Below are 57,671 nucleotides of genomic sequence, written 5' to 3' on the forward strand. Positions count from 1 at the left end.
TAAGATGGCTATTTGCATTAAAACCACTATTCATTCTTCGGAGGAGCCATAAATTCAGGCCCCACTGGTTCCTTAATTTCTTGATTAAGAATCTCATCAATTTGTTCCATTGCTCTATCATCAAGGGTCCAGCCCAGCACATCCGAAACATTGGTTAACTGTTTTGGCTGTCTAGCTCCCCATAGAGCGATAGTGTGACCCTTATCCAATACCCAGCGGATTGCTAGAGCGAGAACAGTTTTCTGGTAATGCGCTTGAGCAAACTGATCTAAAGCGGCTACTGCCTTAAGGTATTCATCAAATCGAGGTGGTTGGAATTTAGGATCTGATTTTCTTAAATCATCACCGGTAAATTGCGTATCAGAGGTCATTTTGCCACTCAATAATCCACGACATAACGAGCCATAAGCCAAAGTTACCATGCCCGATTTTTCAGCGAAGGGTAGAATTTCTTCTTCTGTTGCTCGTTCAAAAAGATTATAAGGCGGCTGTATGGTGTGAATGGGAGCAAACTTCAGAAACTCTTCCATTTGCTTAATTGAAAAATTACTGACGCCAATTGCGCGAATTATTCCTGCCTCTAATAAAGAATTAAAAGCATTTGCCGTTTCTTCAAAAGAAATGGATTGATCAGGCCAATGAATTTGATAAAGGTCGATATAATCAGTTTGCAAGCGCTTAAGAGAATCTTTAATTTCTTGTTTAATACGGCTAGCTGATGAATTTCTGATTACTTTGCCACTGGTCCAATCTAATCCAACTTTGGTAGCCAGAATAATATTTTCCCGATTGCCCTGCTGTTTGATGGCTTTACCGACAATTTCTTCAGAGGTACCGAAACCATAAACTGGCGCAGTATCAACCATATTAATACCTAATTCAAAAGCTTTATGGATGGTTTTTAGCGCCTCAGATTCTTCTGTTCCGCCCCACATCTTGCCGCCAATGGCCCAAGTTCCCAAGCAGATACGTGAGGCTCTTTTTAAATGAGGGATTTGAATCGTTTCCATACAATATCCTTATCGATGAACAAATAAATGTATTATAAGCTTAGCCTGATAATGGCTTTATAGCCTTTCAAAAATAGTCCGCGTATTAAATCCGAATAAGCGTTCATGCATCCGATGCGCATATTCATCAGTCATATTGGCAATATAATCACAAACTACTCGGAAAGCCGCTTCCTCTTCTTGCGCTTTTAGAAATAAGATGCGATTTTTATTATCCAATAAGCTATTGGGATTAGAGCTAACCGCCTCAAAAAGTCGTAAAACAACCGTTTGGCCGCCATATTCAAAAGTTCGAGCCTCTTGCGAGTCGATAACATATTCATGAATACATTGCATTAAATAATCTAATAAAGCAGTTGCTTCGGGCAATAGGGTAATATTATGTTTTAATAAGGGATTTTCAAAGGCTTCATGAGTCGTTGTAATATGAGTCGCCGTGATAAAATAATTTACCATTTCGCCGATTGCTTGTTTTCTCTGATAGAGTTCAGGGCTAAACAAGAAAGCGAGTAATTGATTTTGATTTTTCCCCAATGGGGTCTCTTTGAGAAGTTCATCAAATTGTTGATTTTCCAGATGGGCACGGTTAATCAAACGAAGGTGAATTGCATCTTCCAAATCATGAACACCATAAGCAATATCATCGGCTATATCCATAATTGAACAATCAAAGCTATAGTAGGCTGATTTTCCATGCTGGTTAGTTTCGGGCATCTGCTCTAGTGATTGGAATAACTGTCTATCCTGTTCAGAAAAAGGCGATAAAAGCCAATCAACCTCAGGTTGTTCGCAATCAAAGTAAGCTTTAGGTGGTAACCAATCATTAATCCGAATGGTTTTATTTAAGGATTCCACGAGTTTAGGGACTTCAGGCGCAACGACTAGCGCGCGATTGACAGGGTATTTAAGAATGCCGAGGAGGGCGCGGCGAGTTAAATCAAGCCCATAAACCCCATAGCTGTTTTCGACTTTGGTTAATAAGCGCAAAGTTTGGCCATTTCCCTCAAAACCACCATGGTTACGCATCATATAATTAAGCGCAACTTCCCCACCATGGCCAAAAGGAGGGTGGCCAATATCGTGCAACAAACAAACGACAGTGATTAAATCTTCGCTTGGCAATAAGCCTGGCAAAATAGAGTGCTGATGATTAATCGCAAGATTACGGACGATACTACAGCCAATAGAACCAACTTCTAATGAGTGAGTTAAACGAGTACGGTGAAAATCGCCTTCATCCGTTCCTAGAATCTGGGTTTTGCGTTGGAGACGACGAAAAGCAGGACAATGAATCACCCGTGTTCGATCGCGTTCGTAGGGATCGCGATGATCTTGATTGCCTCGTTGATGAGATTGCCCTGAGCGCCTATGAGTCCACATTTTTTGTCATCACCACATTCGGTCGTCGCATTAAAAATCCAATACTGTATGCGATAACCGAAATTGAAACAACCTACAGCAAAAAAATTCAAGCAAATCGAGTGAAACTGGAATCATTTATGCTTTATAAGCAAATAAAGAGGTAGCAGAATTTTGCTTTATCTCATCCCCAAAAGAATAAGAATAACGGGAGTGCTATGATGAATAAAGTACAATTTTTAACAATCTGTCTTTGTACAAGCGGCCTGACAGCTTGCCTGAGTGACCAGCAAAACTATTATACAATGTACAGTACTAATCAACCCTATAAGTATCAAAGTACTCAATTTTATCCGCAAACTTACGATGGAACGGCAAATTATGGTGAGTTTACACCAGGATATCGCGAAGCTTCTGTGCCAGATTCTTATTATACTGGTTCATACCATTCTCCCGCTTCACATAAAGATCTGGACCGTAATTGGGTAAATAATCAGAATCCTAATGGCTATACTATTCAATTAGGCGAAAGTGAAAAAGCATCTCAAGTGGCAGGAAAGCTTTATAAAGCACCCAAAAAAGCTCGAATGGCAGAAGTCAAATGTAACCGCGATGGTAAAAATTATTATAAAGGCGTTTACGGTAGTTATAATAACTATCAAGAAGCGCAGCAAGCACTTGACAATTTACCTCCTGAACTTCGCAAAAGTGCGGGGATTAAGAATTGGAGTAGTATCCAAGCAAACACGAGTAGTAATTAGCTCAGTTAGGGATAAGAGCAGGCTAAGCTGACAAAACCGTTCATCCTGAGGAGGGTTTTAGCCCGTCTCGAAAGATAAACAGGGTGATGCGCCCTTCGAGAGGCCGCTTTTGCGGCTCCTCAGGACGAACTGATCGAGCTAAGGACTGGATTGCTAATCTTTCTTATACGAAACTGCCGTTAACTTATTTGGCAGTGATCACTACCATGAGTTTTACTATCCCGGGTGTGTCAGTCCGTTCAGCAGAAAATTGCTTGAAACTAATGGCATAGTCATTGCTCAACGCCCATAACCAGCTTAAAAATAGATTATAGGGTACTCGATCGTAGGATAACTGAATATCACCGGAGCCGGTTTGCTGAAGTTGATAAACAAATTTTTGTAAGGAATTAGAGCTCAATTGATTACCAATTAATGCAAGAAGCTTGGTATTATTAATCGCTTGAGCTGTTTTTTGCGATCTAGGCTGCTGACGAACTTGTTGCATCCAAATTAACGTTTCTTGTTTTTCTCTTAATTCTTTCGAGCGGGTACTTACTGCAGTTGTGAGTGGCGAATAGACTAAAAGGTAGAATAAATAAATCAACATGCAGATGGAACCAATAATTGCCATCCAGCGCTCACGCTCGTTTAAATTATGCCAATAATTCGCTATCACAGATTAAGCTCCAAGGTACTGACTACCTGTTGATTGAGGGTTGAGGCTTGAGTTTGTTTAACCTTGACCTTATCTTTTTCTAGGGCTGCCTGAAAACCTGCTAAGCTTTCAAAATTTTTCGTTGCTAAAGTGACTAAAAGTGTTTGATTTTGAAACCGTATTTGCTCGATAGTAATTGGATTTTCTTTAACTGTTTTTGTTAATTTATCAAGTAAAGTCCAAAAGCTAAAATCAGAGTTGTTTTGATTGGATTTTAACAGTTGACTAATGCGAAATTTGGGGCTGATGACTTGATGGGATTGGGGGAAAAATTCTCTATAAATCACTGCTATTTTCTCATTCACCGCAGCCATGTCTTTGTTAAGAAAATAAATTTGCGTAGCATTGACCACTAGCACCGATAATAGCCACAGCAGGCACATACCACAGGCGGCCTGATATAAGCGTTTGGTTTTGCTTTGGCTGCCGCCATGCTGCAATTCACCCTGGCAGAGATTGAATGGTTTGTTGGTTAATAAGCGCTGAGCTAGCCAACTATAGGAGGATTCTTGTTGCTCGATGAGCTGTGCTTCAGTCGGTTTGAGCAGTGATTTATCACTATCCGAAAAACAATAAATTGTTTGTTCATGGGTCCATTTATCCAGGTAAAATGAGATAAGATCCGGACTTAAAGCACCTTGAAAACTATCATTATTGATTAATAAAAACGAGTCCATCACGGCGATTTCTTGGGGTTTAAGAGCAAACCAATCGAGGGTTAAATGATCAAAATTGATGTGGTGCTCATCAAAAAAACTTATCAGCTCTTGTAGATAATTTTTATCTCCTACGACGACTAAATATTTTCCCTCTTGATAATAATTACGGTCAAAAGCAAATTGCAGCGTATCAACATTTTGCGCTAAGCGCTCTTCCAAAGCAAAAGGAATGGCCGCTCTTGCTTTGCGATCGGCGAGCCAGGGAAGTTCAATTTGATGTAAGCTAAACTGATGGCTTGGTGCAACGATATAGGTTTGGGCGTTGACTTGTAGCGCTTTAATTTCGGCAAAGTCACGTTGCGTGAGGGGCGCATCAACCTGACCTTTTGCATCCAACCTTAAACTCAAACAATTATTTTCGTTAAGGTGTTGAGTAAAAAGAAAACAAGTGGCCACATTGATGTCCTTAATAAATGAGCATTATACGTAGGCGTATTTTCTCCCAACGGTAGTCATTGCCCACTGGCTTTTCAGTTGTTGAGAGAAAAGATAAACGGCCATAGCATATTGAGGACTGGCGTTGTAGCGGGTGATGACATAAAAGTTGGGATAAGCCAACCAAAACTCTTGGCCTGTTTGCGTCGTTAATTCGATTAAACCTACTTTAGTGGGTGTATTCGCCGCTGCGGTAAGCGGTTTAATTCCGGCTTCCTCCAATTGTTGAACACGATAAACAGCTGTTTTATAGGTTGTATTAATCTTTTTATAGTTTAAGCCCTCAACTTGAGCAGGTTGCGCTATGCCTTGATTCCATTTCCAGCCGTGTTTATGGAAATAATTAGCGACGCTGGCGATGACTGCATTATCATCGTTCATTAAATCGATTTTTGTATTAGGAGAAAAAGCAGCGGCATAGTTACGATAGCTGGAAGGCATGAATTGCGGTTTGCCCATCGCTCCAGCATAAGAGCCTAGATATTGAGTGGGTGGAACCTGATGTTCACGGCAAAGCAATAAATACTCACCTAATTCTTTGGTGAAAAAGGGGGAGCGTTTAGGGTAATTAAAGGCTAGAGTCGATAAGGCATCCAAGACACGATAAGTCCCTTGATGCTTACCATAAAGCGTTTCAACGCCGATAATCGCCACAATAATGTTTGCAGGAACACCGTATTGTTTTTCGGCTTTGTCTAAAGCAGCTTGATTGGTACGCCAAAATTCCATACCTGCCTGTACTCTTTCAGGCGTTAAAAATAATTGTTTGTAGACATCCCAGCTCTTTTTCTCAAAGGGTTTATCCATTGATTCGATGATTTGGGGTTGGAGCTGAACATCGCTCATTACTGCGATGAGTTCTTTTCTGTCAAATTTGTGGTCTTTGACCATGTGATTTATAAAATTTTGTACATCTTGACGTTGGGTGAAGGCCAGGTCCGCTTGGGCTATACAACTACCGAGTAGCAATATAAGGCTGAAACAGATCGTGATTAATCGTTGCATTGGTCATCCTTATTTGAATTCAAAAAAGGCCGATTGTATTAAGAAAATCAAGTAACAGCAATTTTTTTACATCACAGCATTTTTTGTTGGAGCATAACTCAATAAGTAAATCATCTCTATTTTCTATTTGCAATGTCATTCGTGCGAAAGAGGGGGGCAGATGCAGATTGGGTCGCGTCCCAATAAATTGAAGTAGCTTGGACATCATAATTCAGCTAGAATAACGCAATTTATTAGTAGGTTTTTCAGTTGAGTGATCTAAATCGAATCCGTAATTTTTCTATTATTGCCCATATTGACCATGGTAAATCAACACTAGCCGATCGATTTATTCAGCTATGCGGCGGACTAACTGATAGGGAAATGTCAGAACAGGTACTCGATTCGATGGATATCGAACGAGAAAGAGGCATCACCATTAAAGCGCAAAGTGTTTCTTTGAATTATAAATCGCGAGATGGCAAGACCTATTTACTCAATTTCATTGATACCCCAGGCCATGTTGATTTTAGCTACGAAGTATCTCGCTCACTTGCTGCTTGTGAGGGCGCGATTTTAGTTGTGGATGCCGCCCAAGGGGTCGAAGCACAGACTGTTGCGGTGTGTTATACCGCGATAGATCAAGCTCTAGAAATATTGCCTGTACTTAATAAAATCGACCTACCTCAAGCCGAACCAGAGCGTGTGATTGCCGAAATTGAGGATATCATTGGCCTTGAAGCCCATGATGCTATTCGTGCGAGTGCAAAAAGTGGCATGGGTGTTGAGGATGTTCTCGAAGGAATTGTTGCTAAAATTCCTCCACCCCAAGGTGATATTGATGCACCACTACAAGCTCTAATAATTGATTCTTGGTTTGACAGTTACCTCGGTGTTGTTTCGCTTGTTCGTATTGCTAATGGCAGTATGCGTAAGGGGGATAAGATGCGTGTGATGTCGACTGGCCGTACCTATGAAATTGATCAGGTCGGTATTTTTACTCCCAAGCGCACTAAACTCGAAGTCTTACAGGCTGGAGAGGTCGGGTATGTTGTAGCAGGTATTAAAGATATTCAAGGTGCTCCTGTCGGTGATACTTTAACGCTTGAAAAGAATCAGGCTGAGACTCCTTTACCTGGATTTAAGCGGGTTAAGCCACAAGTTTATGCAGGTCTTTTCCCAATCAGTGCCGATGATTTTGAAGCCTTTCGTGAAGCTTTAGCCAAATTAAGCCTTAATGATGCTTCATTGTTTTATGAGCCAGAATCCTCTGAGGCGCTTGGTTTTGGTTTTCGCTGTGGCTTTTTGGGTATGCTGCATATGGAAATCATCCAAGAGAGGCTCGAGCGGGAATATAATTTGGATTTGATCTCAACTGCCCCAACAGTCGTTTATCAAGTGGTCACGACTAAAGATGAGACCTTGATGATTGATAATCCTTCGCAATTGCCTCCGCCACAGCAAATAAAGCAAATGTTTGAACCGATTGTGCGGGCTAATATTTTAGTACCACAAGATTATTTGGGACAAATTATTACCCTCTGTGTTGAACGCCGTGGAGTGCAGATCAATATGATGTATAGCGGCCGCCAAGTGTCGGTTACCTATGATCTGCCTATGAGTGAAGTCGTATCCGACTTTTTTGATAAATTAAAATCAGTAAGCCGTGGTTACGCCTCGCTTGATTATAATTTTATACGTTTTGAAGAAGCGGCAATGGTGAAGATGGATGTGCTCATTAATAACGACCGAGTTGATGCTTTGGCAGTTATTGTGCATAAAGATGCTGCTTATAATCGTGGTAAAGCCTTAGCGGAAAAAATGCGCGAGCTTATTCCACGCCAAATGTTTGATGTTGCAATTCAAGCTGCTTTGGGTAATCACATTATTGCCCGTCAAACAGTGAAAGCGCTGCGTAAAAACGTCACGGCAAAATGTTACGGTGGAGATATCACACGTAAACGGAAGCTGTTGGAAAAACAAAAAGCGGGTAAAAAGCGTATGAAGCAACTTGGCCATGTAGAAATTCCGCAAGAAGCTTTTATGGCTGTGTTCCAAACGGATAGAAAGAAATAAAATCTCTTTAAAATAGCAATAGGAAACAATAAGCATGAACTTCGCTCTGTTGTTAGTTGTACTGTCTGCGATATCTGGAATTATTTATTTATTTGATGTTCTTTTTTGGGCTAAAAAGCGTGCACCTGAACAAAAGCCCGGGAAGATTATTGAATATTCACGTTCCTTTTTTCCTGTTTTTTTCCTTGTATTGATTTTGCGTTCTTTTTTACTAGAGCCGTTTCGCATTCCTTCTGGTTCTTTGGAGCCGACCTTACTCGTGGGGGATTTTCTTGCAGTCAATAAATTTGCCTATGGATTTAGGCTGCCAGTTTGGGAAAAGAAAATAATTCCGGTTTCTAATCCTAAAACGGGAGAGATAGCGGTTTTTCGTTGGCCACCGGATCCCAGTTACGACTACATCAAACGCGTCATTGGCGTTCCTGGCGATAAAATTAGTTACCACAATAAAGTCTTAACCATTAATGGAAAGGAGATGAAGCAAACGTTCATTGAGTACACAACCGATGAAAGTTCAGGAAAAGCAGTCGCTAAATATCAAGAGGATTTAAACGGTATCATTCATGATATTTATATTCGACCTGAGGTTGCGGCTGAAGATTTTGATATAGAAGTCCCGGAAGGACAGTATTTTATGATGGGTGACAATCGTGATGACAGTTCTGATAGCCGGTTTTGGGGCTTTACTGCTGATAAATATTTGCGCGGCAAGGCATTTATCGTCTGGATGAGCTGGGATGGAAACACAGACCGCGTGAGATGGTCAAGAATAGGGCGCTTTATTAACTAGTATATCATTTAATCTATTGGTGAATGATAGCCCACCCGCAACAGTATCCTGCGCATTGTATATCATCCCGCGCCTAGCGAAGGATCTCCATGATTTGGTATGGCTACGATTTGGACTCGGGATATTCTATGAGGCTCTTATGTAGGAGCTATTATATTATTGAGTAGGATTATTTTAAGAGGTAAATGTTGGTTCGCATCGATTTAGAACGTCTCAGTAGACGATTAGGTTATGAATTTAAAAAAAGTACCCATTTAAAACAAGCATTAACCCATTGTAGCGCTGGCAGCGAAAATAATGAGCGATATGAGTTTTTGGGTGATTCTATTTTAAGTTTCGTCATTGCCAACGCGCTATTTACCCTGTTCCCAGAGAAAAGTGAGGGGCAGCTAAGTCGGTTACGCGCCTTTTTAGTCAAAGGCGAAACGCTTGCTGAAATAGCAGCGGAAATCGAATTAGGAGATTACTTATTTCTTGGTCAAGGGGAACTAAAAAGCGGGGGGTTCCGTCGTGCATCTATCCTTGCAGATGCTTTGGAAGCAGTGATAGCTGCCGTTTTTCTTGATGGCGGTTTTGCTGAAAGCCAACAATTGATTCTTAAGCTCTATCATTCGCGTTTAGAAGATGAAAATCTAAATAACAACCTAAAAGACTCCAAAACGCAGTTACAAGAATATTTACAGGCCAAGAAAAAACCTCTACCTGTATATAGCTTAGCTAAAATCGAAGGCGAGGAGCATGATCAAGTCTTCCATGTGATTTGCAAAGTGAGCGGAATTAAAACACCGGCCGTTGGCTATGGTCCTAATCGGCGAAAAGCGGAGCAACATGCGGCAGAGCAGTTGTTGCAGCAATTAGTCAAGAAAAGCCAAGACAAATAAAGAATGTAGGCTTTTCGATTATTTTTTGCGACAGAACCAAAGGTTCATCCCTAACTACATTCCATGATGAACCTGTGATTAGGCTTACAAAGAGTGTGCATTTGTAATAGAAGGCTTGATTGCATTTATTATCGAGATTGGGTATTGGAAAAAGCGAAATAGGCCCTGTTTTACTACAGAATTATCCTCTTTTTCTCTTGATACTGCTTGCCCACTGCTAGTTTCCTCTTTTTCCATCTCTGGAGGAGCTTCTTGTTTTTTATCCTTAGCTTGTAATAGTAAAGAGGTTATCTCTTCATACTGAAGGTATTGAGCAAGTTGTATTGGCGTGACTTCTAAAATTTGACCTGAAGGTCGAATTTCATAAGTAGCTACTAGATCCAGGCGAGCGCCCGATTTAAGTAGTGCTTGCACCTGCGCGGTGTTTTTACTTAATACAGCGTGATGCAACAGCGTACAATTTTCTGTGTTAACGATATATTCAGGGTGAAAATGACTAGGGCTAATCTCATTCGCTATCGTTAGTATATCTTCAGAAGATGCCCCATAAATCTTGTCAGATACAGAAAATATATCAAATAGCGTAGAGCACTTATCCAAAACAAGAGCAGCGATCCCCTTTTCCTTGTTAACATAATAAATTTTACCCTTGTTACTTTTTGTATCCGATACGAAGGCTTCATTGGTGGTGAATGGAAGTGCCAATAATGTTTCTTCTGTAGGATCTTTCAAATAACACAAACTAGCCTCTTGTAATGCTATTGCACTTGGAGAAAATGTCCTTTGTTCATCGATATCACCATACTTTAGATGCTCTTCAAACAGCTCAATCTCCCTGTTAAGCCAATAGAATAAACCTAGATCATTTTTCATATGATAAGATTTATAACTGAGTTTCTGTACACCCATTTCACTATTAAAATAAGGTACCTCAGCCACTTTGAATACAGATACGCTGCCAAATCCTGGTTCTCTTATCCAATCATCAACAATATTTATCATATCCGCATTTCGTCGCCCGGGTGAGTACATCATATAAAAATCATTTGCTTCTTGAAAACCTGATTTAGCCGTAGTTACAACGGGTTCTCCTAATAAAGAAATTGGCTTATTTTTTTCAGGAAAAACATTAGTATCAAAAAAATAACCCCCTTCACTAGCTAACAAAAATAAGGAGAAAATGTCTTTGAATGCGACTCTGGTTTCAACAGTTCCTAAATATTCAGCCATAAAGCCTTGCACAGACTTAGCACGATCCGCTAAATCACCATCACTTTCTTTTTCTAATAAACCTTCGATTGTGCAAATCTCTATATCGACCCCTTCTGATTCAAATGTCGTTCGATAAAAGTTAGCATGGGTTTCCAAACACCAAAATTTTATCGGGTTAGTTTCTTCGCCATTCTCTTCTTGTATTTTTAATGCTCGAGCCATGTTAATGGGGCCTGCAATATCATGACCTGCAATGGTAGTAGGATCGGTTTTAGTAGGTTGGCCTACCCATAAATAGTGAATAACTGGCTTCATAAATATCCCTGGTATTATTAACAGGCCAATTATATCTGAGGAAAATTAACAAAATATTAATCTAAATGCTGAATTAGCGGTCAATTACCTGGGCTGGTATATAGGTAACTATAGCCGATGAGTGCTGCGACGATTGGATGGGTTGCAAAAGGGTGGATAATCTCTGATGATTTTAAGCTCATTGACATATTCATCTTCAACATTCGATATAGCGCTATGAGCGTTGCCAGGCAGAGAATGGAAGATTGAAAAATTATTAACTAAGCTCCTCCAAAGCATTCACCGTTTCCAACCACTCTTCTTCGGCTTGCAGCAATTCCTGTTGCAAGGTTTTCTGCTGTTGCAACAAGGTTTGCAATTTCTGCTGTTGTCCTTCTTCATAGAGTGTTAAATCAGCTAAAGTATCCTCGAACTGTGAAAGGCGTTGATGGAGCTGATCGACTGCCTGTTCTAATTTTTTTATGCGGTTTTGAAGCGTTTTTTTCTCGCGGTAGGGGTTATTAGTAATTGACGCTTGCTGAGTTTCTTTGCCTGCTTCCCGATTTTGTAGCCATTGATAATAATCATCTAAATCGCCTTTAAATGCTTGGACGTGTTGTTGGTAAACCAGATAAAAATCATCCACCGTTGTGCGTAATAGATGTCGGTCATGCGAAATTAATATTAAAGCCCCTTCATAGCTTTGCAAAGCAATTTCTATGGCTGCACGCATGCCAAGATCAAGATGGTTGGTTGGCTCATCCAATAATAATAGGTTAGGTTTTAACCAGACAAGTTTCGCTAATGCCAATCTTGCTTTTTCGCCGCCGGAAAAATGATGAATGGGCTTTAATGCCATATCACCAAGAAAATTAAATCCACCTAAATAGTCGCGAATCGTTTGCTCTCTCGCTTCAGGCGATAAACGTTGAATTGTTTCAACGGGGCTTAATTGATAATCCAATTCTTCCAATTGATGCTGGGCATAATAGCCCACGAGCAAATTAGGTGAGCGATGAATCGAGCCAGAAAGCGGAGAAAGCGCACCAGTTAGTGTTTTAATGAGAGTTGATTTCCCTTCACCATTAGGGCCAAGCAGGGCAATCCTATCACCAGGATTGAGCGCTAAATTTATTTTTTTAAGTATTGCAGGTTTATCCTCATAGCCTGCTGAAACCTGGTTGCAGTGTATAAGCGGATTACCAGCGCGCTGGCAGGGATAAAAGTTAAAAGAAAAGGGGGAGTCGACTTGGGCTTGGGCAACAATGTCCATTTTAGCAATCGCAGAAAGACGACTCTGAGCTTGTTTCGCTTTGGTTGCTTTGGCACGAAAGCGGTTCACATAAGCCATAAGATGAGATATTTTTTGCTGCTGCTTTTCATACATCTTTTGTTGTAATGCAAGTTGTTCGGCTCGAGTTTGTTCAAAACGGCTGTAATTACCGCTATACAAATTCATCATCTGATGTTCAATATGGAGAATATGAGTCACAAACGCATCTAGAAATTCACGATCATGGGAAATAAGAATGATGCTGCTTGGGCTTTGCTTAAGCCATTTTTCCAGCCAAAAAATGGCCTCCATATCTAAATGGTTTGTTGGCTCATCGAGTAATAAGAGATCAGCGGGTTTCATCAGGCAGCGCGCAAGACTGAGCCGCATCCGCCAGCCCCCAGAAAAGCTGTTGACAGCGCGGTTTTGGTCATCTGCTTTGAAGCCTAATCCTGCCATGATCGCCGCCGCTTTTGCAGGTTTGCTATAGCCGGCTGTTTGAGTTAGAAGCTCATGACAAGCAATAACTTCTGCATCTTTACCGTCTTTTTCAGCTTGAAGCAAAGATTGTTGTAACTTGAGGTATTCTTCGTCTCCAGCAAGAACAAAATCCAGTGCTGAATCTTGGCTATCGGGCAATTGTTGAGAGAGATGGCTAATTCGTAAATGAGAATTGATTAAATATTCTCCAGTATCCGCAGTAAGCTGACCTAGAATGAGACTAAACAAACTCGACTTACCGCAACCATTATGGCCTATCAAACCGATTTTTTGTTTTTCATGGAGTGTAACACTAGCTTTATCGAGCAGAACTTTATTGCCGCGAGAAAGGGTGATTTGGTTTAGAGATATCATGGTACGTAAACATAAAATTTTAAGCGGATAAGTTTAGCATAGTTCACTGATGGGGTCATTGGTCTGGAGGCCAGCATTAATAAGCATTTGAGATTTTTCTTCACCCTCTCTTCAATGCCATTGAGTTAAAGCCCCCCAACTCCTCGCAGGACTTAGGGATGAGGGGGGGAGGTAGGAAACAAACTGAGCCAACAGACTCACTTCCACATCACATTACACTGCTCCTTACTCGCTGCCTTAAGCATATTAATTAAAGGTAAGGCTCTATTCGCCAAGCTCACAGGTTCATCTTGGTCATCCTCATCCTCTCTTTGTTGTTTTACTGGCGTTTGCGATTGTTCTTGTGAAACCCCCTTCTCTAGGCGCGAGAGGGCCCCAGGAATCTCCTTTGCAACTAGGGCTCCAGGTACAGCGCCACTATGGCCCATGATTGATAAAAGGCGTTTTGCTACATCACCAAACATGGTGATATTTTCATACGCGTCGCAGGAGAAAGTAACTAGCATGATTATTTTCCTTATTTCGAGAACCAAAGACATCCAATAAATTAACCTAACTCCTTAAAGGTTAGGGTAAAATCCAATGAAAGCAAAATGGTTTTGTCTAAGCGTATTAAAATGGGTATATAATATGCCATTTAGTTTTCAGGTTGAAAAATGAATAAACAAGATTTTTATTTTGATTTACCCGAGAAGTTGATTGCTCAATATCCTTTGCCCAATCGCAGCGATTCACGTCTATTTGTTTTTAATCGCCAAACAGGGCAGTACAATCATCATCAATTTAAAGAAATAAGTGAGTTTTTTCAACCTGGCGACCTTTTGGTCATGAACAATTCCAAAGTAATTCCTGCACGTTTGTACGGTCAAAAACAGAGTGGAGGAAAGGTTGAGTTATTAGTCGAACGCTTAAATGGCGATGATTCTTTTTTAGCTCATATTAAAGCTAGCAAGGCTCCTAAAGCGGGTTCTTTGATTCTTTTAGCCAAAGACTGGCAAATAGAAGTATTGCAAAAGTTGGATGATTTATACCATTGCAAGGTGTTGGGTGATGTCGATTTAATGCTGAATGAAATTGGTCATATCCCTTTGCCTTTGTATATTACCCGGCCGGATGAGTCCTTGGATACGGATCGTTATCAAACAGTCTATGCGAGGCATAAAGGCTCGGTAGCAGCGCCCACTGCAGGGCTTCATTTTGACGAAGCGTTGATAAAGCAATTAAAAGAAAAGGGTGTCAATATCGCCTACTCTACCTTGCATGTTGGCGCGGGTACTTTTCGACCCGTACGAAGCGATTCGATCCATGAGCATAAAATGCATAGCGAACAGTTCATTGTCAGTGAGGAACTCTGCCAAGCGGTCAATAGTACTCGTGCAGCCGGTAAACGGGTTATCGCAGTGGGTACCACCTCAATGCGCAGTTTGGAAAGTGCAGCAGAAAATGGCCTACTGAAACCTTGTAATCGCGATACTAATATTTTCATTTATCCTGGTTATCAATTTCAGATCTGTGATGGCTTAATCACTAATTTTCATTTACCTGAATCGACCTTACTCATGCTAGTTTCTGCCTTTATTGGTCACGCCCAGGCAATGGCTCTTTATCAGGAGGCAATTGCATTAGGATATCGGTTTTTCAGCTATGGTGATGCGAGCTTGTTGCTTTAGCCCATGAGAGGAGTTGCAAAATGAGCCCAAAAAAGAAAAATAACTTCATACCCGTACTCAGCTCTGAAGCCGGGGCTTGTTTAACTTTGGCGAATTGGCAAGAAATCGGCGTTGAAGGAGTTGCTTATTATCTTGATGAATTATTAATGAAACCCGGTTTCGCATTGCTAAATACCATAGACGATTTGCGCAGTTATTGCGGATGGCCAGGGACTATTATTGTGAATGCGACTAGGTTAAAAGCGAATAGCAATGGTCTATATTCGGTTCGCTCGCGCTTTGATGGCAGTACTATAAGTATTACCGAGGATGAACTCTTTACTTTACTACTAAAATTACAGCCCGAGACCGTTATTCTTCCTCAAAGGGTTACAGCGACTTATAGAAATGAGCTCTCAGCAAAAATTCCTAACATTTTTAGCCCAGTCAATGAAACGACAGGTTGCTATCTTGTTTATGACAAGCAAATACCGTGGTCTGATTTTATTCAGCAATTGAGAAACAGGGTTAAGAAACCAAGCTATCTTGCGGGCGAGTTTGATTGCTTGCAATTAGACGAGTTAATCAATGAGGGGATTGAGTTAATCGAATCAGATAAACCAGCGAGTGATGCGTTTGCTGGCCAAGTCTACACTGCACAGGGCACTATCGCTTTACTTGACAGCGGGATGACAAAGCAACATCAGGTTATTGATGCAGAATGTACTTGTCCTACTTGTGAGCAGAAATTAACTCGAGCCTATTTCCATCATCTATTAATGCAAACTCCCTTGCTGTGCCAGCGTTTTTTAATTCAACATAATGCACATTATTATCAACATCGGATGCAATCTTTAGTGTAAAACCTTGTGAAATTGCGTAGTCTTCATTTACGTGAGGTTGAAATCTCGCTATGATGTCACGCACTTAATTAGCCCTTTACTTTCGGCAAGAATCAAAGGGTAGATTTGTCTCGGCATAATGGGTGCCTTGGAATGGCATATTGATTAACAGCGGATTTGAGGAGATTTGGTATGAGTTTTTTTATAAGCGATGCGATAGCTGCAGGTACTGCAACTCCAGCTGCACAGCCTGATGGAACTTTTTCGCTGATAATGATCGCAGCTATCTTTATCGTTTTTTATTTTATGTTAATTAGACCGCAAAATAAACGTGCTAAAGAACACCGTGCAATGGTTAGCAACCTAAAAAAAGGAGATGAGGTTGTAACCTCGGGTGGCATACTCGCTAAAGTAGTGAGCATCGATGAGCAATACATCAAAGTTGCCCTTGCTGAAGGCGTTGAAGTGAGTATACAACGAGGCGCAGTGAGCGCGGTTTTACCTAAAGGTACAATTAAATCCCTCTAAGTTTTGATACTGGGACAAGCAAATGCAGAATAAATATCCACTTTGGAAAAATCTAATGCTGATCGCTATTGTAGTGGTCGGCTTAATTTATGCAATACCTAATTTATACAGTGAAGATCCCGCTGTGCAAATTTCATCGCAAACGCCTGTTGACATGGAGCAATTGAAGCAGCAAGTAGAAACACTCTTGGATAATGCAAAGATTTCTCATTTTCCAATCACGACTTCAGGTGATCACCTTGAAATACGCTTTAGTTCTCCTGATACTCAATTAGTGGCACGCGATATCATTAAAAACGGGTTAGATTCCCAATACACTGTTGCACTCAATCTTGCACCTGCTACACCAAAATGGCTAAGTAACATTGGTGCAGAGCCAATGAAACAAGGTTTAGACCTTCGTGGAGGAGTGGACTTTCTTTTAGAAGTGGATGTTGATAGCGTTATCAGTCGTCGTTTTGAAGGTTTGATGAAAGGAGTCAGCCAGGATTTACGAGAAGCGGGAATTCGTTATTCTGGGATTCGCTATGTTACGGATAAAGGAATCGATATCAGTTTTCGCAGTCCTGATCTAATGAATAAGGCGGTTGATGAGATTAAAGGAAAATTCCCTAATCTGACACTGACCAAATCTGAAATTACTAATACCGTTTCACTGTCATTATCACCTGCTGAGTTAAACTCTATTCGTCAAAGCACTATTGAACAAACAATGAGTATTTTGCGTAATCGAGTGAATGAATTGGGCGTAGGAGAAGCTGTTGTCCAGCAGCAGGGAGCGACTCGAGTTGAAGTGAATTTACCAGGTATTCAAGATGCAGCGCGAGCGAAGCAAATTCTTGGTGGTACGGCTACGCTGCAATTTTATTTAGTTGATCAAGAGAATGATGCGCAGATTGCCAAGCAAACTGGAGCGGTGCCTGTTAATGACAAGTTGTATTCAATGGATGGACGTCCAATTCTCTTGAAGCGACAGGTTGTTTTGAGTGGTGATTCAATCACCAGTGCAGTTTCTAGCTTTGATCAACAATCAGCTACACCTGCAGTACAAGTACAATTGGGCGGGGGCGGAGAAAGTTTATTCACCAAAATCACTCGAGAAAATATTGGTAAGCGAATGGCAATCGTTTATGTGGAAACTAAAGCAAGCACGCAAACAGTAAATGGGGTAGAACAAAGAGTAACTCATCGTGAAGAGCGGGTTATTTCTGCGCCTGTCATTCAAACCGCTTTAGGCAATAATTTCCAAATCACTGGTTTGACCGACAGCAAAGAAGCAAGCAATTTGGCTTTATTATTAAGAGCTGGGGCCTTACCTGCAGTGATTTATCCGGTAGAAGAAAGAACAGTAGGTCCTTCTTTAGGTAAAGAAAACATTCATCGAGGATTGGTATCCCTAGAAGTTGGAATGGGCTTAATCCTTTTACTGATGTTGGTTTATTATCGCTTCTTTGGCTTAGTAGCCAACATTGCCCTGTTTTTAAACTTAATTTTGCTTAGTGCATTAATGTCAATTATCGGGGCAACGTTGACTTTACCTGGTATTGCCGGTTTCGTACTTACCGTAGGTATGGCAGTGGATGCGAACGTACTCATTTATGAGCGGATTCGCGAAGAACTACGACATGGCCTTTCACCGCAAGCGGCAGTTGCGGCGGGTTACGATCGCGCCTTTGCAACGATTATGGATGCGAATGTGACAACACTGATTGTCGGTATTATCCTCTTTGCAATAGGTACTGGGCCTGTGCGTGGTTTTGCGGTAATTCTCTGTTTAGGATTAATTACCTCAATGTTAACCAGCATTACCTATACCCGAGCTATCGTAAATTGGTACTACGGTGGCCGTAATGTGAAAAAATTATCAATTGGTATTTAAAAACGAGGCTCAGATGGAATTTTTTAATCCAAATTCAAACATAGATTTCATGGGCGCCCGCAAATGGACCGCCTTGTTCTCTGCGCTTATTTTTGTGCTCTCCATTGGTGCTTTGTTAATAAATGGATTGAATTGGGGATTAGACTTCACCGGGGGAACCCAGGTTGAAGTGAGTTTTCCTCAAGCTGCGGACCTTCCTATGATCCGCGATAACCTTTATAAGGTTGGTTTCAAAGAAGCACAAGTTATTAGCTACGGAACCTCCAAAGATGTATTGATTAGTATCGCACCACGGGCAGATCTTGATCAAACCGTACTTGTTAACAAAGTCATGGAGCAACTACCTGGCGCAGTGAAGCAACGTGTCGATTTCGTCGGCCCGCAGGTTGGACAAGAACTGGCTACCAAAGGGGCTTTAGCAATTATTGTCTCCTTACTAGCAACCATGATTTATATTGCCATGCGCTTTGAATACCGCCTGGCAGTAAGCTCAGCAGTGGCCTTAGTGCATGATCCGGTTTTGATTCTCGGTATTTTTGCTTTCTTTGGTATTGAGTTTGATTTGAAAGCACTTGCAGGTTTATTAGCAGTTATTGGTTATTCCTTAAACGACACCATTGTTGTTTTTGATCGGGTTCGTGAGAATTTTATTAAGATTCGACGTGTAAATCCTTTAGAAATTATGAACATTTCTATTAACCAAACCTTGTCGCGAACCATCATGACATCCCTTTTAACCTTGTTTGTGGTTGTCGCATTATTTGTTTACGGTGGTGAAACGATTCGTGGCTTTGCTCTAGCGCTTATCATTGGTATTGTCATTGGAACCTATTCTTCTATTTATGTGGCCGGTGCGCTTGCAGTGGTAATGGGCCTTGATAGAAAAGATTTTCTACCCACACAACGAAAAGAAATTGATGAGAGACCTTAGTCCATATTGGATTGAACCCGCTATCAAAATGGTGTTGGGCATTTTGTCTACTTAATGCGGCTTGTCCGCGAGTACAAATGCTCTTTTTTAATCATCGAATCGTTGGCTCCCGCGAGCAAGTCGGCTTGTCCGCGGTATCCAGGACGATCTTTTTTCTACCGATATCTCTAGATCCCGCGGACAAGTCGCTGGACGTAGGGGGGCAGTTCAATCATGCAACAACGCCGAACAAGTCATGGGACGTAGAGATGTAGTTAATGGCAGGATCCAATCTTTTAAAACTTATCCTCACTCCATTAACGCATCAATTTTAGCTGCGCAAATAAAATCATTCTGGCTCAAACCCTTTAACGCATGCGTCATAAAGCGCACGTGACAATAGTTGTAACCCACTTCAAGATCTGGATGGTGATTTTCGGTATTTGCTATCCACGCCAAGGCATTCACAAAAGCCATTGTTTCGTAAAAATTAGCAAAAGCAAAAGAACGTTTAATTTCTTTGAACCCTGCTTGGACTTCCCAACTTTTATCGAGTTGTGGCATCAGATTATGAATCTGTTCCGCATTTAGGGCTTGGCCAATGCCTTCACAAGACTCGCAGTGTTTTTGCCGTAAATCAGTTTTCACAATCACTCCTTATTTAATTCAGTTAGATAATTGGTAAGTTTATCGAGTAAGCAGGCATTTTGTTGAGCATTGCCAATACTTATTCGTAATTGATTCTCCAAACCATATTGGGTTAAGGGTCGTAGAATAATCCCCTGTTTAAGTAGATATTGATAAATTGGCCTAGAATCGGCTTGATAATCGATAGTAATAAAATTGCAGCTTGATGGGAGAGAATTGATTTTTAAAGCTTCGAATCCACGCAATAGCTGCTGCATTCCTTCTTTATTAAGTTTTAAACTTTGCAAAATGAAATCATCATCGTCAAGTGCAGCATTTGCGGCAACGAGAGAGGCAGTATTGACGACAAAAGGGGGTTGAACACGCTGAATTAACTCAGTGATATGTGAGTTTGCAATAGCATAGCCCAAACGTAAACCAGCAAGTCCATAGATCTTAGAAAAAGTCCGTGTAATGACTAGATTGGGATATTGTGCAAGAAGATTTATACTGCTTTTATCCCCCAGTTTGTAGGCATATTCATAATAGGCTTCATCTAGCACTAGAATGGTTGAATCGGGAATATGACTAATCAAGCGCTTGATTTCCTCATGAGGAATAAATAACCCAGTGGGATTATTTGGATTAGCCAGAAAAATAAGTGCCGTTTGCTCATTACAGGCTTCAATAATCGCAGAAATATTGACTTGCCAATCTGGATCAAGAGGGACCGTTGAGATTGGGATGCCAAGTGCTTGTGCTTGCAGGCGATAGGAAATAAATGCGTATTCATGAGTTAATACCTGCTTTCCGGTGTGTAAAGCAAAAGTAGTGAGTAAAATAAGAAACAATAAATCAGTTCCATTACCCAAAGTGAGCATATCTTTGCCCACCCCTAATTTTTGGCTCAACTTGTCCACAATGCAATGATTGGCGGGCGACGGATAATTAGCTATCTGTGCCCCTGAAAGTTCGGCTAATGCTTTTTTTGCTAAGGGACTACAACCCAGCGGATTTTCATTACTAGCAAGTTTTATAATATTGGTTACCCCTAATTCACGAGCTATTTCTTCGATAGCTCTTCCAGGAATGTAGGGATGTAATGAGCGAATACCGGGATGAGGAAGTAGGTAATAATCGCATGACAATGGCCTTCTCCTGATAGATTCGCAATAAAATAGCATTTAGGGTATTACATATCTTACCCAACAGCTAGATAAAAAGAAACGGTTAGCGAATTCTGGTTTGTAGGGTTTGGGCGTCGCATGGTTGAATGCTGATATAAGGAGGTATTGAGCTTAAGGATTGCATTTCTCACTCTCTGCTCTTAAGCTATGCGTTGCAGCAGCCTCAGGAATGGAATATGACAAGTCAAAAAGGGTTTTCTCTACTCGAAGTATTGGTCGCGCTATTGTTAATCACTAGTTCTTCCATCGTACTTTTACAGCAGCAATGGCAACTTTCTCAATTTCTCAATCAATTGATAATGAACTCGCAGGCTCAAGTGCAGTCTGATAATCATTACGAAAAACGCTCACCATCTTATTAAATTTTCAACGGGAATAAACAAGATGCAAAAGCAGAAAGGTGTTGGTTTAGTTGAACTAATGATAAGCGGTTTGTTAGCAAGCCTTCTTATCGCTGTACTCGCACAGCAATATCTCAGCTCCAAACGACAATATTCACATCTGCAGACTCTCTTAGAACAAGATTTAGAATTGCAAATGATCAATGATTTGCTGCGCAATAGCGTGAGAAGGGCAGGGTTTACCCCTTGTGCAGGGCTTAGTTCACTAAAAACTTTCGATCAACGCAATGGAAGAACAGGGCTGGCTGCAATTGAAAGTAAAGCTAGCAAACCGAATAGTTTAGAGCTCAATCGGATGAGTGAGTATTTTACCCAAGCTAAGTTAATCGGCCAAAACCAGTTATTACTGCATTCAGATTTACAATTTGAAGCGCAACAAGCGTTGTTAATCGCCGATTGTTATCATGCTGAGGTACAGCGAGTTTTATCGGTGAAAAAAACAAACAAGGGGACAATTCTTACACTTTTTCACAATCGAGTCTTTGAATATGTTGAGCCGGTTTATCTTGGCGAGTGGATTGAAGAGGATTTTTCCATCCAAAAAAATCAACAGGGGGTTTCAGCCTTATTTTATCATCAGAAAAAAAATGAGGAGTTAAGCACGCAAATAAAAAGCATGTCAGTCGAGCTAAAAACTTATCAAGCCAAAACCTTTGTGGAGGTGAGCTGGAAGTTAGAAAAATCGAAAACAGTGACGCTTAAAACAGAGGTTCGTGCAGGATGAGGAAGCGGCAAGACGGGATAGTCCTGATAACCACCATTTTATTCATTGCGGTTTTGTCTTTATTAGTCTTGTCGCAAATGCAATTGGTTTTTTTAGATTATAAAGCGCTTAATCAATTGACTGAACAACACGATTCTTTTTTACAACTCGAGACAGTAGCAAAGAAACTGATGTCGACAGATTGGTCGAAATCAGGTCACTGCGGCCTAGCATCTCATGATCCCAATGAAGTGCTGCAGCTATTAAAAAATAAACGAGGTTGCGTTTTAATTCATAAAAAACATCCTTTTTACTATTTTATTGAGAACTTAGGCGTATTCCCTTGCCTGCAAACGAAAGTGAATGAAATTGTTTACAGCACCCAACATCAACGAATTAGCATTCTATCAATTAGAGATTCGACGGTTTTGCAGTTAAGAATAGCAAATCAGGCAAAATTAGAACACTGCAGTCATGATCAAATGAGGTGGAGTAAGCTCGGTTTGCTTAGTTGGCGTTATCTAACGCTATGGAGTATAGCTTGATTCATCAGGTTCAAGACTATCTGCACAGTAAGAAAGAACAGTTTGAGAACTAAGTCCCTTAGGGGGGCGAGAGGAGATTTCTTTAGAAAAAAACGGCAATTTATTTGCCGTGGGTTCTTTCCTCTTTTCTTGAGAAGGGGTAGAAGGCAGGAATTCTACAGGAGACGAAGGCTTTAATAGAGGTTCCTGCTCACTAGCTTGAATTTGAGACAATGAAATATCATCATCAAGCACCCAGGCAGAGTCTTCTCTTGAATAAACCACTTCCAGTTCGTGCAACTGTTCTTGAAGACGCTCTCTTAGAAAAGACTCTTTATGTTTAAGCCATAAATATTTAGTCATATAGATGAGTCCAATTGCAGCAATTGCACCCATAGAAACAACCAATCCGCCCCCTGGAAAAAAGCACCAAAATGCCATAATAGCAACAATGGCTAAAGCAGCGAGTAAATTGATTTGTAAGGATGACATCCGGTTTTGGTAACCAAAAACACGCCGAGCATAAGCCCGATGCACACTTAAGTGATCATTTTCATTCAAGGGAGGACTGAAGAATTTATATTGAAGATACTCTTGGGCTAAACAAAACAGTTCTTTAAGGACATCTATTCCAGAGCCAAGAACAAAAATTCCAGCAATGACTGGAGTCATCAAGACTCCCGCATTTAAAAGAAGGATGGAAGCAGTCAGCTTGGCTGCGGTGGTTAATACGAGGAAAAAATTATCCCGGAATCGATTGGCAACGGTCGCTTTTTGATTATGGTAGTTCGAGTAAAAATTAAAAATCCCCATAGTAAAAGTACCAATTAACCCTAAGATTGGAGCCCCGTAGATCCAAGCACTAAAAGCATTAATGAATTCCCATACTACCTGTATCGTCGATGTGGCTATTAAAGTAGTTATTAGAGTTGCAAGCAGGCCACTGCCAGCGAAGAATAGAGTGAGTTTTCCGAACTGAGTTTTTTTATCAATGAGATCAATAATATAATCGGTTTGTGAGTAGCCTTTTTTAGCTAGTTTTAAAAGAAATTCATAGATGGTTAGATTTTCTTTTTTAAATTCTTTTTTCCATTCTTGCGGAGAAATATTTAAGCTTTTTACTATTGATTTAATCGTTGCCTTTATTTCAGGGGTTGCGGAAATGGTTGTTTCGTGAAAATCTTTTTTTAGCGCTTCTAAATCCTCATCATAATATTTCATATGATTTTTCAGAGTATTCGTGCTGCCACCCCGAAAATAAAAATCAAAGCATGTCAAACTTAAAACTAAAGAGCTCAATTGTATTGTTTCTCTAATTTTGGATAAAAGGCATGGTGATTGATATAAAATAAATTCAAAACTATTCTAATTTCACCAATGCGCAAAAAAGATAGAGATATTGCATAAAAAATGATCTTAAGTCAAGCGATATTTACTTCAAAGATTCAGGAGTTAAGCCATTTCTTTAATCTCTGCTTAGGTTTATTCTTAGGCGCGGAATAGCTTAACATGGAAAGAATATGAATCTAGATGAGTTACTAACTCTAGCAATAAAAAGAAAGGCCTCTGACTTACATTTATCCGCCGGTTTGCCGCCCATCCTACGCATTGATGGGGATTTACATACACTTCAATTAGTTAGTTTACAGCAAGAAAATTTGCTAGTATTTATGCAAGAAATAATGAATAAAGAACAGCAAAACATTTTTCAAAAACAGCTTGAAATCGATTTTGCCTTGCAATTTAATGAACTTTACCGATTAAGAGTTAATATTTTTACGCAAAACCGAGGCCTAAGCCTAGTATTTCGTATTATTCCTTCAACAATTAAGACAATTGATGAGTTAGCTTTTCCGAGTATTTTTAAGAAAATTGCTTCCTATACGAATGGACTTGTTTTAGTGACTGGGCCTTGTGGTTCAGGCAAAAGTACAACTGTGGCGGCACTCATTGATTATATTAATTCCCACCAAAATAAACATATCATCACAATAGAAGATCCCATCGAATTTGTACATTCAAGCCACCATTGCCTGATTCATCAACGTGAAGTTTATCGAGATACGCATAGTTTTGCATTAGCACTTCGTTCTGTTTTGCGTGAAGATCCGAATATTATTATGCTTGGTGAATTACGAGATTATGAAACAATCCGGCTTGCTATAACGGCTGCTGAAACGGGTCATCTGGTGATTGCAACCTTGCATACAGATTCTGCAACAAAAGCGGTTAATCGCATTATTGATGTGTTTCCTGGCGAGGAAAAATTAACCATTCGAACGCTATTGTCTGAATCTTTACAAGCGGTTATTGCGCAAAGCCTATTGAGGAAAAACGGGGGCGGACGTATTGCCGCCTGTGAAATTATGATTTGCACCCCTGCGATACGCAATTTAATTCGTGAAAATAAAATTGCGCAAATCTATTCTTCTATACAAACAGGCCAAACAGTGGGTATGCAAACCCTAGAGCAGCATTTAGTAAAATTGAGAGCGGCTGGGATTGTTGCAGAAGAAGAGCTGAGCTAGGTTCAGCACCAAGGCTGGAATTGTCATCGAGAAATAACTTAGGGCAAAATTCTAATGCAGCACTGAACTTGGTTGTTTTGTTTCGCCATTCACAGCCGACTTACCCGATTTAACAATAAGCAAAATTCCAGCGCTACCTGCTAAACCAACTGTTGCTAAGATCATCGGCAATACTGCACCGACATGAGCGATTATACCGGTGAAAACTGAGGTTAATCCAAAGCAAAGAGCCATAACAGAACCGGTTACCCCCATAACCCAGCCTTGCTCATTTTGACTTACTTGATTGGAAAAGATGGTAAGTAATACCGAATAAGCAACGGATAGGCTTATGCCAATCAACAGTGCTGCAACCCACGCTACCCATTCTTCATTAATCAGCAAAGTGGCTAAGACGAAAACAGCCGTTAAAGTTAAACCAATGATCACTATTGGCTCAAAGGTATAACGTTTAGTGCAAAAATTAACGATATAACCGCAGCCAAGGCTAAATCCAAGTCCCATTACTGCGAGGAAAAAAGAATTTTGCATAGTTGAATAGTGATAGATTTGCGATAAGTACATTGAAATAAACGAAAAATAATTCGACCAACCGAAAATCATAACCAGCAATACGATAGAATATTTTTTTATTGCATCATGTTTAAAAGCAGAAATAAAAATATGCATCGCATGATGCCATTGAATAGTGATTTTATTGCTGGTTTTAGCGAAGGTTTCTTGAAACGACCATTGAAGTAAAAAGGCGTTTAATAAAGATAAAGCAGCAGCAAAATACATAGGTGTTTCAAAATTAAACCAAGAAACTATGCGGCTGTCAGAGAGTAATCCGCCAAAAATAGGGCCGAAAACAAAGCCAAGGGAGACCGACAGCAGGATAAGTCCAATGTTTTGTGCTTTATGTTCTTCAGGACTAATATCGACTATTGCTGCTTGAGCAATAGGCTGACTACCTGAGGTAAAACCGGCAATGATTCGGCCTAAAATCAGTAACCAAAAATTATGATAAAGGATAGCCATCGCAGATATTGAATAGCCTAAAAAAGCACCGATCAGGCAGATCATGAGTGATTTTTTGCGCCCTACATTATCCGATAAATCACCAAGAATTGCAGCACCAAAAAACCAACAGATCATAAAAATACCGATGGTTAATCCATAATAAAAATCACGTAGACCTAGACTGATATCGAGGGGCAAAAAGCCAGCTTGTGGATCAATCAAAATAGTATTTAATATAGGAAATAATAACCCTAATCCCATGCCATCAATAAATAATACGAGAAAAAGAGGAAACATGGATGCTAGTGATTTTTCTTTGTACATGATTTTAAACCTAAAATGCAGTGCTTAGATAGTAATATTAACTACCTAATTTGACAAATATATTTATTCAAGAATTACTAAAATTAGACATAGTGTGGAATGGATTTATATAATCTTCTTCAAGGGGGATTCCTCGGCCAAAAAGCGTAGTATCTGGCTGCCTAAAATCCAGGAATTTTCTATCGCTAATCCGTAGTAGATCTGATTGACGTAATTCTTCTAAAGCCGTTTGGCCGGTTTCAATGGTATCATTTACCCAATCTTCGTCTATTTTAAAAGAAAATCCGATGACATGACGAACAATATCTGCAAGAACAATTTGACCGGCCCATTCCCCTATTTGATTACGAGATTTGCCTACTAGTGCCTCATGTGAGGTGGGAAGCAGCCAACTGGAATTTTTATGAACATATTGCTTGTCGTTGAGTGTATAAGTTGTATTTCTAGTAGTATCAATTAGGCCGCTGAAGAAGGGGGTATTGATCTGACATCGTTCGGGTAAATACTTCAGAACCGATTCCCAGGCGTTGAGATTACCAGTGTCGGACAGATAATTGTGTACGCTTATATTGACAGGGACATTTTGTTTGCCTTTGCGGTCTGTGAAAAAATATCGCCACCGGTCAGTGGGGCCACCTAAAACCGTATCAATCAAATGAAGTTGAATTGCTTCTATCTCAATTTCACAGCGCATCGATTTTTTCTCAAGCCATTCCTGCATTTGGGTAAGAACAAAACCCCCACGGCTCCAACCTATCCCGCAAATCACTAAAGTTTCATCGGCTTCTTTGGCTTCTTCGGCATGATATATTATGAACTGCTTTATTTTTTCAAGACTGGCAGACACTCCATTACGACCGATATGACCATCGACAAGAGCACCAATTGATTTGAATAGAGAACCGTTTTCTTCTGTAATATCGGTTCCTGGACCGTCAAGAATGAGTGTATGTTCTTCTTCGCTGCGTTTAGCTAATTGACTGATAAAATTATTGGGATCATACATTAGCCAAGTCGCCATATTGCTGAGGGAAAAAAAACCAAAATACCCCGATTTATTCGGTTTTTTCTCGGTGACAGAAATTGAGCCATTGGCAAGGATAAGAATTTTTCTAACTTTACTCATAATTAGTTCTACTGATTACATAAATGATAATTATAGGTCAATTTGTTTTTTTGTTGATCAATAAGATGTTTTTCTACTTAGTTATCGCTTATTGATCCCAATTTAGGTTGGTTGTGCTTGCAATGCATTGTTACATGTGTTTTTGCAGATTTGCACTCTCCTTTATTTTAATTAGCAATACCACAGACTTGACAGGATTGATAAAATCCAACGATAGCAAATTTATCTTTTGCAAGACGAATTAATTCTTGTTTCTCTGCCTCCCATTCGCTTTCCTTTTTCCCTTGAAGGATTGCAGTTTTTTTAAAGGCTTCATGCCCATCAAGTAATTTCTTTTTTTGCTCATAAGTACTAAGCAAAGGCTGCACAAGCTTAAGATCCTTAATAGTGAAACCGGATTTTTTCATCCAATAAAAAAGTTTCATCCCAAAATCACCATCTCGCTGAGTACCTTCTTTCTCTTCTCTGGGAGAAGATATTTGCTCTCGGTTATGTTGCAAAACCTTAGAAGGAGGATAGGAAAACGCAGCACTCATGATACCTTCTTCAGCAATGTACAGGCCTCCTTTGTTTAGGAGTTGATGAAAAAGACGAATCGCAAGTCTTGGACTATGCAGATGATGAAGAACAAAACGGCAATAAATTAAATCAAAGGTTTCATTAAGTGAATCAAGTTCATAGACAGAAACGGGTTTAAAACGGATGTTTTTATCGCCCTGTTGCTGGCAATAACGCTCAGCACGTGCTAATTGCTGAGGGCTGATATCAATAGATACTACCTGCCCTTGAGCACCTACAGAGCCAGCGAGATAATGGGTAATTATTCCTGAGCCACTTCCTACATCCAAGACGCGCATGCCGGGTTGAATTCCATTCGCCGCAATAAAAGACTTTGTTGTGGGGTTAAATGACATATCCAGGATGTCATAATCTAACCCTTCATCCGGTACTTCAAATTCGTACTGCTCTTGATGTTGTACATCCATATGACCTCTGTCAGGCAAAGCTATTTTATTTAAATATATACAATTTGCTGTCAATTGCGAGAAGAAGATGAGCTTGTAAAGCATATCAATATGCATAAACAACTGTCATTATAACGGCAAATCCTTATCGTTTTCTTAGGTTAATCGTAGTAGGGTAAGATAATAGCCATACAGCTTTGTTCATCAGGAAAGATAAGACGGGGCTCACAGTCTGGTGTTTGTAATAAGGTTGTGCATGCCAGCTTATTATAATTGAAACAATAATAAGTCATCGCTTTGATTATATAGCAATTGGTATAAGGGGGGCAGGCCGAGTAATAATATCTATGATGTCTGCTATAACTTAAAGAGCTGAAGGAAAAAAGGCAAGCGCATATAATAGCCCTCAACAGCCAACCCTTTGTTTTTCCTATAAAACAATTAGCGAATTCGGTCATTATTATTCCATTTATTGATTGACTTGCTTAAAGAAAGTATTGGATTTAATTCGTGATTTAGCAAGTATTTAAAGAGAGGGCTGCTTTTCCGCATGACCCAATTGTCATCCCTGTTTAATTGTTATGCCTGGGAGGGCAGGGCTGACAACAACTACCAGCTTCCTGCTTAATCACTGAGATTCGCTACAAGGCACCCGATTCGCTAGAATTATTGCAGGCTATACTTTTTTCAGATTCGCTAAACTTATATCTAGGAGCCGATATGTGGCAGATTTTTTTGGGATTCTTACCCTGGATCCTATTCTCAGCACTTTATGGCAAATCACGGGAAGAAATTGTTTTGACGTTGGCCATCAGCTCCATTGTATTACTAGCCACCGAATGGCGACAGCTTCTCAAAGGGTTTATTTTAAGTTGGGGAACACTGCTATTTTTTTTCTTATTCTATGTATTCACAATAGTTTTTCGAATCGATTGGATGGTGCAAAATGCCTGGATGCTGTCTAATGCATTCTTAGCGCTAATCATTTGGTTTTCTTTAGTGATTGGTAAGCCTTTTACTATCCAATATGCTTATGGGCAAACTCCTAAACAAATCTGGAATACTCCCGGATTTTGGCAAGTAAATAGAAAGCTCAGTCTAATGTGGGGCCTTATCTTAACCTTTTCTACTGCTTTATATTTAATTTCTTGGGGCACGACTAAGGCAGAGCAAATTATCTACCAAGTTCTTGTGTATGGGCCGATAACTCTGGGATTTTATTTTTCCAATAAATATCCAACGTGGTATCGTGAGCAACAAATAAAAAAGCGTTTGCAAGCCAATCCCTATTTACAAAATAATTTTGCTCCAATTCATGAGGAGAGTGATTTTGAAAATTTACTAGTTAAGGGAGAAATTCCTAAGAATCTGCGTGGTGCTTATATGCGTAACGGTTCTAATCCCGCATTTGATCCAATCTCTTACACGTATCCTATCGACGGAGATGGGATGATTCATGCGATGTATTTTGAGGAGAAGCTCCATTATCGCAATCGCTATGTCAAAACTAAAGGCTTATTACTCGAACAGAAATATGGTCGTGCAATTTATGGCGGGATTGCAATGCCCATTCCTCCTGATCCTAAATTAATTGGTCCTAATGATGATCAAGGTCCGTTTAAAAATGGCGCATTCATTCATATTATTAAACATGCTCAACGGTATTTAGCAATGTGGGAAGGGGGACCTGCCTATGAGATGGATCATGATTTAAATACGATTGAAGAATGGCATCCTGGAACCACCAAGCCGCTGCATGTAGGCCCGCATACCCGTCTGGATCCTGATACCAATGATTTATATTTGATTAACTATGATTTGGAACCACCCTTTTTAACTTATCATCGAGTTAATTCGGAAGGGAATTTAGTTGAATCCAGGATCATTGACAAGACCTATAGCAGTATGATGCATGATTTTGTGATGACGACAAATTACCTAGTCTTTTTTGATTGCCCCGCCATCTTTAATCTTGATGCTGTTGAGCAGGGAGGTAGTGTTTTGCAATGGCGCCCCGAGTTAGGCAGCAACATTGCTATTGTTGCGCGGCATGATAAAGATAAACCCATCCTATGGCTCAAAACGGAAGCATTTTTTGTATTTCATTTTGCTAATGCCTATGAAGAAGAAAATAAAATTATCGTGGATTATGCACGTCATCACTCTTTAAAATTTGGAGTGACAAACAAGGAAACTGGGGATGATAAACCTCCAAGAATGGTGCGCATGGAAATCGATTTACAAACAAAAACACTGCGAGAAATTCCTCTGGCGGACTATATAGCTGAATTTCCAACCTTCAATATCCATTTTACTGGCAAATCCTACCAATTTATTTATGCGCCAACGCGAACAAAGGCAGAGGATATTTTAACTTACGATGCGTTGGTGAAATATGATTTAGCAACTAAAACAACCGCAATTCAAGATTTCAGCGGGCAATATCAAATAGGCGAAGCGGTATTTGCACCTAAGCCGAATGCACAAGAAGAAGATGAGGGGTACTTGCTTCTTTTTGCTTATGATAAAAAGCGAAACGCTAGCGATTTCCTAATTCTTAATGCAAAAGAGATTGAAAAGCCGCCAATAGCGACTATCCGATTGCCAAGACGAGTCCCTCATGGCTTGCATGGCTCTTGGTTTCCTGCACCAAAGCTAGACTAAATTTTGCATGATTGTTATTATTTCGAGCACTATTGCAATTAAATAATCAAATTATGGCCTATTTAACCATTGAAGAAGAAGAAAGATTTGCGAGCTGGCTTAACGATACAACGAATCCTGCTACCCAATTGTTAGCTGAATTCAAGGATGTGTCTGAGATTAGGAGTTTGCAGGATTTAGAACGATTAACTGTTCAAGTTCAAGTTTTTTTTGATTACATAAGAAACATCATTTATAAAAATCTTAATCAAAGTCCAGAATTACCCCAAGCTGTTGAGCTGCAAGAACATAAGGTTACAGCGGAAGAAATTATTTTGTTTACGGCTTTTTGTTTAGTGCAGAGTGGAATTAGTCGTCGTTATTATCAAAAAATGATGCATTATTGCCAATACGTGGTCAGTCAAGGCAGTAAAAAGTATAACAATAAGATTCATTTAGAATCTGTACTGACTTATCTAGACGAACAAAATTGCGTGGTTGATGATGTAGTTGCTGATGAGTCAGATTTTGCACTCAATGAAAAGCTTTGTTTTTTACAAGAACTATTCACTCCTGCAGATGCGGCGCTAGAGTATTTAAGAGACGAGATACCTCCTTATGTTTCAGAAATAGTATTACCCGAATTTGAAATTTTTCTTCTTTTATTAAAACGAGAAGTTAGTCATGCAGAAAGAGAAAGCTTTGCTCAAGAGGATTTGCAGCAAAAAATAAATTTTAAAATGGGTCAATTGCCCTCTTTGTTAGAGCAGTTGATTATCCATAATCTGGGGCCAAATATTTCGATCCATTCAGCGAACCAGCGTAAAAGGTATATTGAGCAGTTTAAAGATGAGACTTTAAACACTTATTCACAGATGCCCGAAGAGGTGAAAGCTAGTTTTTATAACTTTATTGGCCAAATGCATGGCGCTGTTGACGCTTGTCTTCAACAGTTTTCTATTAAAAAATTTGCTAATAACTTACTTGAGCCACTGGATAGATTTCCCGAGAATAAAAGCGAGCAATTAAGTTCATTTAAAGCCTTATTTCTCGGTGAAGCAGAACGCTTATTTAGACTGGGTTATACTGCTGCGAAAATAGGGAATGACTTAGAAAAAATCGTTGTAAAAATAACTCAGCATGCTAAGAGTTGTCTAGATGAAGATGATCCCTTAGCTAAGAAGGAGAAGCTCGATTTTTTCGACCATATAATAAACAATGCAATACAGATCCTTAAAACAAGAGCAATACTCGATCCCTTTGAATCAGCACTTCAAATGCAAGGTCTAGAGCTCTCTTTAACTTTAAAAACAAAATTAACCCATGTTTATGAGTCTTTAAGTGAAGAAATTGAGGCGCATTTAGCTGAATCAGAGCCAGAGGTTCTAAGACAACGATATGGTGTTTGCATCGCCGAGCTTGCTGTTTTGACCCAAAAAATGGGCAATCCAACCCTTCCTAGAGAAAGAAAATTAGATACTATTAATAGCTTGAAAAATCATATTGAAACCCAACACTCAATTTTTTCAGCAAAAATGGTTTATACTTTACGTTCTTTGATAGGTGTAGCCTTAACTAGTTGTTTGCTTGATAAATTAGAGGCGGCAGTGGGGTTTTTTAGCTCCCAATTCTGCAACAATATTGATCAAACAATGAAGTCAGTAGTGAATGAGTGTAGTACCGAGTTATCCTTGAGTTAAGGAGTCATTATAAAGAAGATCTAGTTGTTCAAATAGCGGACAAACTCATTTTTTACCTCCGATTCAAATCCACTTACACCGTGAAGGTTTGAAAATTCAGCTTTGATTTTCTGACATCTAGACTATTTTTATAAAAAAAGGTCTCTACTAAAAAAGTAGAGACCTTAAGTTTTAGTGTTGTCTAAATTGATTGCGGAACTTGTCTACAGCTCTTTCAGCTTCATCTCTGCCGTAGCCATAATGCTTTTGTAATTTACCATAAATTTCTTGATGATTACCTTCAATTTGTTTCAGATCATCATCAGTCATCCAACCCCAAGCTTGCTTCATTTTACCTTTTAATTCGTTCCAATTTCCCTCAAAAATTTCTCTGTTCATGTTGAACTCCTTGATTTATAGATTTATTCCCTTAAGAAAGAAATATAATTGACAAGTTAATTGCAACTATATTTCCGTAATATTAAAAGTAGTAGAAAATTTTAATATTGCAAAAACTCTCTTGTTCTTAATTAATAAATTAGCCCTAATCTACCTTTAAATATTATCTATACTATTAAATAGTTTTTATTGGAGAGATAAATGATGAAGGAGCAATATCAAAAGGATAATTCTGAAAATGGCAAGAACGTAAAGGGAATTAGAGTTAGCATTGCTGAAGTCAATGCTGATAGTCCAGATCCTATCATACCGGGAGAGGGAAATCGGAATTTTGATGATCCTGTTACCTCGAATAAGGAAGAGTTTTCTGATCAAATGGAATGATCAATTGGAGAATCATAATGAATCATCCTAATAAAGAAGATTTTACTAACAAAATAATTTTTGAACTCGCAATCAAATATCCAGAAGTGCTAAGAGATTACATTAAAATCGAAATAATAAACATTGAGGAACTGAGTAAGAAATTTATCATTGTTGATGGAGAATGGCGGCTTACTTCAGGGCAATGAGAATTCACTGGGATAAATCATAATATTTATTCAAATTTTCATATAAATTAATCGGTTATTGCTGTGGGTTGAGCCAATATTTACCTTCCATCTTGATAAATTAGTCCAATATTCTATAGTTAATTTAGTAATATAAATCCATTGGATAAGGATATCTTATGAACGCCATTGATTTTTTAGTTAAAGAACATAATCGAGTAAGAAAAATATTAGAAAATATTAGTGATGAATCGCATCGTTATAAAACAAAAAGAAAGATGTTTGAAACCTTAGGAAATGATCTTGTACGCCATGAAGCGATGGAGCATGACGTATGGTATCCCCATCTTAGAAATGATCTGGAATTAAATGAAGAAATTAAACATCTTTTGAAAGAAGAAAATTATGCAGAAAGAGAGATAGAACGCCTCTCAGAAATCAAAACAGAAGCAATTTGGGAAGAGCATTTCGCGAAATTTAAAAAAGATGTTGAGCACCATGCCAGGGAAGAGGAAATGCAACTTTTTCCTGAAGTTAAAAAATTATTGAGTAGGGGGGAGTTAGAGCAGATCGGGACTGAAATGTATCATTTTAAGCAAAATTATCACAGACCTCATTAAAAGAACTTTAACAGGGAGTGAAAAGTGAGATTAATCGGCGCTTTTATTATTGCTCTTCTATTTTTTGGATCAAACTCAATTTTTGCAGAGAAAATCTTAATATTAGCGCCGCCTACTAGTGGCGGTTTGAATTGCCGCGCCATCTATGACGATGCTGCATCGCCTAAGTCAACCACTACTATTGTCGCTTCATCACAATTCCACTGTGCAAACAAAGGGGGATTGCGTGTGATACATGGAATATATGGCGATGAAAAACAACCGCAGGGAGTCCTATTATCCTGTGTGGGCGACACTTCTGAAAGAGTGCTGTTTGCATGCTATTTTCCTAAAAATTAATGAAAAATTGCTTGCTCTTTGATATCTAAACCTTAGGAGTAACAGTCTCAGCTTCATTAAAGGTTGATTTTGCAACTTTCTTAGAAACCCACTCATCAATAATTGATTTTAAGCTGCCATTGAGCAGATAACCTGAAAATTTTATTCTTGTTGTTGGACATATAAAATCGCTGTCCCCCCGCTCTTTTGCTTTGTCCATATGGGCATCTATCGATGCTTTATCAAATGACTTTTTAGTATTGAGATCATGGGGGTTGAAATTAACCGGAACGAGAATAACTGGATCTACCATAATACTTAGTGATATTGGGCAGATAAAATCTTCTGGAATCTTATTTAGAGGGAAATTTGCGCTGACTAAACGCTGTTCATGTATATTTAAATCTTCTTTATTTCCTTGTGGATCATTAAAAAAACTTAATCTTTGGCGATTCACAATAGTTTGAACTACTGCCATAGCAATTAGACCTAACATTAGATAGATGAGTATAGATAGAATATCGCGATTATTCTCAGTGCTTTTTTCAGTAAGATCCTTGATAAAATCAAACAAGTTAAACAAAAGTTCCAATTCCTTTGGTAGTGGTGGTGTACTCATTTTTTTCTTCACTAAATATAAAGATAAGATCCCTACCTTATACAAGCTGAGTTTTTTTTGCAATATTTAACAGCTGTAAATCTGCCTAATAGTTAAACAAATATCGTTTATAATGAAAGTAATTTGGTATCACTTCATAAGGAATTATTGGGCTGATAAGGTTTGCTTTAACCTGATTAAGCTAAATTAAAATTATGCCTAAGCTCAGTGACTGGTTAATACCAAAACCTGCAGGTCTTTTCTGTGTTCCAGGTGGTTTTTTTATCGATCCCATAGGTTGTGTAGAAAGGGCGGTCATAACTCATGCGCATAATGATCATGCTCGTCCAGGGCATGACAAGGTTTTGGCTACCCCGGAAACTATTGCAATTATGCAACTTCGTCTTGGTAATCAGTCCTGCAGCCAATGGCAAAATTTGCCTTATCATCAATCAATAAAAATTAATCAAGTTAAATTAAGCTTTATCCCTGCGGGCCATATTTTGGGCAGCAGCCAAGTAGTGATTGAGTATGGTAAACAACGTTTAATTATTTCTGGTGATTATAAACGTGTTTATGATCCTACTTGCAGGGCTTTTGAAGCTAGAGTCTGTGATTTTTTTGTCACAGAGGCGACTTTTGGCCTACCCATTTTTAAACATCCACCTATCGAAGACGAACTTAAGAAATTACTCGTATCTGTAGAAAAATCTCCGCTCTGTCATATGATTGCTGTTTACCCACTAGGAAAATGTCAGAGAGTGATTAAAACGCTGCGTCAATTAAATTATTGCGCCCCCATTTATGTACATGGTGCTTTGCTCAATCTTTGTCAGCTTTATGAAAGTTATGGTATTCAATTAGGCGAATTGCGCTCTGCGCTTAGTTTAGATAAGCAGAGTGCCAAGAAGAAAATCGTTCTATGTCCGCCGGGCGAGTTGCATAGTCGATGGACAAGACGCTTTGGTGAAATGATTAGGGCTAATGCGTCGGGATGGATGCAAATTCGTGCCCGTGCCAAGCAAAAAAATATTGATTTGCCGTTGATTGTTTCTGACCATGCCGATTGGTTTGAGCTGTTACAAACGATTGAAGAAGTCAACCCTGAAGAAATTTGGGTTACTCATGGCTTAGAAGATGCCCTTGTCCATGCGGCTAAGCTTAAAGGCTTTAAAGCCAAGGCTTTAAGATTGCTTGGCAAAGAAGAAAGAGAGGATTGAGAATGAAAAAATTTGCTCAATTACTTGATCGCCTTTATTTTTCTTATCGACACAAAACCAAGTTAAATTTATTACACGATTTCTTTAAGTCTACAGCCGATCCAGAACGTGGATATGCTCTGGCAATTATGGCGGATACCTTAGAGTTCCCTACCTTCAATCGTGAGTTAATTAGAGAATTAATTCATCAGCGAATTGATCCCTTTTTATTTGAGTTATCGTTGGATTATGTCGGTGATCTTTCCGAAACTATCGCTTTGCTTTGGCCCCAAAAACAAGAATCTAAGTTACCTAGTCTTACAGAAATAGTAACCATTTTTCAGCAACTATCTAAAACTGAAATGGCGTCTTTTTTAGCTGAATTATTGAACCAATCTAATAAAATTGAGCGCTGGGCCTTATTAAAAATAGGGACGGGAAATTTGAGGGTTGGTGTTTCGGCGCGGTTTTTAAAAAAGGCTCTGGCATGTTATGGACAGGTAAATGTCTTGGAGATAGAACAGGTCTGGCATAATATAAAGCCGCCTTATCTTGAATTATTTGCCTGGTTAGAAGGGAAAAGTTCAATTCCTCATAGCTTTGATGCTAATTTTTTTCATCCTGTTATGCTATCTCACCCTCTGAAAGAAAAAGATCTCGCCCTAATTAAGCCTGAAGATTTTTATGCAGAATACAAATACGATGGCATTCGGGTGCAGCTCGTTTGCACTTCCGAATCTAAAGCCTTGTATTCCCGCAGTGGAGATAACATCAGCCAATCATTTCCTGATGTTTTACAGGAGGTTAATGAGCCGGCGGTTTTGGATGGCGAGCTTGTTATTCAAAGTCAAAATCGTATCGGCAGTTTTAACGATTTGCAAAAAAGATTAAATCGTAAAAAGCCCAGCAAGAAAATTCTTCAGGAACAACCTGCGGCAATTATTTTGTATGATCTTCTTGAAGAGCAAACTCAAGATTTACGCAGTTTTTCGCTGGTTGATAGGAGAAAAAGACTGGAAGCTTGGTTTAGAAATTACCGTCCTTCGAATATGTTGCTCTCGGAACTTTTATTTTTTGATTCACTCCAGAGTTTATTAGAGCTAAAGCAAAAAGCAATTATTAAACAAGAGGTTGCTGTCGAAGGTTTGATGTTAAAACGTAAAAATAGTCTCTATATTGCTGGTAGACCTTTGGGTCTTTGGTTCAAATGGAAGAGAGAGCCACGATTAATCGATGCCGTTTTAATGTACGCACAACGTGGTCATGGCAAGCGCTCTTCTTTTTATTCAGATTATACTTTTGGACTTTGGCGAGCTGAGGAATTGGTTCCTATTGGTAAAGCTTATTTTGGTTTTACTGATGAAGAATTATATCAACTTGATAAATGGATCCGTTATCATACCTTGAATCATTTTGGCCCGGTTAGGGAAGTAGAAAAAGCACTGGTTTTTGAGATTGCTTTTGATGCGGTGAACTATTCTTCTCGCCATAAATCAGGTGTGGCTTTGCGTTTTCCCCGTATCAATCGAGTGCGTTGGGACAAGCCTGCCAATGAAGCAGACAAACTTGAAAACCTTATTGCTCTCATTAGAGGGGGAATCCCTTCGGCCTGAGGAGGCCACAGCCCGAACAGTTTGCTATGCCGGGCAAGCTGCTGGGCCGTGGAAGTAGAAACCTCATTATTTAGATTAAAAAAGGAATGATTTTATAAGGTACAAGCTCACAGTATTTATTCCAATCTTGACCATATTTTTTAGCGCAGCGCTTATCATCACGAAAGGCACGATCAAGCAGAAGAATGCTTAGGAAGCAAACATAAAAATAAGGAGAGAAATGAGTAAAAAGCGCTGGAACTGACCAAAAAAAGGCACTTGTTATTTCCGGGATATAATGAAAATGCCTTGAAATTCCCCACCAGCCTGAAGCAAGGAGGATAGAGCTTTTGGTATCTCCTTTAAGTGTTTTATAGTGAGTTAACAAAATAGTCGGTTTTCTACCCCAAATTTTACAATTACCTTCGGTTTCTCTAACCAGCATCCGTTGCTTATCGGCTAAGTAATTAATAAGGACGCTAATCACTCCGAGAACCGAAATAATCCACGCTAAAGCCGTGCTTAGCTGTACGGGATGAAGCACAAGATACATGCCGGGTGAGGTATAAACGCAGGGAACCCAAACTAAGCAGCCCCAACAAATATAAAATCCTGCGCGGTCATGCATAATATCCAAAGAGCGTAGATAACCTTTTTCCCAGAGAAAAAATTTAGCGACATATAAACCTTGCAAAGCAACTGAAATTACCATCGAATTAGCTAATCCGCTTAATTCTGCCTGCTTAGCACAATAAGAAATAAGAAACAGTCCCCAGCTCATCATGCCAAATCGCGAGGTGATAAATTGTTTAATGTGCCAGCCAAAAACTTGTGGATATAATTCAGTTCCCCAATAGTAGTCAAATAAAATGTTTTTGGTGGTACTTGCATCACTCGTTGAAGGAAAGAAGCGGCCTTTAAGATATAACAAAACACAGAACAAAAGGCTAAAAATATTGAGCGCACCAAAAATACTACCTAGGTTGTCGTAGAGAATAGTGGCAGGAAATAACTGTAATCCAAAAGAAGCCAAGCAAAAAATTGCAATGGTGATAACAAAGGCTAAAAATCCATTTTCCTTATAAAGAGGCATATACCCTTTTGCCGTAGGTGGCCCGTAGAATTTTTTCCCAGGCAGTATGCGCATTAAAATGAGTTCAAAGACGATAAAACAGGCAATCATGCTCCATGCAACGCTCGAGCCCCAAAAATAGGGTTGCCATATTTTATATACCGTAGTAACAATCCCTTCTTCGTTGATTAGATTCCATAAGGCATAGAAAGAACCATCTAATTGTGTATTCGTGTACCACATCAGCATGACAAAGGGAGGACAAACTAACATGAGAATGAGAGGTCCTAGGTTATTTCTGAGATTTGTCCACATAGCGTATCCTTACTTTTATTTAGGTCCAAAAAATAATCCATTAAGATCAAAAACTAAAACCTGGCACAAATTTCAATACCCAAATCCTAGCTAACCTAAGTTAGAAACGATAACTTAGGCGAGCTGTGACTGAGTAAAGAAAAGGGAAATAGGAGTCAGTCGGACTTAACTGAGATTCTCCATAACCTGCTGTATAATTTCCACCAATTTCCGCCATGATATGTGTACCTAAGCGATAATTGATTCCAACCCCGAACGTGGGGCTGGCCCGCCAATTTTTCTCGAGGATATCACTGCGATGCACTCCGGCAATGCCCGCACTAGAATAGATTCTAAAAGCACTATTTAAGATGGGTAACATAATTTTACCCATTAAATTTATTGTTTCTGTTCTGGTACGAAGTGTGACTAAGTCATTGTTATTAAAACTAAAAAGACTTTCAGGATCGAAGAAAACATCGGCTTTAGGAAAATGCATATAGCTTGCTTCTAACGCAAAAGCAGGAATAAATTCATAACCAGCTAACACTCCCCATACGCCACCGCCTTCTGTGACATGAATGGGGGTGGATAAATTGAGGGCTAAGTTCTGATTTTCCTTTGTTGGTACTAATCCTCTCCAAGTCGTCGAACCATAACCGCCAAGTAAACCTATATAGAATGCTCGATTGAAAGAAACAGACTGACTTTCACCACTATGTCCCAATAACGGATGCAACGATAAAAACAACAAACTACAGAATTTTAGCTTTTTAAAAATCACCACAGAACCCTTTATCTTTTAAACATTCATAGTAGTACATCTGCTACCATTCGAACTGCAAATTCTACTTTGAGAATCCATACCGCCATAAAGATAGCAGCGCCAATTATCCAGACAATCTTGTTGGCTTGTATATTTTTGAGAACGGCAGGCGTTTTCCAATGTTGAATAGATAACGACCATTCGTAAATAAATCTCATCTACATTCTGGCACAATCCAGCAGGTAATCCTGAGGAAGTACAATAACAGCGGGCAGCAGTTTTAAACGATTCGCAAAAACGGGGACTATTTGTAACTTCTGCTTTAGGACAAGATGAGAAAGCGAAAGTGGAAAAGGCAAGAAAATAAGTAGTAGCCGCTAGACATATTTTTTTAATCATATTATTCCCTTAAATTATTGAATTGGTGATTTTATCAGAACTTTAATTAAAGGAAATACGAATTAAGTAATTTTATTGAAGCAATTTACAGATTTCTAATAATTCTTTCCCTAACAGCGCCTTAAACTCGTTAGTTAAGTTCGCAGACACCACCATATAAGCCTTTTGATCTTCTATTCTTAGAAAACAAACATCAAGAAAATTATTGATTGTTAACAAATCATGCCAATTGTTTTTTAAGGGCTCATGCTCTGATTCAAAGAGAGAAGCAGCCTCTTTTTTTGTTTTCGAAAAATCCTTATAAACATTGACATTGAGTAGAAAATGATTGCCTTTAAATTTATTTAAGCGAACGCAGTGATTAATTAATTGGTGATTTAATGGGTGGGAAGGAACTATAAAGTTATAAATTGAAGTTAAGCCACTGACTATGAATTCTTTGATTCTGCTGTAGTTGCGGAAATTACCAATATTTGCAAGTTTGATTAAATTTGGGCATTTTTGATAAGGACTCGTGCATATAATAGAGGCGCGTAGCTGCTGACAGAGGGAATTTAAATTTTCCTCTTTAGTCAACATGACTTTGATCAATTCTAAACTGAGAAAACAACCGATTGTATTATCGTATTTTAATTGATCACGAGTTGATTTTACTTTATTGAAGCAGATTGCTGAGTTTGTAGTTGATTCGCCCAAAATTCGTTTCAAAGCGAGTAATAACCCCCCGCATAGACCAATATCTAGACTGAAATGATGTTTAGAGCAATAAATTTGTAAAGTCTCTAACCACTTTTCGGGAATTTCTATGTAGCTTGAATAAGGCTGTTTGTTTTTTTTCATATTGGCTACAACATATTGCTCAGGAATGACAAATAAAGCCGTATTGTTTAAATAGTTTTGCCAAAAGATGAGATCATGGTCGAGGTGGGTTTTTATATATTCCTGTTCAGCAAATATGTATTCTCGATGCGTATTGTCTTTTTGGAGGTTTGGCACTTCATTAGCAAGATAAAGTTTTGATAAATCGTCAAAGAGGATATCGATTGAAACTTCATCAGAAATGATATGAGGCATACAAAGTTGTAATTCAGTTTTACCTTCGGGCAAGTAAAAGATGCGGGCTCTAAAAAGCGCGTAATGCTTAGGCCAGTAATGATAACCAATTAAATTATCTAAGGACTTCTCTAATATTTTTTCGTTTTCTTGTTGGGAGAATGATTTCAAATCTGTCACTTCAACTTTAATAGCCAAGGACTTTTTAGACTGTTGTACTGGGACAAATTTTGCTATTTGATAGGACAATACATCATGTTTTTTTAAAAGATTTTCAAAAGCATTGCGAAGTTTTTTTTCACTCAAATTTGCATAAAACCGTTTTCGGCCACAGATATTTATTTTTTTCGCCTTGGGCTCAAAAATATTAGCTAACCATAGAGTAAATTGAAAATCGCTGAGAGGGGATTGATAACTATCTTGGTAAATTTTTTCGGGAAAGCTAATTTTAGTATTATTTTTTTGCTGCTTCTCTACTAATATTGATAAACCAGCTATGGTTGGGTTTTGATAAAATTCTCGGATGCTTATACTTTTGTCAAGCATTTGGGTGATTGCAGAAATAATTCTTGCTGCAGCCAGAGAGTGTCCTCCTAATTCAAAAAAATCATTATTAACCCCAATAGGCTCTATGCCAAGTTCATTAGACCAAATTCCAGCAATAGTTTTTTCAAGGGGGCTTTGTGGTTCCTCATGCGGGAAAATTCGAGGGGTCGGTAAAGCTTTGAGATTCAATTTATCATTTGCATTTAAAGGAAATGATTCCAAGGCTATGAAAAAACTCGGGATCATAAAATCGGGCAAATAAGTCTTTAGATATTGACGTAACTCGCCATCTGATATTACGGTTTTATTGTTATTTAGAATATAATAAGCGACAAGTATTTTTTCTTTTCGGTAATTTTCAACAGCATTTATTCTTGCCGATTCCAAGGCCGAGTGTCTTGCTAAAATACTCTCAATTTCTGCTGGTTCAATACGATAGCCTCTGATTTTAATTTGGTTGTCAATTCTGCCGATATATTCGAGTTTAGAATTGGGAAGTAGACGGCATAAATCACCCGTTTTATACAGGCGTGAATTAGAAGAAGGGTTAAAAGGGTCCTTAATGAATTTTTCCGCAGTTAATTGAGCCTGATTTAAATAACCCCGAGCGAGGCAAATACCGCCTATGTAGAGTTCACCCACTTCATTTTTTCCAACCAAATTCCCGTTTTCATTAACGAGATAAAAATTACAATTAGGAAACAGTTCTCCAATTGGAACATAAGTGCCTAATTGAGCTATATTTTTTCTATCAATCTGCTCTACGCTAACCCCAACAGTAGTTTCTGTCGGGCCATATTCATTAAATAAAATATGATTTGGATATAGACTGAGCCACGATGCACAGTCGATAGATAATAATGCCTCTCCACCTAAGATAATCTTTTTTAAATGGCTAAGAGCTGTCTGTTTGAATTTTGCTTGCTGCAGTAGAACTTCAAAATAAGCTGGAGTTAATTTAACATAACAAATCTTATTGGTTTCAAGGTAATCTAAATATAGATTCGGATCCTTTTTAATTTTATCTTCACAAATTACTACGGTTAATCCTTGTGTCAAAGGAATTATTGACGTAGTTAAGGAGAAATCAAACGAAAGATTAGAAGAAAAATCAATCCGTTCTCCATCACGAAAATTATAAAAATCAGCAATCCATTTAGAATAGTTAACTATACTTTTATGTTCAATTAGAGCACCTTTGGGTGGGCCTGTCGATCCAGAGGTATAAATGATATAAGCTAATTGATCCGAGCGAATTTTTACTGTTGGATTGGGTCGCTCTGGTTTTGGTTCAGCAAAAAAATCATTAACAGAAAACGGTAAAATTTTACCTTGGTAGGCTCTAAATTTGACTGCCATTATAGGGCTTGTAATAAGGATTGGAATAGAGTCTCTATTCAAAATGTGTACTAATCTTTCTGCAGGAGTGGATTGATCAAGTGGTACATAAGCCTTACCTGCTTTTAAGATTCCAAGAATTCCAATCATTAAGTCAATAGAGCGCTCCATAGAGATAGCAATAGGAAGCTCATTTTCTAACTCTAATTGATTTAGACTATAAGCCAATTGATTTGCTTTTTGATTTAAGTCTTCGTAAGTTATAGTCTCTGTTGCGCAACTAATAGCAATAGTCTGAGGTTGCAGTTTAGCCTGGCGCTCAAACATTTCAACTAAAGTCTGTGAGTTATCTCTAAGTCGTTTTTTAATCATTTTTATATGACCTAATTATCTATTTTTATTTATTTATTATAATTATAGTTCGGGTAAAAATTTATCAAGCCATTTAGGAAGATACCAGTTCCATCTTTTAAAAATTGCCATAGTAGAAGGCACTAAAAGGGTACGAATTAAAAAAGCATCCACAAAAATGGCGACGGCAATGCCGAGTCCAAAGGCTTTCACCATCAGCACATCAGCGACTAAAAAAGAACCACAAACAACGATAACAATTAATGCTGCCGAAGTAATAATTCGGCTGCTTTTCTCGATGCCAAAAATAATGGCTTTCCTATTATCTTTGCATTCATGGTAAGACTCTTTAATTCTCGTTAAGAGGAATACTTCATAATCCATAGAAAACCCAAAGAGGGCACAAAAAATTATCACTAATAAGCTGATATCTAGAATACCTTGGGGTTCGAAATTAAGATAATGCGCCAAATACCCATCTTGAAAAACTAATACCAGAGCGCCATAACAAGCTGAAAGGCTCAGTAAATTCATTAAAATTGCCTTTAAAGGTAAAAATAATGAGCGTAATAATAAAAGTAAGATCAAATAGGAAAAAACAATGATCCAGACAATTGCATAGGGGAGTATTGCAAAAATTTTATCTAGAACGTCCACATTGATAGCTGGTGTTCCAGTCACTTCGACATCCATCTTTAAGGGAACTTTAATTGTTTTTAGTTCCTTAACCAGATCAGTTGTTTGCTCAGAATTTACTTTGTATTTGCTGTTAACGTTTAATAAAGTAAAAGAATGTTTTGTGGAGGTCCTTAGTAATTTTTTAACACTTGTTGGTAATAAATCTTTAGAGGTCGAGTAAAGCGCCTGGTATTCCTTTTTACTAGATTTAGAGTCAGATGACACAATGCCTACAACGTTATGAACTGAGGAATTATCCTGTACTTCATTAACAAAATTATATAATTTTGAAATGTTATTTTTTGACAGGATATAGCTATTTGGGGACTGAACTAATAGAACAATAGGCGTTAAGTCTTTAATATTAAAATAGGTCTCATATTCGTTAAAAAATTGTCGACTATCTGAATCTTTAGGCGTTATTCGATAATCGGATACACCAAATTTAGCGGTCGTAATCGGATAACCGAGCATCAGCAAGAAAATAATAACTGGAAAGAAGAAGACGAGAGGCCTATTCACTATTTTTTCAGCTAACCAATGCCAAAATGGTGCTCGGTTTCCTTTAGCATGCTTAATTAAATGAATGGATAAAAAATCAATATGTTGTTTAATAATCCCGAGAACGGCAGGGAGTACTATAACTGCATTGATTACCGCTATTAAAACCGCAATGACACCACCTACGGCCATTGAAAATAAGATATTAATAGGAAATAAAAATAAAGCACTTAAGCTAACCAAAACTGCTAATCCACTAAAGAAAACAGATTTGCCTGCGGTTTCTTCGGTAATTGCAAGTGCTGTTATTATACTTTTTCCTTTATGAAATTCTTCGCGAAACCGATTAATAATAAATAATGCATAATCCAGACTAAGACAAAGTCCTAACAATAAAGCAATATTTAAAGTATAAATCGAAAGGGTGGTCTGCTCTCCAATAAGATAAAGGGAGGTTAAAATAATTAATGCACACCCTCCGCCTAAAATAATGGGCAGTAGAGCCGCAATGACTGACCCAAAAACGAAAATTAAGGTAACAATTGCAACCGGTGTAGCAATTAGATCAGCCCGATAGAGATCAATCTGTGTCTGCTTATTAATCTCATTAATAAATGGAGCTTCGCCCCCGAATTCCATCGACATTTTAGATGGTTTTTTTATCAAAGATCTCAACTTATTTAGTTCTTTATCCCCCAATACTTTATGACTTTTGATGATAAGGACGACGTAAGCAGAATGCTTATTTTTAGAAATTTGCTTTTTATTATCGGAAGGGAGAATTATTTCATGTTTAATAGGAAAATTTTTTAATCCAGAAAGCGAATTCTTTATTTTTTTGATAAAAAGAGAGTCATCTGCTGAAAGACTAGGGCTATGATAAATAATTAAAATCTTGTTGGTTTCAGCATAGCCAAATTGTTTGTTAATGTAATTTTGAGCTTTAACACTCCCAGAATTTTCATCGCTAAACCCCGTGCTCTTAAAGGGAGGGATTGTTTTTATAAGAATGGGTATAGAAGCTGCAAGGACTATCACCCAAATAACTACGATGGCCCAACGAAGTCGAAAAATAGCTCTTCCTAATCTATAAAATAGCTTTTTCTTCATCCCTTTCTCGATCCCTCAAAATCAAAGCATAGCTCACCGATTGAAATCAGCAAGGCATAAAAAAATCAATATGCTTAATAATTATACTTCAAAAAAATTGAATAATTAGAAAATGATATGGAAGGAAAGTCAGTATTGCAGGGTTGGCTGCCATTTTTTTTAAATTTAAGCTCTTTTTTAAAACTTCTCAAAACCCCTTAATGTTTATTTAATGTTCAACAAGTATAATTAAATCAATCTTATGCCTACTATAGTTGTTGATATGAAACACAAAATTAACAATAAATTAATGCAAAATGTGACTTCTCTAGCAAAAAAAATTAATAATGAAAAAAATCCTGATAGAAAAGCCTACCTTTTACTTAAAATGTATTTATTGCTCTCCTCTATTCAAAGTACTTATTTAATAAATAAATCAGACAATGCTTATTTCGATGATTTATTTAAATCTTGTGTCAATCTATTAACAAGATATTTTAAATGTAACCCCATGACTTTACCTAGTCATATTTTGAGTACAGTAGGAAGAGAGGTCATACCATTTTTTAATGCAATTGATAGAAACGAAGCTCAAAGGTTGCTTTATTTTACGAGGGAAGAAGCAAATAATTTCAAAGTAGCCATTCACGAGGGTAAAGTTTTTTATCAAAATCCTGAAAATGAATTCGAACAAAATGACGAAGAAAGAGAGTTTGTATTTTCATTTTCTGGCGATATTTATGTCAAAGATGGCAGAATTGCAGATCAATTCATTGAGCATGATAATCAATTCATGAAACATAGTTCTTTTCTCTCAGGAGATGAAGTCTTATGTGCTGGAATGATTAAGATTGTTGATAATAAGATTACTGAAGTTAGTAATAGCTCTGGGCATTACAGGCCAAGTCATAAAGACATTGCTATATTTCTTAATCATTTGCAATTACTTGGGGTTGATTTATCTACTGTTCAATTAAAGTTACTTTTATCTACTGAGGATACCTTAGAAACTAAAGCAGATTTATTTTTAAAAAACTATCCTCAACTTCAATTACTTAAAAATACTTCATTTGATTCACATCAAAAAATTAGAAGAAAGGATACAACATTAAACAAAATTTTTGATTTAATTTACAAACCAAGTGAAAAATTAAAACCTTTATTCGAAGACGTTGATAATAAAAGAAGTGAGTATGTTGAAAAAGGAAAAACTAATCCAGATGAAAATAGCGAGCTGGTTGATTATTTTTATAAGCTTTGGTCAGATAATTTTAGTTTGTCTCCAGAGTCTCTGGAATCATTAGCGTTAATTCATAAAATAAAGTCAGTCGATTTTATAGATCATAAACTTTTTAAACAAAAGCTTCGTGACAATGGTTTTGAAGCATTACATCCTCTCGCAAATGACCCTAGGAGAAATATTGAAGGGGAAACATATACTGTCTCTTCAGATGTAGACTCTGAAATATTAAACGCTTTTATCTTAAACCTCAAAGTACACATTATTCAGCAACCCTGGGAGACCACATTTAGAATAGGATTATTTGGAAAAGCACCAAAACCATCTCATGTTCAGGCAATTCTTGACCAAATTGAATTATTTGAAACACAAAGATTAGACCCTATAAAAACCTACGAAGAAGTTCTAAAGATCGCCCAATCAGCAATCAATAAGCCAGACTGGAGAAGAAAAGAGAGTACCCAGCAATTTTATGAAAAATTAGTGTGTAATGAGCTGCTTGAAGATTTTAGAAGTTCAGAATATCAAGCAAGCATATGAAGCTTTTGAAGAAAGTATCTAGACTAGCGACCCAAACGTCCACCCTAGACGTTTAGGCGCTATTTGTATTTTTGGACTATATTTAGCTTATTTGAGGTAGAGATTTCGTATGCCAAAACCTTATGTCTCATTAGGCGGTGTCAAAATTGCACCTTTTAAGAATCCTTCTACTGAACCCTATGGTGTTTTCGCAAATACCACCCCTTCGGGTAAATATCCAATTAAGCAAACAGTGACAATGGATGGTGGTTCCAGAACCATTGTGTGGCCTTCGTCTGAGCATGCTTTTCATGCACAAAAAATACTTCATTTAAAGGGGAAGCTTCCCGCTAGTCATCCTGCCCAAAAAACCCTAACTAAGATGCTGAATGAAATTGCAGCAACTCATGCTGGCACAAATAAGGAATATTTGCCACGCGATGATTATGACCCTTTGGTTAATAAATATCTCGACCAATTAAATAAAGATGGACTTAATTTAAAAGATAAATATGCCTTTGATGCTTTATGTGATGCCGATTTTCACGCCACCAAAAACCCAACTGGCAAAAAAGGAACAATTAATTTTATGCGCACTGTGATTGCGATGAAACTCGAACAGCATCCTGAATTGCGTGAAAAAGCAATGGAATGTGCACGAGAAGGCATTCTACCAGTTGAAATAAGCCAATATGACGTCAATTGGGCCAGTGGTCCTGACGGTAACGGGTTAAATATGTTGGGAATTTTGATCTTAGAAGAAGGCAATAAGCTATTGATTCAAAAGGGTGAAAAACCACGCATTCCCAATCCTACGCAGGCTTATCAGCAATTACAGAGTACTCATAGTGCAGCTCTAGCCCATAATAATCAGGTAAATAATTTAACACCCAATGCTGCAAATTGGGTATTTCCTAAGTCTAATCCTCCCATTCAATTTAAGGGGAGCGATTATTATTCTCAACCTATTATGTCGGCCAGTGAAATGGAAAAGTCGCTAAAGAAAGGGATTGTTCCCTTGGTGTCTGATAAAGAAACTGTTTTGGATGGCTGTTTAAATTTGGGGATTAATAAAAAGGACGCCGCGCAATTACTTGCTGCTTATTCTGTGAAAAGCGCCATGTCAAATCTTAATGCACAAGTGAAAGTGCAGATGGTGAGTAATACGAGAGCGAATGTAAAAGGCCATGATCCTCAAGCTATGAAAATTACTTTCAATTCCCAGCAAGAAGCCCAGGAGTTCTGTGAACGACTCTATAAAGAGCATGGGGTTCATAGTCTGACTCGTGGTCCGGGGAAAATGAAAAGTCCGCAAAATGGCTCGGTTTTTCTGACTAAACAGGATTTGGATAAACTAGCTAAACATGCACAATTATCAAAATCAAACGTTGGAAAACTTGCTTTTGACGCTTTAGCCAATTCTTTCAGTCAAGCCAAACAAGATAAAATTGAGGATAAGAAAGATGATTCTTATACCTCTGGAATGAGATTATAGAAAGTAAGAATGATATCTATCCTTACGAATTTTTTGTCTCCTTTGCAAAGGTAGGGTTATGGTACTGTACCACTAGATCGATGCCACTCTGCCTTCGCAGAAGATATTTCGCTGACAAAATTGTAGAGCCCTATCAGAACGGGTGCTAATTATTAGAGTTTTTTTTGTCGAAACACCTTTGTTTTTAATGATCTATTTAAAATCATGGTGATCTTTTTATTTCTTATTTGTAAATTTTTATGAATCTATGGTAAAATATTGTCAATTTAATTAACAAAAGAAGCAACTAATGACCTATTACTTATATATTCCTATTACAGAGAAAAACGTCTCTTCATCTTTACAAACCACGATAGAGGATTGGGTTAAGGTAGAAAAGGAAGCAAAAAATAAAGATGTCGTTGTCATTTATAAAGGTAAAAAAGGTTTAAATAATTTACCTCCCTATGCCAAGGTTTATGTGCTTGCACCGGGTACTGCAACTAAACCAAATCCTGTTGAAAGGCAAATTAATTATGAGACAGCTAGGGCTCATAAAAGTACTTCGGGACAATTTGAGTTACGGGAGGGTAAAGATCAGTGCTTGTCTGTCCCAGACATAGTAAATGATATCATTGCTGATGGATTATTTTCTCCCAATGAGGAAGGGGCTCCAAAAAAAATCCATATCAAATTGTTTTTTCAGAACGCAGGAAAACAGGCCAGTAGATTAGCGGAGGTATTTAAATATTTTCTCGACTTAAACAAGCCAGCTAGTCCAACCAACGTTCGAATCGATTACTATCCTGACTCCCATCTTTTAGCGCCTAGAAGAAAGGAAGATCCTCATAAATATGCGATTCGGGAATCTAAAAGCGGATTTTTTAGGGCCAAAGAGCTTAGAAAGTCATTTATCAGTGATGACTGCCAACCAAGTCTATCACGCGAGGCAGTCGAAGCGGCCGTTGCTAGCTACCGCAGTTATAAAGCCTCTAGGTTATGTGGTTTGTCTCATATTTTAGGGTTAGATAGTTGGTTTTCAAGCCTGGAAAGCACTGAGACCATTGATGAACTATTAAATTCTGCGAATGACGAGGAGCGATTTAATATCGCTAAAAGCTATGTAGAAACCTTTCCAAACCGAAAACTAGCAGAATGTTTGCAAGAAATAGTGGATAACTCTGTTAAGACGTATTGGAGTCCTTCGCCTGCTCAAATATAAATAACAGGTACTCTCCTACAACAAAGCAATCGTTGACCTTCGCGATAACGGGGGTCAAAAAGCAAAATTTCTCAAACAAAAAATTTTCATTAAAAAAAGAAGAGTCCGCATCCAGCTTGATTTCTAAGCTGATGATTTTTTGATCTAATCTGTTTATCTGTTATACAGCTTATGTAATAATAGTAGTTATATTGATCAAATTGGAAATGAAAATGTCTAAGCCAGTCATTAAACATAAAGTCGTTTTTGGAGATAGTCTATCTGATCGTGGATTGCTTGGATTAGAAGAATTACTTGCGTTTGGTGGTGGTTTGACCGGTCAATCGCCTCGCTGGCGCTTTGCTAATGGTTTTGGATGGGTTGATCTAGTTGCCTCCTTTGGCATGGCTGAGTTTACGGTTAACGAGTTTAAGGCTCAAAGAAAAGAATTATTGGCCCAATTAGACGAGTTAAAAAAAGAAGAGCAGACTAGGCAAGTTATGCGTAGTCAAGTCGATACGATAAGGCAAATCGTTGCGCAGGTAGATGATAATGATTTATCGGAGTTATTTACCAAGTTTAGAGAAGCGTTTAATCTCGATAACCCTAAACAGATTCTTTATAACGGATATCGCTACCTACGCACCTATGCAATTGGGGGTGCTACCGCAGCAGTTTGGGGATTAGAGCTTGATGAAGTAGTTGAAGAACCTGCAGAAGATATATCCAGACTTCTACTCGCCAACCTTAAACAACAAAGAAAACAACTTTTTGCAGACGATCGACGTTATGGTGTAACTCGCAAAGAAAAAGAAGAAACACTGGTTGTTGATTTGTCGGGTGCTAATGATTTAATCACCGTTAATGATAAACCCACTAAGGAAATTGCGGATAAGGCTATCAAAGCCAGAATTGAAAACCTTAGAGACTTAATCGATAAAGGATATAGAACTTTCGTATTAATAAATCTTCCCGATTTCTCTCTCACGCCCAGATTTCAAAATTTTAGTAAAGAGGAGAGAGATAACGCACATGAGGTTACCGAGTATTTTAATGCTAAGCTAGCAGAAGAAGTTGGGCAACTAAAAGCTGAATACAGGGATGACTATTTTTTTGATGTATTTGATATTAATGAAATTTTTATCGATGCTTATAAACATCCTGAGAAATATGGTTTTGATCCTGAGCTTTTAACGCAATATTTTACTGAATCTGAAGAACTTGAAAAAGCGAAAGACAATCAAGAATATCAAGCTAAAAAAATAACCCCTGACACAGGGTATATTAGTTTGAACCTTTATTTCATGACTCAATTGCCGGAAACAGCTGTAGAATTTAAAAACAGCTATATTTTTTGCAACAATGAGGGAACTAGGCAACTTTATTTCATTGATTCCAAAGGAGCATCAAAAGAGGTATCCATTGATGAGTTAGCGACGTTCGAGAGGGAACTTGATAAAATTCGGACTGCTTCCCTGACAAAAGACAAAGTTCGTTTAACTACTCAACAAATAAAGGAATTAATAACCGACAATGGTGGTCATGTCCCTCCACTTAAGGGCTATCATCTCTTCTGGAATGGGGTCCACCCTTCTGCTTATGTGCAAGCTATAATGGGTGCCAAATTTGATGAGAAATATGGCAAAATTTTTGAATATCGCTCACCTACGGTAAAAATTGACTACTCGGATTCAGAACAATATCAACAGTTTTTAGAGTATAAAAAAAGATTAAATGTTATCAGTGATAGACCTGTAGCTGATGAAAAAGCATGGGAAATGTTTGAACAATATCAAAAAGGTATCGGTAGTGAAATCCATAAATACAAACATCATAAAACTCCTCCGATTCCTAAGCCTGTCCTAAATAGCCTTAATGCTATTCAAGAGCATGCTAAGGGGTTAGCTAATCAATTTTTTAATAAAGGACTCGGTAAAGAAAAAGCAAAACTGTTGAATAGTTTTTTGGCTGAGGTTAATGCGATAACTCAAAATGACTCTACTATCCCTGAAAAATTAAACGCTATCAAAGCGCGATTAAATAATTTCAGTGAAGAAGAGAATGATATTATTAATAAACATCAAAATCCAAAGTTAGACAATTTTTTTAAAGAGGATACTTGGGCAACCTCTTCTTTTAGCCTACTTAATAACTTAAATAAGACGATTGACGATTGTTTGCAAAAACCAAAGTATAAAGGCTCTTTCTCAGTAGAAACAGATATTTCTAAACACGAAGAACTTTCGGCAACTATTCAAAAAATAGATCAGCCTTACTAAGACGATTTATCTGCCTCCGTTAGGGCAGAGGAGGCGGTCAGGCCGTCTCGAAGCCTTGTGCGAAACTTCGAGGCGGCGCGTGCACGTTGCGCATCTCCCTAAACTTTTTCTCTTGCGTTCTTCAATTCGCTAATACACAATCAATTGGCTGACAAGAGCTTGTTATTAAGAACTTTTTGCGAAAGTTATAACTTATTTTACAGGTACTATCATGATAACTATCGACTACCTAAAACATCAGCCAGACAGTATTCCAGAACTTGCCGATATTTGGCATGAAGTATTAGGCCAAATTTGGGTTCCTGATGTTCCTATTTCACGTGTGAAAGAAAATTTACAAAACCATTTAAATACAGAACAGTTGCCACTTACCCTCGTAGCGAATTACGAAAATCAACCTGTTGGTATGTGCTCTTTGCGAGTCAATGATGGTATACGTCATGAGCTAACGCCCTGGCTGGGTTCATTAGTGGTTTCGCCAAAGTACCAAAATCAAGGCATTGCCAAACAGCTTATTGAAAAAATCAAAGAAAAAGCACGACAATTGGGTTTTAAAACGCTTTATCTGTTTGCTTTTGATCCAACTATCCCAGAATATTACAGTCGTCTTGGTTGGTGCAAGATTGATATGGATGAATTTAAAGGACATCCGGTAACGGTGATGGGGACCAGTTTGTAAAGCTTGTTTAACGTTTAAATTTGAATGCAGAAAAACTTAAGGCAATAAATGAAAAGACAATTGATTCCCAATGTGATTGGTTAACCAGCAACACGCTTTTGCTTATCGGAGGTTGGGCTAAGCCCAACCTCTGTTTATTCCAGTACAGCCGCAGGTAACATAACTGCTTGACTTAGCGTTGCAATACGAACTCCAAAGGCCACAAGGACTGCGCCCATTGCTTTAACAATATAATATTGAATACGATTTAACTGTGTTTTAACCGCGTTGTGAGTCATCATCATACTCAGACTACTAAACCAAATCATATGGATGACCGCAATTTCAAGGCCGTAACCCATTTCAAACAATAAAGAATTCCCAGGTTTAACAATCAAGGTGAAAAAAGCCAACAAGAACATAATCGCTTTGGGATTAAGAAGATTACACAGTAGACCCTGATAAAAGGCTTGCAATCCAGTAATGGTTGATTGGGAAAGTTCTTGATCGACGGTAATTGCGCTGCGTTTAGCCAATATTCCTTTGACACCAATATATATTAAATAGGCAGCGCCTAAGTATTTTATGATACTGAAAGCTAGCAAGGATTGGGAAATTATAATAGCCAGTCCCAAGATACAATAAACAGCATGGATCAATAGACTTACAGACACACCAAGTGCGGTATAAATGCCAGCTCGTCTAGAAAAGAGTAAAGAGTTTTTCGTTACAACAGCAAAGTCTGGCCCAGGTGAAATAGCAGCTAACATAATTAATACAGTGATGGATAAAAATTCTTGCATCATCAACTCCATAACAACATGTTAAGAAAACCGCATTATAGCATAGGCAAGGAGAAGTGATATCAACTCTACCCTGTGGGATCACAAAGGCTATGGGATAGTCGTGTTAGCCCCTCAGATTAAGAAAGTAACTTAAACAAGGCCTGTGCGCCGGCCATCGAGGATGCAGGATTTTGACCAGTAATAAGACGGCCATCCACAATAACAAAGCTTTGCCAGTTAGGTGCTTTTTCGTATGAGCCTCCCAACCGTTTCAACTCATCTTCTACGAGGAAGGGTACTACTTTAGTGAGCTGAACTTCTTCCTCTTCATCATTGCTGAAGCCGGTTACCCGTTTTCCTTTGACTAAGGGAGCGCCTTTGTAAGTGACATGACGCAGAACACCGGGTGCATGGCATACTAGCGCGACGGGTTTTCCTGTGTTGTAGAATGATTCAAGTAAGTTGACTGAATCGGCACTTTCAGCGAGATCCCACATAGGGCCGTGACCGCCAGGATAGAAGACTGCGTCAAAATCGTCTGCCTTCATCTCAGCAAGTTTGACAGTTTGGGATAAGGTTTTTTTTGCCTGCTCATCTTGCTTGAATCGCTGCATGGCCGGGGTCTGATTTTCCGGTAAATCACTCTTAGGATCGATAGGAGGCTGTCCGCCTTTGGGTGAGGCTAGGGTGAGTTCAACATTTCCATCTTTAAATACAAAATAGGGAGCTGCAAATTCCTCCAGCCAGAAACCTGTTTTACGGCCTGTGTTGCCGAGTTGATCATGTGAGGTCAGGACCATCAATATTTTCATTTGATTCTCCTTCCATGGGAATGCTTGCCTGAGGTATTTTTAGTATAGTATGAAATTATGATTATTCTTTAGACGACCACCAATACCTGCAGCAACCTAAGGATGGAATTTATTTTGATTAGGAAGATTCAAATTTAAAACGGCATTAGAAAGAAAAACTCCGGCGCGCGTCGGATAAGTGACTAAAAAATCATGCTCAGTGAGGCTTAAAACGAATATATAAATTTTTTTCTGCGATGCCGCGGAAGAAACCACGGCATTTTGAGAGTCAAAGTCTAACTTATTTTAAATCAGGTAATTGCCCTTCATCTCGATGGTTCGCATTTTCTTCACGCTCAGGTTGAGATTTAGGTACGGGCTCAGGGCTAAACTTAGGTTTATTAAGCGCTTTGAAGAATTGCAGATCATTGCGTGTTTGTTTTACAACGACAGCAGCCGAGACAATGAACCCTATTCCTGCTATCAGAGTACTTAAAAGCACTAAAATAGCTTTTCCTAAGAGCTGAAGATTAGGCTTTAATTGGAAATGTTTCCCCATTTCTTGCAGTTGTTCTCTATTATTTTGATCTTGGGGTTCCACACAAGCTTGTGCTGTTCTTGCTAAGGATTTTAAAACCTCAGTTTTTGTTGAAGGTAAACGAGTTACATCGTTGAAGATTGTTTGAGCAGCTTCCAGGACAGCTAACAACTCAATATTAACCTGCTTATTGTCGTTAAAATAAGGAAGTTGCATTATTTCTTCTTCAGTTTGCTTACTATAAGTCAAATTATTTAAATATTCTTCAAATGCGGCTTGTTGAATTTCGCGAGCTTTTATTGCTAACCCCGCAACTTGCCCATCTTTTTCTGTTGGAAGATTCCTAATTTCTTTTGCTAAAGTAACTAGGGTATCTAAGCTGCTTTTCTCGGAATTTAAAATATGATCTGCATAGGCTATTACCAAAAGAGCTTCTTTTATTACAGGCTTATCTTGATCTTCTTGTTCGGGTAAATATTTTTTTAATTCTGGATTTACATGCTCTCTCAATACTTCTATCACTTTGCCATTTGCTATTTTGTTAAGAAAATTTTGCTGGATAAATGCTTGGTTCAATGATTTTTTGAGAAAACTATAACAAGCCATTGGACTATTAAGGTAGCTGTTGAGCATTGTTTCATAGCTATCCTGTAAAGTTAAGTCTAAAGGTTCAATCTGGGCATCCAACGATAACAATCTAAACTTTTCGAATTGTTCTGGGGTGAGAGATCGTTGCTCGCCTATATTAAGTGCGTCTCGTTTCTCTTCATTAAGTTTTTCTATGTAGTTTTGTCCATAATAAAAAATTTCTCCATCCTTATTCTTAATAAAAAGATAAGCAGATTCTGCAAGGCCCTTATTATGCAATGCGCGTTCAATTTTCGCCTTGTTCTCTTCCTCCTCTAACTCAAGGCTAAAATCATCGATTGCAAGTAGGAGAGCTGTATCGCCTTTTATTCTTCCTAAAACATTCAATGTGACGGTTATTGCTGATTCCTTAGCATAATTAATTGCAGCAGGGTTACCCTGCTCACGAATTATTTCTACAGAATCATTGAGACGAGAAATAAATTCATTTGCCTCCCCTTGAGTGAAGCTCTCAGGTACTTCGCTCAGTGCACATAAAGCAGCATGTTTTGTAATGGCTGTTTTATGCTCCTCGTTTTCTAAACGTTTTAAAACTTCCTTAGCTTGATGAGAAATATGATAATGCTCAAAATTACCAATGTCCTGATTGTACTCATCAATCGCGCTCATCAATGTAGGAACAAAATCAGCTGATAAGGATCGGGCGCTGCTTCTAAGTTCCTCTATTAAAAATAGCCAAGAATCTAGGTCCTTATCTTTAATGAATTTTTCTTTAATTTTATCGATAGCTTGGGGGTTATTTTTATTTAACTCTAGCAATAACTTAAGTTCATGCTTGCGAGTATTGATCTGGTCAATTTGCGGCAGTTGAGCATCCGCGGGGTAAAAATCGATATTCGTATAGCCTGCAATCAATGAAATCATCAATGAAGCGATAGCGGGACTCCCTTCAGGATAGTTGTGCTCAAGAACATTTATATAATTTAATAAATCTATTTCGTTCCTGAGTCTGGAGCACATTTCTCTGAGCGTAGGATAGCCAAGGAATTTCCAGGGTTGAGGTGGATTAGCAGTCAAATTTTCTATAATTTGCTGCACAAGATCTGCTCTTAAATAAGTTCTAAGTGCTGCTTGTTGGGGTGAAGCTGATTTGACTTCACGGTAATATCGAAGTAATTCTAAAAATTTTTGTGGATTAGATGCGGTTTTTTTTATTGTTTTAGAAATATTTTTTTTAGATTTTTCAAGGAAGTTAACTTCTTGTTCGTATCTTTTTTGCTCTTCATCGTCATTTTCAAATAGCGCTTGTTCATCTTGAGTTGGCGTTATTAAATCACCCAGTAATTCCTTTGACCTGCCTGCTTTTTCAAC

At 38.4% G+C, this 57,671-nt stretch carries 50 protein-coding genes (1 of these 50 running past the window's edge); 26 read left to right on the forward strand and 24 right to left on the reverse strand.

The annotated features are described in order from the left end of the window. Window positions 1–26 precede the first annotated feature (26 nt). A complete protein-coding gene (locus Lnau_RS03835) occupies window positions 27–1,010 on the reverse strand; it encodes an aldo/keto reductase (protein ID WP_058503829.1) in 984 nt (327 codons plus the stop codon). 57 nt (window positions 1,011–1,067) lie between these two features. Continuing rightward, window positions 1,068–2,390 (reverse strand): anti-phage deoxyguanosine triphosphatase, encoded by a 1,323-nt coding sequence (locus Lnau_RS03840; RefSeq protein WP_058503830.1) that lies wholly within the window; start codon window positions 2,388–2,390, stop codon window positions 1,068–1,070. 197 nt (window positions 2,391–2,587) lie between these two features. On the opposite strand from Lnau_RS03840, the gene Lnau_RS03845 reads away from it, so the two are divergent. Continuing rightward, complete coding sequence (locus Lnau_RS03845; protein ID WP_058503831.1) at window positions 2,588–3,130, forward strand: SPOR domain-containing protein; 543 nt, start codon at window positions 2,588–2,590, stop codon at window positions 3,128–3,130. 184 nt (window positions 3,131–3,314) lie between these two features. Here Lnau_RS03845 and gspM read toward each other — a convergent pair whose 3' ends face one another. From gspM to mltB, 3 genes are read right to left on the reverse strand one after another with little or no spacing between them, the layout of a single operon-like run. After that, the gene (gspM, locus tag Lnau_RS03850) at window positions 3,315–3,788 is read right to left on the reverse strand and encodes a type II secretion system protein GspM (protein WP_238585915.1); all 474 of its coding nucleotides are present in this window, start codon (window positions 3,786–3,788) and stop codon (window positions 3,315–3,317) included. Next, a complete protein-coding gene (gene gspL / locus Lnau_RS03855; protein ID WP_058503832.1) occupies window positions 3,785–4,942 on the reverse strand; it encodes a type II secretion system protein GspL in 1,158 nt (385 codons plus the stop codon). The genes gspM and gspL overlap by 4 nt, the downstream gene beginning before the upstream one ends. A gap of 24 nt (window positions 4,943–4,966) precedes the next feature. Then, the gene (mltB, locus tag Lnau_RS03860; protein WP_058503833.1) at window positions 4,967–5,986 is read right to left on the reverse strand and encodes a lytic murein transglycosylase B; all 1,020 of its coding nucleotides are present in this window, start codon (window positions 5,984–5,986) and stop codon (window positions 4,967–4,969) included. A gap of 249 nt (window positions 5,987–6,235) precedes the next feature. Between mltB and lepA the strand changes: the two genes are divergently transcribed. From lepA to rnc, 3 genes are all read left to right on the forward strand, one after another. Further along, on the forward strand, window positions 6,236–8,041 hold the full coding sequence (gene lepA / locus Lnau_RS03870) for a translation elongation factor 4 (protein WP_058503835.1): 1,806 nt from the start codon (window positions 6,236–6,238) through the stop codon (window positions 8,039–8,041). A 34-nt stretch (window positions 8,042–8,075) separates the two neighbouring features. Further along, a complete protein-coding gene (gene lepB / locus Lnau_RS03875) occupies window positions 8,076–8,831 on the forward strand; it encodes a signal peptidase I (RefSeq protein ID WP_058503836.1) in 756 nt (251 codons plus the stop codon). A 185-nt stretch (window positions 8,832–9,016) separates the two neighbouring features. Beyond that, window positions 9,017–9,712 (forward strand): ribonuclease III, encoded by a 696-nt coding sequence (rnc, locus tag Lnau_RS03880; RefSeq protein ID WP_058503837.1) that lies wholly within the window; start codon window positions 9,017–9,019, stop codon window positions 9,710–9,712. Window positions 9,713–9,796: 84 nt separating this feature from the next. Here rnc and Lnau_RS03885 read toward each other — a convergent pair whose 3' ends face one another. From Lnau_RS03885 to Lnau_RS03895, 3 genes are all read right to left on the reverse strand, one after another. Beyond that, window positions 9,797–11,239: an ankyrin repeat domain-containing protein gene (locus Lnau_RS03885; RefSeq protein WP_058503838.1), complete on the reverse strand. Its 1,443-nt coding sequence runs from the start codon at window positions 11,237–11,239 to the stop codon at window positions 9,797–9,799. Window positions 11,240–11,495: 256 nt separating this feature from the next. Further along, window positions 11,496–13,346, reverse strand: coding sequence for an ABC-F family ATP-binding cassette domain-containing protein (locus Lnau_RS03890; protein ID WP_058503839.1), 1,851 nt, complete (start codon window positions 13,344–13,346; stop codon window positions 11,496–11,498). Window positions 13,347–13,543: 197 nt separating this feature from the next. After that, window positions 13,544–13,852, reverse strand: a complete 309-nt coding sequence (locus Lnau_RS03895; protein ID WP_058504809.1) for a DUF1840 domain-containing protein — start codon at window positions 13,850–13,852, stop codon at window positions 13,544–13,546. Between the two features lie 150 nt (window positions 13,853–14,002). Between Lnau_RS03895 and queA the strand changes: the two genes are divergently transcribed. The 5 genes from queA to secF all read left to right on the forward strand — a co-directional run bounded on the left by queA (window position 14,003) and on the right by secF (window position 19,175). Beyond that, window positions 14,003–15,016, forward strand: coding sequence for a tRNA preQ1(34) S-adenosylmethionine ribosyltransferase-isomerase QueA (gene queA, locus Lnau_RS03900; RefSeq protein WP_058503840.1), 1,014 nt, complete (start codon window positions 14,003–14,005; stop codon window positions 15,014–15,016). A gap of 20 nt (window positions 15,017–15,036) precedes the next feature. Beyond that, window positions 15,037–15,858, forward strand: a complete 822-nt coding sequence (locus Lnau_RS03905; RefSeq protein WP_058503841.1) for a tRNA-guanine transglycosylase — start codon at window positions 15,037–15,039, stop codon at window positions 15,856–15,858. A 171-nt stretch (window positions 15,859–16,029) separates the two neighbouring features. Beyond that, a complete protein-coding gene (gene yajC / locus Lnau_RS03910; RefSeq protein WP_058503842.1) occupies window positions 16,030–16,365 on the forward strand; it encodes a preprotein translocase subunit YajC in 336 nt (111 codons plus the stop codon). 22 nt (window positions 16,366–16,387) lie between these two features. Then, on the forward strand, window positions 16,388–18,244 hold the full coding sequence (gene secD / locus Lnau_RS03915; protein ID WP_058503843.1) for a protein translocase subunit SecD: 1,857 nt from the start codon (window positions 16,388–16,390) through the stop codon (window positions 18,242–18,244). Between the two features lie 13 nt (window positions 18,245–18,257). Continuing rightward, window positions 18,258–19,175, forward strand: a complete 918-nt coding sequence (gene secF / locus Lnau_RS03920; RefSeq protein ID WP_058503844.1) for a protein translocase subunit SecF — start codon at window positions 18,258–18,260, stop codon at window positions 19,173–19,175. A gap of 288 nt (window positions 19,176–19,463) precedes the next feature. On the opposite strand, the gene Lnau_RS03925 is transcribed toward secF, so the two are convergent. Next, entirely contained in the window at window positions 19,464–19,802 is a 339-nt protein-coding gene (locus tag Lnau_RS03925; RefSeq protein WP_058503845.1) for a 4a-hydroxytetrahydrobiopterin dehydratase, read from the reverse strand. Between the two features lie 2 nt (window positions 19,803–19,804). Next, complete coding sequence (hisC, locus tag Lnau_RS03930; protein WP_058503846.1) at window positions 19,805–20,929, reverse strand: histidinol-phosphate transaminase; 1,125 nt, start codon at window positions 20,927–20,929, stop codon at window positions 19,805–19,807. A 215-nt stretch (window positions 20,930–21,144) separates the two neighbouring features. Here hisC and Lnau_RS03935 point away from each other — a divergent pair, with 215 nt between their 5' ends. The 3 genes from Lnau_RS03935 to Lnau_RS03945 are packed head-to-tail and all read left to right on the forward strand — an operon-like array spanning window position 21,145 to window position 22,617. Further along, window positions 21,145–21,330, forward strand: coding sequence for a prepilin-type N-terminal cleavage/methylation domain-containing protein (locus Lnau_RS03935; RefSeq protein WP_058503847.1), 186 nt, complete (start codon window positions 21,145–21,147; stop codon window positions 21,328–21,330). A 22-nt stretch (window positions 21,331–21,352) separates the two neighbouring features. Next, window positions 21,353–22,093, forward strand: coding sequence for a PilW family protein (locus Lnau_RS03940; protein ID WP_058503848.1), 741 nt, complete (start codon window positions 21,353–21,355; stop codon window positions 22,091–22,093). After that, a complete protein-coding gene (locus Lnau_RS03945; RefSeq protein WP_058503849.1) occupies window positions 22,090–22,617 on the forward strand; it encodes a hypothetical protein in 528 nt (175 codons plus the stop codon). The genes Lnau_RS03940 and Lnau_RS03945 overlap by 4 nt, the downstream gene beginning before the upstream one ends. Here the strand turns inward: Lnau_RS03945 and Lnau_RS03950 are convergent. Continuing rightward, entirely contained in the window at window positions 22,600–23,817 is a 1,218-nt protein-coding gene (locus tag Lnau_RS03950; RefSeq protein ID WP_058503850.1) for a hypothetical protein, read from the reverse strand. The two genes, Lnau_RS03945 and Lnau_RS03950, sit on opposite strands and share 18 nt — an antisense overlap. 299 nt (window positions 23,818–24,116) lie before the next feature. On the opposite strand from Lnau_RS03950, the gene Lnau_RS03955 reads away from it, so the two are divergent. After that, window positions 24,117–25,124 (forward strand): type IV pilus twitching motility protein PilT, encoded by a 1,008-nt coding sequence (locus Lnau_RS03955; protein ID WP_058503851.1) that lies wholly within the window; start codon window positions 24,117–24,119, stop codon window positions 25,122–25,124. Window positions 25,125–25,175: 51 nt separating this feature from the next. Here the strand turns inward: Lnau_RS03955 and Lnau_RS03960 are convergent, their stop codons facing one another. From Lnau_RS03960 to Lnau_RS03970, 3 genes are all read right to left on the reverse strand, one after another. Continuing rightward, on the reverse strand, window positions 25,176–26,450 hold the full coding sequence (locus Lnau_RS03960) for an MFS transporter (RefSeq protein ID WP_058503852.1): 1,275 nt from the start codon (window positions 26,448–26,450) through the stop codon (window positions 25,176–25,178). Window positions 26,451–26,517: 67 nt separating this feature from the next. Further along, on the reverse strand, window positions 26,518–27,576 hold the full coding sequence (locus tag Lnau_RS03965; RefSeq protein ID WP_058503853.1) for a hypothetical protein: 1,059 nt from the start codon (window positions 27,574–27,576) through the stop codon (window positions 26,518–26,520). A 167-nt stretch (window positions 27,577–27,743) separates the two neighbouring features. Continuing rightward, complete coding sequence (locus Lnau_RS03970) at window positions 27,744–28,562, reverse strand: class I SAM-dependent methyltransferase (RefSeq protein WP_162263177.1); 819 nt, start codon at window positions 28,560–28,562, stop codon at window positions 27,744–27,746. Window positions 28,563–29,261: 699 nt separating this feature from the next. Here Lnau_RS03970 and Lnau_RS03980 point away from each other — a divergent pair. Then, window positions 29,262–31,205: a carotenoid oxygenase family protein gene (locus Lnau_RS03980; RefSeq protein ID WP_058503856.1), complete on the forward strand. Its 1,944-nt coding sequence runs from the start codon at window positions 29,262–29,264 to the stop codon at window positions 31,203–31,205. A gap of 32 nt (window positions 31,206–31,237) precedes the next feature. Further along, a complete protein-coding gene (locus Lnau_RS03985; protein ID WP_162263178.1) occupies window positions 31,238–32,884 on the forward strand; it encodes a hypothetical protein in 1,647 nt (548 codons plus the stop codon). A gap of 171 nt (window positions 32,885–33,055) precedes the next feature. On the opposite strand, the gene Lnau_RS03990 is transcribed toward Lnau_RS03985, so the two are convergent. Then, the gene (locus tag Lnau_RS03990) at window positions 33,056–33,262 is read right to left on the reverse strand and encodes a CsbD family protein (protein WP_058503858.1); all 207 of its coding nucleotides are present in this window, start codon (window positions 33,260–33,262) and stop codon (window positions 33,056–33,058) included. Between the two features lie 201 nt (window positions 33,263–33,463). On the opposite strand from Lnau_RS03990, the gene Lnau_RS03995 reads away from it, so the two are divergent. The 4 genes from Lnau_RS03995 (at window position 33,464) to Lnau_RS04010 (ending at window position 34,772) form a co-directional block, all read left to right on the forward strand. Continuing rightward, window positions 33,464–33,646, forward strand: coding sequence for a hypothetical protein (locus tag Lnau_RS03995; protein WP_058503859.1), 183 nt, complete (start codon window positions 33,464–33,466; stop codon window positions 33,644–33,646). A 17-nt stretch (window positions 33,647–33,663) separates the two neighbouring features. Next, window positions 33,664–33,834: a hypothetical protein gene (locus Lnau_RS04000; RefSeq protein WP_157070623.1), complete on the forward strand. Its 171-nt coding sequence runs from the start codon at window positions 33,664–33,666 to the stop codon at window positions 33,832–33,834. 158 nt (window positions 33,835–33,992) lie between these two features. Beyond that, complete coding sequence (locus Lnau_RS04005) at window positions 33,993–34,433, forward strand: hemerythrin domain-containing protein (protein ID WP_058503861.1); 441 nt, start codon at window positions 33,993–33,995, stop codon at window positions 34,431–34,433. Window positions 34,434–34,457: 24 nt separating this feature from the next. Continuing rightward, complete coding sequence (locus tag Lnau_RS04010) at window positions 34,458–34,772, forward strand: hypothetical protein (protein ID WP_058503862.1); 315 nt, start codon at window positions 34,458–34,460, stop codon at window positions 34,770–34,772. A 25-nt stretch (window positions 34,773–34,797) separates the two neighbouring features. On the opposite strand, the gene Lnau_RS04015 is transcribed toward Lnau_RS04010, so the two are convergent. Further along, window positions 34,798–35,370: a U-box domain-containing protein gene (locus Lnau_RS04015; protein WP_058503863.1), complete on the reverse strand. Its 573-nt coding sequence runs from the start codon at window positions 35,368–35,370 to the stop codon at window positions 34,798–34,800. A 194-nt stretch (window positions 35,371–35,564) separates the two neighbouring features. Here Lnau_RS04015 and Lnau_RS04020 point away from each other — a divergent pair, with 194 nt between their 5' ends. Together Lnau_RS04020 and Lnau_RS04025 are read left to right on the forward strand one after the other, a co-directional pair. After that, window positions 35,565–36,569, forward strand: a complete 1,005-nt coding sequence (locus tag Lnau_RS04020) for a ligase-associated DNA damage response exonuclease (protein WP_058503864.1) — start codon at window positions 35,565–35,567, stop codon at window positions 36,567–36,569. A gap of 2 nt (window positions 36,570–36,571) precedes the next feature. Further along, window positions 36,572–38,161, forward strand: coding sequence for a cisplatin damage response ATP-dependent DNA ligase (locus Lnau_RS04025; protein ID WP_058503865.1), 1,590 nt, complete (start codon window positions 36,572–36,574; stop codon window positions 38,159–38,161). A gap of 70 nt (window positions 38,162–38,231) precedes the next feature. On the opposite strand, the gene Lnau_RS04030 is transcribed toward Lnau_RS04025, so the two are convergent. From Lnau_RS04030 to Lnau_RS04045, 5 genes are all read right to left on the reverse strand, one after another. After that, entirely contained in the window at window positions 38,232–39,527 is a 1,296-nt protein-coding gene (locus tag Lnau_RS04030) for a phosphatidylethanolamine N-methyltransferase family domain-containing protein (protein WP_058503866.1), read from the reverse strand. Window positions 39,528–39,627: 100 nt separating this feature from the next. Next, window positions 39,628–40,290 (reverse strand): outer membrane beta-barrel protein, encoded by a 663-nt coding sequence (locus Lnau_RS04035; RefSeq protein WP_058503867.1) that lies wholly within the window; start codon window positions 40,288–40,290, stop codon window positions 39,628–39,630. An 18-nt stretch (window positions 40,291–40,308) separates the two neighbouring features. Then, on the reverse strand, window positions 40,309–40,671 hold the full coding sequence (locus Lnau_RS16090; RefSeq protein WP_083503769.1) for a hypothetical protein: 363 nt from the start codon (window positions 40,669–40,671) through the stop codon (window positions 40,309–40,311). Between the two features lie 72 nt (window positions 40,672–40,743). Further along, window positions 40,744–43,980, reverse strand: coding sequence for an amino acid adenylation domain-containing protein (locus Lnau_RS04040; RefSeq protein WP_058503868.1), 3,237 nt, complete (start codon window positions 43,978–43,980; stop codon window positions 40,744–40,746). Window positions 43,981–44,022: 42 nt separating this feature from the next. Next, window positions 44,023–46,248, reverse strand: coding sequence for an MMPL family transporter (locus Lnau_RS04045; protein WP_058503869.1), 2,226 nt, complete (start codon window positions 46,246–46,248; stop codon window positions 44,023–44,025). A 262-nt stretch (window positions 46,249–46,510) separates the two neighbouring features. Here Lnau_RS04045 and Lnau_RS04050 point away from each other — a divergent pair, with 262 nt between their 5' ends. The 5 genes from Lnau_RS04050 to Lnau_RS04070 all read left to right on the forward strand — a co-directional run bounded on the left by Lnau_RS04050 (window position 46,511) and on the right by Lnau_RS04070 (window position 53,619). Then, window positions 46,511–48,007, forward strand: a complete 1,497-nt coding sequence (locus tag Lnau_RS04050) for a hypothetical protein (RefSeq protein WP_058503870.1) — start codon at window positions 46,511–46,513, stop codon at window positions 48,005–48,007. Window positions 48,008–48,116: 109 nt separating this feature from the next. Continuing rightward, window positions 48,117–49,481: an NADAR family protein gene (locus tag Lnau_RS04055; RefSeq protein ID WP_058503871.1), complete on the forward strand. Its 1,365-nt coding sequence runs from the start codon at window positions 48,117–48,119 to the stop codon at window positions 49,479–49,481. A gap of 289 nt (window positions 49,482–49,770) precedes the next feature. Then, complete coding sequence (locus Lnau_RS04060) at window positions 49,771–50,682, forward strand: hypothetical protein (protein ID WP_058503872.1); 912 nt, start codon at window positions 49,771–49,773, stop codon at window positions 50,680–50,682. A gap of 212 nt (window positions 50,683–50,894) precedes the next feature. Continuing rightward, a complete protein-coding gene (locus tag Lnau_RS04065) occupies window positions 50,895–52,940 on the forward strand; it encodes an SGNH/GDSL hydrolase family protein (RefSeq protein WP_058503873.1) in 2,046 nt (681 codons plus the stop codon). 211 nt (window positions 52,941–53,151) lie between these two features. Then, a complete protein-coding gene (locus tag Lnau_RS04070) occupies window positions 53,152–53,619 on the forward strand; it encodes a GNAT family N-acetyltransferase (protein WP_058503874.1) in 468 nt (155 codons plus the stop codon). 134 nt (window positions 53,620–53,753) lie between these two features. On the opposite strand, the gene Lnau_RS04075 is transcribed toward Lnau_RS04070, so the two are convergent. The 3 genes from Lnau_RS04075 to Lnau_RS04085 form a co-directional block, all read right to left on the reverse strand. Next, window positions 53,754–54,404: a LysE family transporter gene (locus tag Lnau_RS04075; RefSeq protein ID WP_238585916.1), complete on the reverse strand. Its 651-nt coding sequence runs from the start codon at window positions 54,402–54,404 to the stop codon at window positions 53,754–53,756. A 116-nt stretch (window positions 54,405–54,520) separates the two neighbouring features. Beyond that, window positions 54,521–55,195, reverse strand: a complete 675-nt coding sequence (locus Lnau_RS04080) for a type 1 glutamine amidotransferase domain-containing protein (RefSeq protein WP_058503876.1) — start codon at window positions 55,193–55,195, stop codon at window positions 54,521–54,523. Between the two features lie 280 nt (window positions 55,196–55,475). Beyond that, window positions 55,476–57,671, reverse strand: partial view of a hypothetical protein gene (locus Lnau_RS04085; protein ID WP_058503877.1) — the 3' portion only. 1,389 nt of this gene lie beyond the right edge of the window; the window shows 2,196 of its 3,585 coding nt (coding positions 1,390–3,585); its start codon lies beyond the right edge, outside the window; its stop codon occupies window positions 55,476–55,478.

Source organism: Legionella nautarum, assembly GCF_001467895.1.
In the GTDB taxonomy this organism is placed as follows: Bacteria; Pseudomonadota; Gammaproteobacteria; order Legionellales; family Legionellaceae; genus Tatlockia; species Tatlockia nautarum.

Excerpts from the sequence above, each read along its gene's own strand:
- Lnau_RS03835 (WP_058503829.1), bottom strand. The coding sequence starts at position 1,010 with ATGGAAACGATTCAAATCCCTCATTTAAAAAGAGCCTCACGTATCTGC.
- Lnau_RS03840 (WP_058503830.1), bottom strand. The coding sequence starts at position 2,390 with ATGTGGACTCATAGGCGCTCAGGGCAATCTCATCAACGAGGCAATCAA.
- Lnau_RS03845 (WP_058503831.1), top strand. The coding sequence starts at position 2,588 with ATGATGAATAAAGTACAATTTTTAACAATCTGTCTTTGTACAAGCGGC.
- mltB (WP_058503833.1), bottom strand. The coding sequence starts at position 5,986 with ATGCAACGATTAATCACGATCTGTTTCAGCCTTATATTGCTACTCGGT.
- lepB (WP_058503836.1), top strand. The coding sequence starts at position 8,076 with ATGAACTTCGCTCTGTTGTTAGTTGTACTGTCTGCGATATCTGGAATT.
- rnc (WP_058503837.1), top strand. The coding sequence starts at position 9,017 with ATGTTGGTTCGCATCGATTTAGAACGTCTCAGTAGACGATTAGGTTAT.
- Lnau_RS03885 (WP_058503838.1), bottom strand. The coding sequence starts at position 11,239 with ATGAAGCCAGTTATTCACTATTTATGGGTAGGCCAACCTACTAAAACC.
- Lnau_RS03890 (WP_058503839.1), bottom strand. The coding sequence starts at position 13,346 with ATGATATCTCTAAACCAAATCACCCTTTCTCGCGGCAATAAAGTTCTG.
- Lnau_RS03895 (WP_058504809.1), bottom strand. The coding sequence starts at position 13,852 with ATGCTAGTTACTTTCTCCTGCGACGCGTATGAAAATATCACCATGTTT.
- queA (WP_058503840.1), top strand. The coding sequence starts at position 14,003 with ATGAATAAACAAGATTTTTATTTTGATTTACCCGAGAAGTTGATTGCT.
- Lnau_RS03905 (WP_058503841.1), top strand. The coding sequence starts at position 15,037 with ATGAGCCCAAAAAAGAAAAATAACTTCATACCCGTACTCAGCTCTGAA.
- yajC (WP_058503842.1), top strand. The coding sequence starts at position 16,030 with ATGAGTTTTTTTATAAGCGATGCGATAGCTGCAGGTACTGCAACTCCA.
- secD (WP_058503843.1), top strand. The coding sequence starts at position 16,388 with ATGCAGAATAAATATCCACTTTGGAAAAATCTAATGCTGATCGCTATT.
- secF (WP_058503844.1), top strand. The coding sequence starts at position 18,258 with ATGGAATTTTTTAATCCAAATTCAAACATAGATTTCATGGGCGCCCGC.
- Lnau_RS03935 (WP_058503847.1), top strand. The coding sequence starts at position 21,145 with ATGACAAGTCAAAAAGGGTTTTCTCTACTCGAAGTATTGGTCGCGCTA.
- Lnau_RS03940 (WP_058503848.1), top strand. The coding sequence starts at position 21,353 with ATGCAAAAGCAGAAAGGTGTTGGTTTAGTTGAACTAATGATAAGCGGT.
- Lnau_RS03945 (WP_058503849.1), top strand. The coding sequence starts at position 22,090 with ATGAGGAAGCGGCAAGACGGGATAGTCCTGATAACCACCATTTTATTC.
- Lnau_RS03950 (WP_058503850.1), bottom strand. The coding sequence starts at position 23,817 with ATGAAATATTATGATGAGGATTTAGAAGCGCTAAAAAAAGATTTTCAC.
- Lnau_RS03955 (WP_058503851.1), top strand. The coding sequence starts at position 24,117 with ATGAATCTAGATGAGTTACTAACTCTAGCAATAAAAAGAAAGGCCTCT.
- Lnau_RS03960 (WP_058503852.1), bottom strand. The coding sequence starts at position 26,450 with ATGTACAAAGAAAAATCACTAGCATCCATGTTTCCTCTTTTTCTCGTA.
- Lnau_RS03965 (WP_058503853.1), bottom strand. The coding sequence starts at position 27,576 with ATGAGTAAAGTTAGAAAAATTCTTATCCTTGCCAATGGCTCAATTTCT.
- Lnau_RS03970 (WP_162263177.1), bottom strand. The coding sequence starts at position 28,562 with ATGGATGTACAACATCAAGAGCAGTACGAATTTGAAGTACCGGATGAA.
- Lnau_RS03980 (WP_058503856.1), top strand. The coding sequence starts at position 29,262 with ATGTGGCAGATTTTTTTGGGATTCTTACCCTGGATCCTATTCTCAGCA.
- Lnau_RS03990 (WP_058503858.1), bottom strand. The coding sequence starts at position 33,262 with ATGAACAGAGAAATTTTTGAGGGAAATTGGAACGAATTAAAAGGTAAA.
- Lnau_RS03995 (WP_058503859.1), top strand. The coding sequence starts at position 33,464 with ATGATGAAGGAGCAATATCAAAAGGATAATTCTGAAAATGGCAAGAAC.
- Lnau_RS04000 (WP_157070623.1), top strand. The coding sequence starts at position 33,664 with ATGAATCATCCTAATAAAGAAGATTTTACTAACAAAATAATTTTTGAA.
- Lnau_RS04005 (WP_058503861.1), top strand. The coding sequence starts at position 33,993 with ATGAACGCCATTGATTTTTTAGTTAAAGAACATAATCGAGTAAGAAAA.
- Lnau_RS04015 (WP_058503863.1), bottom strand. The coding sequence starts at position 35,370 with ATGAGTACACCACCACTACCAAAGGAATTGGAACTTTTGTTTAACTTG.
- Lnau_RS04020 (WP_058503864.1), top strand. The coding sequence starts at position 35,565 with ATGCCTAAGCTCAGTGACTGGTTAATACCAAAACCTGCAGGTCTTTTC.
- Lnau_RS04025 (WP_058503865.1), top strand. The coding sequence starts at position 36,572 with ATGAAAAAATTTGCTCAATTACTTGATCGCCTTTATTTTTCTTATCGA.
- Lnau_RS04030 (WP_058503866.1), bottom strand. The coding sequence starts at position 39,527 with ATGTGGACAAATCTCAGAAATAACCTAGGACCTCTCATTCTCATGTTA.
- Lnau_RS16090 (WP_083503769.1), bottom strand. The coding sequence starts at position 40,671 with ATGATTAAAAAAATATGTCTAGCGGCTACTACTTATTTTCTTGCCTTT.
- Lnau_RS04040 (WP_058503868.1), bottom strand. The coding sequence starts at position 43,980 with ATGATTAAAAAACGACTTAGAGATAACTCACAGACTTTAGTTGAAATG.
- Lnau_RS04045 (WP_058503869.1), bottom strand. The coding sequence starts at position 46,248 with ATGAAGAAAAAGCTATTTTATAGATTAGGAAGAGCTATTTTTCGACTT.
- Lnau_RS04050 (WP_058503870.1), top strand. The coding sequence starts at position 46,511 with ATGAAACACAAAATTAACAATAAATTAATGCAAAATGTGACTTCTCTA.
- Lnau_RS04055 (WP_058503871.1), top strand. The coding sequence starts at position 48,117 with ATGCCAAAACCTTATGTCTCATTAGGCGGTGTCAAAATTGCACCTTTT.
- Lnau_RS04060 (WP_058503872.1), top strand. The coding sequence starts at position 49,771 with ATGACCTATTACTTATATATTCCTATTACAGAGAAAAACGTCTCTTCA.
- Lnau_RS04065 (WP_058503873.1), top strand. The coding sequence starts at position 50,895 with ATGTCTAAGCCAGTCATTAAACATAAAGTCGTTTTTGGAGATAGTCTA.
- Lnau_RS04070 (WP_058503874.1), top strand. The coding sequence starts at position 53,152 with ATGATAACTATCGACTACCTAAAACATCAGCCAGACAGTATTCCAGAA.
- Lnau_RS04075 (WP_238585916.1), bottom strand. The coding sequence starts at position 54,404 with ATGATGCAAGAATTTTTATCCATCACTGTATTAATTATGTTAGCTGCT.
- Lnau_RS04080 (WP_058503876.1), bottom strand. The coding sequence starts at position 55,195 with ATGAAAATATTGATGGTCCTGACCTCACATGATCAACTCGGCAACACA.